Source organism: Nocardioides ginkgobilobae (assembly GCF_054781275.1).
Genome location: NZ_BAAGUS010000004.1, coordinates 170556 through 226861, shown reverse-complemented (window position 1 = coordinate 226861; position 56306 = coordinate 170556). Strand labels below are relative to the sequence as shown.

The window sequence follows — 56306 nt, the reverse complement described above, 5'->3', positions numbered from 1 at the left end:
GGGGCCGGCGCGCACGGTAGTCGTGCAGCTCGTCGACCTCGAAGGTCGCCACGACCCGTCCGGCCGCCGGGCCGGTGTCGTCGAGGTCCACCAGGTGCTGGGCGGCACGGGCGGCGGCGCTCCCGGCGTCGAGGAACCCGTCGAGGACCACGACCATGGTCAGCTCGCCCCCGGGTGCGCCGGGGCGGTCGGCCCGCGAGTCGAGCTCGGGCACCTCGTCGACGATGTGCACGAGACGGTGGTCGGCCACGGTGGCGCCACGCTCCTCTCCGGTGGGGGACGGTCGTTCCGAGGACTGCTCGGACGGTCGGGGAAGCCAGTGGCGGCCCACGATATTCCCGACCCGCGGTGCCTCACCGGGCGCCCTGTCGACGCTGAGTTACCGGTGGGTACTACTGATGGGTAACCGAGCGGGTAGCGTGTCGCCCGTCCCCGAGCACCCCACCCACAGGAGACCCCGTGCCCCGACAGCTGCGAGAGGTCGTCTTCGTCGACGGCGTGCGCACTCCCTTCGGCAAGGCCAAGGGCCAGTACGCCGAGACCCGCGCCGACGACCTGGTCATCAAGTGCATCCGCGAGCTCATGCGGCGCAACCCGTCGCTCCCGCCCGAGCGCGTCGACGAGGTCGCGATCGCCGCCACCACCCAGATCGGCGACCAGGGCCTGACCATCGGCCGCACCGCCGCCCTGCTCTCCGGGCTGCCGCAGTCGGTGCCCGGCTACGCCATCGACCGCATGTGCGCCGGCGCGATGACCGCCGTGACCACCACCGCGGGCGGCATCGCCTTCGGCTCCTACGACGTCGCCATCGCCGGCGGCGTGGAGCACATGGGCCGCCACCCCATGGGCGAGGGCGTCGACCCCAACCCGCGCATCCTCTCCGAGCGCGTGGTCAACCCGGACGCGCTCGTGATGGGCAAGACCGCGGAGAACCTCCACGACCGCTACCCCACGATCACCAAGGAGCGCGTCGACGCCTACGCCGTGCGCTCCCAGGCCAAGACGGCCGCGGCGTACGACGCCGGCAAGATCCAGCCCGACCTGGTGCCCGTCGCGACCCGCTCGGCCGAGCTGGGCTGGGGCCTGGCCACCACCGACGAGCCGATGCGCCCACAGACGACGATGGAGAGCCTCGCCGGGCTCAAGACCCCGTTCCGTGCCGCCGGCAACGTCACCGCCGGCAACGCGGCGGGCATCAACGACGGCGCCACCGCCGCCCTGCTGGCCGAGGAGGAGACCGCCCGCGAGCTCGGGCTGCCCGTGCGCATGCGCCTGGTGTCCTACTCCTTCGTCGGCGTCGAGCCCGAGGTCATGGGGGCCGGCCCGATCCCGGCCACCGAGAAGGCCCTCAAGCAGGCCGGCCTCACCATCGACGACATCGAGGCCTTCGAGGTCAACGAGGCCTTCGCTGTGCAGGTGCTGGCCTTCCTGGAGCACTTCGGCATCGCCGACGACGACGCCCGGGTCAACCCCTACGGCGGCGCGATCGCCATGGGCCACCCCCTGGCCTCCTCCGGCGTGCGCCTCATGACCCAGCTGGCGCGCCAGTTCGAGGAGCGCCCCGAGGTCCGCTACGGCCTGACCACCATGTGCATCGGCATCGGCATGGGCGGCACGGTCATCTGGGAGAACCCGCACTGGAACGGAGCCAACTGACGTGAGCACCACCATCGACACCCTGCTGGAGCGCGCCCAGGCGATCTCCTCCGACGCCGAGCGCGTCACCGAGGCCAAGCTGCGCAAGGTCGCCCTCCCCGGCGGCGCCGGCACGATCGGCCTCATCACCCTGGACAACGGCGAGGACCACACCAAGCCCAACACCTTCGGCCCCCGCGGCCTGATCAGCCTCAACACCGCGATCGACGCGGCGCTGGCCGACGACGAGGTCACCGCGCTGGCCGTGACCGGCAAGCCGTTCATCCTCGCCGCGGGCGCCGACCTCACCAGCATCGCCGGTGGCGGCCCGGACGCCGTGCGGGTCGTGGCCGAGCTCGGCCACGCGGTCTTCCGCAAGCTCGGCGACCCCGGCGGCAAGCCGTCCTTCGGCTTCGTCAACGGCCTGGCGCTGGGCGGCGGCCTCGAGGTCGCGCTGCACTGCACCTACCGCACCGTCATGGACTCCGCGCCCGCCCTCGGCCTGCCCGAGGTCATGCTCGGCCTCGTCCCCGGCTGGGGCGGCGCCTACCTGGTGCCCAACCTGGTCGGTCCGGCCACCGCGGTCCAGCTGATCCTCGAGAACCCCCTCAACAACGGCAAGACCGTCGGCGGCCAGCAGGCCTTCGAGCTCGGCCTGGCCGACGCGGTCTTCCAGGGCGCGGACTTCCTGGAGCAGTCGCTGCTCTGGGCCGCCTCGGTGCTGCGCGGCGACGTCGTCGTGGAGCGCCCCGAGGTCGACCGCGGCCAGGGCTGGGACGACGCCGTACGCCGGGCCCAGCAGGTCGCCCAGGCCCGCACGGGCGGGGCCTCGCCCGCCGCAGCCAAGGCCGTCGAGCTGATCGACGCCGCGCGCGACGGTGACCGCGACGCCGGGTTCGCCCGCGAGGACGACGCCCTGCACGCGCTGTCGCAGACCCCCGAGCTGCTCGCCAGCCTCTACGCCTTCGACCTGGTGCAGAAGCGGGCCAAGCGCCCCGCCGGCGCCCCGGACCGCTCGCTGGCCCGCCCGGTCACGAAGGTCGGCATCGTCGGCGCCGGCCTCATGGCCAGCCAGATGGCGCTGCTGTTCGTCCGTCGCCTCGAGGTGCCGGTCGTGCTGACCGACCTCGACCAGGAGCGCGTCGACAAGGGCGTGGGCTACGTCCACGCCGAGATCGACAAGCTGCTCGCCAAGGGCCGCATCAACCAGGACAAGGCCAACCGCCACAAGGCCCTGGTGTCCGGCTCGGTCGACAAGGCCACCGGCTTCGCGGGCGCCGACTTCGTCATCGAGGCGGTCTTCGAGGAGATGTCGGTCAAGAAGTCGGTCTTCGCCGACGTCGAGGCCGTGGTCTCCCCCGAGTGCGTGCTGGCCACCAACACCTCCTCGCTCTCCATCACCGAGATGGCAGCGGACCTGCAGCACCCCGAGCGGGTCGTGGGCTTCCACTTCTTCAACCCCGTCGCGGTCATGCCGCTGCTGGAGATCGTCCAGGGCGAGAAGACCGACGACGCGACGCTGGCCACCGCCTTCGGCACCGGCAAGGCGCTGAAGAAGACCACGATCCTGGTGCAGGACAGCCCGTCCTTCATCGTCAACCGGCTGCTCGGGCGCTTCATGTCCGACGTCAGCCGGGTGCTGGACGAGGGCACCCCGATCGACGTCGTCGACGGCGCCTTCGCCGGTGTCGCACCGATGTCGCCGTTCACGCTCATCGCCCTGGTCGGCCCGGCCATCGCGTTGCACAACACCGAGACGCTCGCGGCGGCGTTCCCCGACCGCTTCTACGTCTCCCCCGCCCTCGAGCGGGTCGTGGCGGCGCGCAAGGGGGCCTACTTCGGTCCCGACGGGTCCCTGGACCCCGAGGTCGAGGCGCTGCTGGAGAAGCCGGCCTCGCCGGTCGTGCTGTCGCGCGAGGAGGTCCGCACCCGGGTCCTCACCGGCCTGGCCGAGGAGGCGCGGCTGATGCTCGACGAGGGCGTCGTCACCGCTGCCGAGGACCTCGACCTGGCGATGATCACCGGTGCCGGCTTCGCGTTCTGGAACGGCGGGCTCACGATGCTCCTCGAGCGTGAGGGCCTCGGCTCCTTCCACTGAGCACCGCACGACCAGCGGACCACGACGGGCCCTGGCTCCCGCCTCGGAGGAGGAGGGGGTCAGGGCCCGTACGTCGCCAGCATCAGCCTCGCCGCCCGCCGGGCGAGGTCCTCGGTGGTGAGCCCCGTGCGCTGGGCCAGCACCTCCTCGCCGCGCTCGTCGACCCCCATGGCCGGGTCCTCCCCGCGGGCGGTGACCACCTCGGCCGCCGCGTCGAGGTCGTCGACCAGGGTCCACAGCACCTCGTCGCCGTACGCCGTCGTGAGGGCCTCGCACGCCCACCACGAGAGCCCGTAGTTGGCGCCCGAGGTCGCGCCGTTGAACCCGTCGGAGCGGGGCAGGTCGAGGGGCTCCCCCGACGGCTCCTCCCCGTCGAGCCCGTCGCGGGCGGCCACGAGCGAGGCCGTCGAGAGCGCCCGGTCCTCGGGCGCGAGCGGGGCGACCGAGACCCACTCGGCGATCCCCTCCGAGAGCCAGACCGGCACGGCGTCGTCGCGCGGTCCGAGGGCGACGTGGGTGAGCTCGTGGCGCACGAGCCGGTCGCGGGCCCCGTCCTCGCGGGTCAGCATCCGCGGGTGGAGGGCGACCCGGACCCCGGCGGTCCCGGCGCTCGGGTCGGCGTCGTCGAGCGGCACCGGGAACGCGACCGCGTCGACCAGCTCGGGGTCGCCGCCCGGCAGCTCGGCCAGCGAGCCGAGGAACCCGGAGTCGCCCAGGGCGTACACCACGACCCGGCGCTCCCAGGCGTAGGGCACCACGGCGCTGACGTCGGCGATGCCGCGCTGCACCGACTCCAGCAGCGCGTCGGCACTGCCGACCGAGGTGGCGTCGAAGACGCCGAGGACGCCCGCCACCTCGCGGACCTCGACCGGGCCCCGGTCCCAGGGCTGGGCCACCACGCCGTTGCGCTCCTCCCACGCCTCGTCGGTCACCGAGGCCAGCCGCAGCCGGCCCCGTGATCCGGGCGTGAAGAGGTAGCGGTCGCGGGCGACGACCGGGGCGGCGTCGTACCCCTCGAGCTGGAGGTGGACTCGCACGACGACCCAGTAGGACTCGCCGTCGCGCAGCACGTCGGCGGGGTCGAACGAGTAGCGGAACACCTGGAGCGGCAGGTCCTGCAGGGCGCGGAAGTAGTCGGCCTGCGCCGCGACCAGCTCACCGCCGCGACGGGCCAGCCCGGAGCGGAAGACCTGCTCGTCGCCCTCGCGGACGGCGACGGCCCGCCGGCGCAGGACACGCTTGAGCTCCTCGACGACCCCCGGTGGTGCCGGTGCCGCCGAGGTCCCGGGCGAGGACGTCTCGTCGTCGGAGAGCAGGCTGCAGCCGCTCAGCGCTCCCACCGCCAGCGCGGCGCCGACGAGCGCGGAGCCCCAGCGGACGCTCCTGCGGTGCGACCGGCCGTGGCCGAGGTGCGGGTCTCCCTCCCAGGACCTCTCAGCCGCGCCGGTCACGCGACCGGTCGCCGGGCGGACCGGCGACCTCGGGCTGCGCTGCGCCCGGGTCGACGACCGTGTCGCCGTCGTCGGTGAGGTCCCCGGTCAGGTCGTCGGCCATGGCCTCGACGATGCCGCGGGCCAGGTGCTGGGCGGTGAGGCCGATCCGTTCGAGGATGACGTCGCGCTTGGCGTGGCCCAGGAACTCCTGCGGGATCCCGTGCAGCTGCACCGGGGTGCGCACGCCGGCGGCGACGAGCGCCTGGAGCAGCGAGGCCCCGCAGCCGCCCTGCACGCCGTTGTCCTCGACGCTGACCACCAGCCGGTGCTCGCGGGCCAGGTCGACCAGCGCCGGGTCGACGGGCTTGACCCAGCGCGGGTCGACCACGGTCACGCCGATGCCCTGGTCCGTCAGGCGTTGGGCGACCTCGACCGCGGTGGTGGCCATCGAGCCGACCGCGACCACGAGCACGTCGCGGGCGCCCGAGCGCACGAGCACGTCGCAGCCCCCGGCACGGTCGACCGCGGGCACGTCGGTCGGCGGCGCTCCCTTCGGGAACCGCACGACCGTCGGGGCGTCGTCGACGTCGACCGCCTCGTCGAGCAGCTCCCGCAGGCGGGTGGCGTCGCGGGGCGCGGCCAGGCGCAGGCCGGGCACGACCTGGAGGACCGACATGTCCCACATGCCGTTGTGGCTGGCGCCGTCGTCGCCGGTGACGCCGGAGCGGTCGAGCACGAAGGTGACGCCGCACTTGTGCAGCGCGACGTCCATGAGCACCTGGTCGAAGGCGCGGTTGAGGAAGGTCGCGTAGACCGCGACCACCGGGTGCAGACCGCCCATCGCGAGGCCGGCCGCCGAGGTGGCGGCGTGCTGCTCGGCGATGCCGACGTCGAAGGTGCGCTCGGGGAAGTGCGCCTCGAAGGCGTCCAGGCCCACCGGGTGCATCATCGCGGCGGTGATCGCCACGACGTCCTTGCGGCGGTGCCCCAGGTCGACCATGGCGTCGGAGAAGAAGTCGGTCCAGATGCGGCCGCGCTTGCGCTCCTCGCCGGACTCGATGTCGAAGGGCTGGGGGCTGTGGAACTGGTCGGCCTCGTGGCGCTCGGCGGCGTCGTACCCGAAGCCCTTGCGGGTCAGGGCGTGCACGATGACGGGGCCGTTGAAGCGCTTGGCCTGGGCGAGCGCGGTCTCCATGGCAGCCCGGTCGTGGCCGTCGACGGGACCGACGTACTTCAGGCCGAGGTCCTCGAAGAGGCCCTGCGGGGCGAGCGCGTCCTTGAGCCCCTTCTTCATGGCGTGCAGCGCGTCGTACGCCGCGGGGCCGACGCCCGGCACGGCGTTGAGCCGCTTCTTGACCACGTCGAGGACGTGCTCGTAGCGCGGGTCGGTGCGCAGGCTCGACAGCGCGGTGGCCAGGCCGCCGACGGTCGGGGTGTAGGAGCGGCCGTTGTCGTTGACCACGATCACGAGGCGGCTGTCGGGGGCGACCGCGATGTTGTTGAGCGCCTCCCAGGCCATGCCGCCGGTCAGGGCGCCGTCGCCGATGACGGCGACGACGTGCCGGTCCTCCCCGCGGATGCGGTAGGCCTTGGCCAGCCCGTCGGCGTAGGACAGCGCAGTCGAGGCGTGGGAGTTCTCCACGATGTCGTGCGGCGACTCGGCCTGGCTGGGGTAGCCCGAGAGGCCGCCCTCCTGCCGCAGCCCGTCGAACTGGCCGGCCCGACCGGTGAGCATCTTGTGGACGTAGGACTGGTGCCCGGTGTCGAGGACGACCCGGTCGCGCGGGGAGTCGAAGACCCGGTGGATGGCGATCGTCAGCTCCACGACGCCGAGGTTGGGGCCCAGGTGGCCACCGACCCGCGAGGTGGAACGGACCAGCAGGTCGCGGATCTCGCTCGCCAGGAGGTCGAGCTCCGCGTCGGTGAGGCTCCGGAGGTCACGGGGTCCCGAGACCGACTCCAGCACTCCCATTCGGGGGGTCCTCCTCCTGCGTCGCTTCCCCCGGGACGGTGCGCGTCGCGCAGCCCGGGGCGGAGTACCCGAGTCTAGACGGGCGAGGTCACAGATCCACGACCCCGACGGAGGGCTCGTGCAGGCTGCCGATCCACACGCGCCCGTCGTGCTCGCGCACGCCGGTGGCCATGTGGAAGTCGGGCGTGTCCAGGTCCAGGTCGTGCACGAGCGTGCCGGCGGCGTCGTAGGCCTGGACCCGGCAGGTGCGCTTCGGAGCCGGCTGGAACCGCTCCGGGATCTTGGTCACACCCTTGCGCACGAACAGCGGCGCGCGGCCGAGCCGCTCCACGACCGGGTCGGTGGGGCTGGCGATGCTGACCCAGATGAGGCCGTCGCTGCCGCGGGCGATGTTGTCGGGGTAGCCGGGCAGGTCGGACACGAGGAGGTCGCGGGTGCCGGCACGGTCGCCGGCGAGCCAGTGCCGCACGAGGGTGCGCCCCCGGGTCTCGGCGACGACGACGAAGGACTCGTCGGGGGCCAGGGCCACGCCGTTGGCGAAGCGCAGTCCGTCGAGCACGGTCTCGACCGAGCCGTCGGGGCGCAGGGCGAGCAACCGGCCGCTCGCGGTGTCCTGGACGAAGTCGTCCTTCCACCGGTCGATGCCGAAGTGCCGCGAGGAGTCGGAGAACCAGACGGTGCCGTCGGTGGCGATCGCGGCGTTGTTGCAGAAGACCATGGGGACGCCGTCGACCGCGGCCAGCACCTGCTCGACCGCCCCGGTGTCGGGGTCCATCCGCAGCACGCCGCGGTGGGAGTCGCAGACCAGCAGCCGGCCGTCGGGGTCGACCTCGATGCCGAGCGGGCGCCCGCCGGTGCTGCCGACCTGCTCGACCCTGAGGCCGTCGTGGGACACCCGCAGCACCGCGCCGTCGACGGTGCCGGTGTAGACCGCCCCCTCGTGCCGGCCGGATGTGGCGACGACGACGTCCTCGGCGCCGTCGTGGCCGACGGGGTGGACCTGGAGCGTGCGGGAGCGGGTCATGCGGACAGCCTCCTGTAGATCGGTCCGGCGAGGAAGCCCGGCAGCACCTGGCGTGCCGAGCCGGTGAGGTCGAGTGCGAGCACCCGGCCGGGGTCGACGAAGACGATCTGGCGCCCCTCGGTGCAGGTGATGTCGGGGTCGTCGAGGTCGACGGCCGCGGCGTAGAAGGTCATCTGGTCCCAGGTGCCGTAGCCCGCGTGGAAGACCTGCAGCTGCTCGACCAGCTCGAGCTCCTCGGGAGCCAGCACGACACCGGTCTCCTCCTCCAGCTCGCGGACCGCGCCGGTCAGCGGGTCCTCGCCGGGCTCGAGGTGGCCGCCGCACAGCCCCCACTTCTCGGGGTCGATGACCGGGTGCTCGTCGCGCTCCTGCATGAGCAGGCGGCCACGACGGTCGACCAGGACGATGCAGGCGAAGTCGTGCACGCCTGGGAACCTACCCCCGCACCCGCCGCCGCGAGCTAGAGCCGCGCGCGGTAGCGCCGCCCGCGCAGCGCCTCCTCCACGAGGCCGACCTCGCGTCGTACGCCGACGAGCCGGGCCTCCTCGGCCAGGAAGGTCTGCACGGCCGCCTCCACCACGTCGCCGTCGGCGACCTGCGGCAGGTCGGCGCGGGCCTCGCTCAGCCCGCGCCGGATGGCGGCGTGGCAGCCCTCCACGTGCAGCACCGCGAACCGCGCGAGCACGACGGGGTGGCGCCGCAGAGCGGGGTAGGAGCGGAACTCCGGGGGGCAGAGGTCCAGCAGCCAGGCGCAGGCCGTGGCCTCCCAGTCGGGTGCGTCGGGCGGGCGCACGGCCCGGGGCCAGCCGGGCGGGGCGACGAGTCGGTCCATGACCCCGATGCTACGCCACGATCGAACACGTGTTCGATCCCGCATCGACTCAACCCTCCAGGAACGAGAACCGCACCTCGCGCTCGGGGTTGTCGACGTTGAGGTCGACCAGGCACAGGCTCTGCCAGGTGCCGAGGGCGAGCTCCCCGTCGAGCACCGGCAGCGTGGCGTAGGGCGGGACGAGCGCCGGCATCACGTGCGACCGGCCGTGACCGGGGGTGCCGTGCCGGTGGCGCCAGCGGTCGTCGGCGGGCAGCAGGTCGGCGAGCGCGGCGAGCAGGTCGTCGTCGGAGCCGGCTCCCGTCTCGAGCACCGCGAGGCCGGCGGTGGCGTGCGGCACGAAGACGTGCAGTAGCCCGTCGCCGCGGCCGGCGACCCAGGCGCGGGCGCGGTCGGTGAGGTCCAGGACGGTGTCGCGGCCGCCGGTGCGGACGCTGAACGTCTGGCTGTCCACGGCGCTCAGCCCTCCAGCCACGCGGTGAAGGCGCGCGAGTCGTAGGGGCGGCCGAGGAAGGACTCGACCAGGTCGGCGGCGTCCCGGCTGCCCCCGGCGGCGAGCACGGTGTCGCGGTAGCGGGTGGCCACGTCGCGCGCGAAGAGGTCGTCGGGGTCGAAGGCGGAGAAGAGGTCCTTCGCGATGACCAGGCTCCACATGTAGGTGTAGTAGCCCGAGCCGTAGCCCTCCAGGTGCCCGAAGCCGCAGTGGAAGTGGGTGCCGGGCAGCTGCGCCCAGACCGCGTAGCGGTCCGAGAGCTCCTGCGAGCGCCGGGTCAGGTCGACCGGGAGCTCGGCGTGGAAGCGGTAGGAGACGGCCGCGTAGTACATCTGCGTGCGCGCGTAGTAGCCCTTGCCGAGCTCGTCGGCGGCGCGCATCCGCTCCACCAGCGCCGCCGGGATCGGCTCCCCCGCCTCGTCGACGGCGAAGCTGCTGAGCACCCCGTGGTCCCAGGCCCACTCCTCCAGCATCTGGCTCGGGGCCTCCACGAAGTCCCACTCGGTGGCCACGCCCGAGAACCGGACCCACGGGTGGCGTCCGGCCAGCACGTGGTGCAGCAGGTGGCCGAACTCGTGGAACAGCGTGACGACCTCGGAGTGGTCCATCCGGGTACGGCCGAAGTTGCACACCAGCACGCCCTCGGGCAGCTGGCGACCACCCACCCCGCGGACCAGGTCGAACTGGGCGGCGTGGTTGTACTTGCCCGCGCGCGGGTGCAGGTCGAGGTGGATCCGACCGAGCAGGTCGCCGGAGTCGGCCAGCCTGACGTCGTACGTCGCCACCTCGCTGTGCCAGCTGGGCGCGTCGGGGACCGGGACGTACTCCAGGCCGAACAGCCGCCCGGTCACCTCCAGCAGGCCGGCCCGGACCCGCTCGGAGGCGAAGTACCGCCGCACCGCCTGGCCGTCGACGTCGAACCGCTCGCGGCGCACGACCTCGCCGTAGTAGCGGGCGTCCGCGACGTCCAGCCGGCCCAGGCCGGGGTGGTCCTGGCGGGCCCGCTCCAGCAGCAGGGCGGCATCGCGCTCCGCACTGGCGGTGGCGGCCTCGGCGATCTTGTCGATGAAGGCGGCCACCGCGTCGCCGGTGCCGATCATCTTGACCTCGGCGTCGTAGTCGGGCCAGGAGGCGTAGCCGAGCAGCCGGGCCTGCTCGTCGCGCACCCGCAGCAGGTCGTGCAGGACGGGGTCGTTGGCCGGCCAACCGATGTCGAGGAACGTGTGCATCACCGCGTGCCGCGCCTTGGGGTCCGCGGAGAACATCAGGAACGGGTTGGTGTCGGGGTAGCCCGTGGTGATGGTGACCTTGCCGTCCTCGTCGACGGGGTGCGCCTCCACGTAGTCGTCGGGCAGGCCGGCCAGGGCGCTGGCGGGCACGCGGGTCTCCCCCGCGCCCTCGCGGATGTTGCGGGAGAAGGCTTGGCCCAGGTCGGTGTCACGCGCGGACAGCTCCCGCAGCCGCTCGCGGGTGCGCTCGTCCCGGTCGACGCCCGAGCGGCGGAAGGAGCGCAGCGCGTCGGCCAGCACCCGGTCGGCGCCGTCGGGCAGTCCCTCGGTGGGGGCGGCCGACAGCACGGCGTACACGACCGGGTCGAGCATGAGGGTGGTGCGCAGCTCGTGCAGCTGCTGCTCGTAGCCCTCGGCCCGCTCGCGCAGCTCACCGTCGGGGTGGACCTGGGAGAGCAGGCCGGCCACGGCGAAGGCGTTGGCGAGGGCGACGTGGAGGTCGTTCCAGACCAGCAGCGTCCCCGGGTCGCCCTCCGGGGTCTCCCGCAGCACCGCGACCAGCCCGCGGGCCTCCTCGAGCCCGCCGAGGACCCTGGTGTCGAGGAAGCCGTTCCAGGCCTCGAGGTCGTCGGTCGCGGGCAGGGTGAGCGGCTCGAGGTGGGACACGCCCGCCACGCTACCCAGCCCGACGGCTCAGCCGGCCCAGGAGGTGCGGAAGGCCTCGAGCGCGGTCGGGCTGGAGTCGATGCGCCAGTCCAGCTCCTTGCGGTGGTGGAACCAGGTCACACCGGCCAGCCGCGGATCGGCGCGCAGGGTGGTGAACATGTCGCGGATCCACGCCGCCTTGTCGCCGGTGCCGTCGGGCGCGGCCTCCGGCGTGGCGGTCTCCGAGACGTGCACCGGCAGGCTGGTCAGCGTCCCGAGCTCGGACAGGCCCTGGGCCACGACGTCGTAGAAGCGCAGCCACGTTGTGCCGGACAGGTGGCCGGCCCAGTTGTACCCGTCGAGGCCGACCTGGTCGACGTACGAGGAGCCGGGCCAGACCTGGGCCATCGGCGTGCTGCCGGGGAAGGGCACGTTGGGCGACCAGCGGAAGACCGCGTTGGTCGCTCGCTCCTTGCGGAAGACCTCGCGCACGCGCCGCCAGGCCGCGACCGCGTCCGCGGCGGTGGTGCCGGCGACGCCCGGCGACCAGGGGTACCACGTGCCGTTGGACTCGTGGGCGAAGCGGATCACCACCGGGGTCGCGAAGCCACGCACCGCCCGGGCCCAGCCGCGCACGTAGGCGTCGTGCTGTCCGGCGGCGATGCTGCGCATCGAGTACGTCGTCTGGTCGGCGCCCTGCGCCGTGTCCCAGGGCTCCCACGTGATGACCGGCGTCGCGCCGAGCGAGCGGACGCGTGCGGCGTCCTCGGCGGGGAACCCGGTCTGCAGGCCCCAGGCCACGAACCACATCACCTCGTCGGGGACCCGGCCCAGCTGCGACACCAGCTGCTGCAGCTCGGCGCCACCGGGGGCCCCCTCGGTGCTGACGCCTACCCGCTTGGCGGTCGAGGGGGTCGGTGGGGTGCCCGGGCCCGGCTTGCCCTTCGCAGGGGCGGGTGCGGCGAGCACGACGGCGGCCAGGGTGGCGGTCAGGACTGCGGCGGTGAGCAGCGCGACCAGCCGTGCGACGGGACGGGACCGGGACACGGGGGACGTTGCGGACATGAGGGGACCTCGGGGGCGGCAGGAGCAGGGGCAGTCCTGGCGATCGGCCCTGGGCCGTCAGACCTGAGTGACGCCCGGGTCCGCGGGCGGCTCGATGCCGCCCGCGCACGAGGCCATCGGCTCGGGCGCGGTCTCGCCGTTGCCCAGCTGGGCGATGAAGAGCGGCAGGCGGGGGTCGTCGGCGCCGGTGAGGGCGAGCCGACGACCCCAGACGGTGACGACAACCGGGGCGTCCAGGCCGACCCAGGGCGTCATGATCCCGTTGTCCGGCAGCAGCTCGGCCAGCGCCTCGCGGTCGTCCTCGTCCAGGTCGGGGTCGTGGGCGATCACCACGGTCCCGTGCTCGAGGTCGTGCACCAGGTTCTCCGCCGGCACCTGCTCGTCGTAGACGCCGCAGTCCAGCCAGCGGTCGGCGTGCGGTCCACCGACCGGCGGCTCGGTGGGGTAGTCGACGTCCTCGTCGGTGTGGGTCGTGGGCAGGTCCTCGAAGGCCTCGACCGCGTCGAGGGTCAGGTCCACGGGCTCCGGGCGGGCCCGCTCCGCCACCTGTGGCAGGACCATCGCCGCGGTCATCACGAACAGCACCCCGAGGAGCGCGACCGCGACGACACCGAGGCGCGCACCGCGGCCGAGGCCCCGCCGCGCGGGCGGTCCGGCGGCGGGCTCGGTGCTCGGCTCGTGCTCCGGTCCGAGAGGGGGCCCCTCGCTGCCGTCGCCGGGTGACGTCTGCTCGGCCGGGTCGCTCACGACGCCGAGGGTAGTGGGGGAACCCCAGGTGGCCGGGCGGCAGTTCGGGTCAGGCGGGGCCAGGCGATGCAGGGGCCATCGGGAGCCGGTCCACCACGAGGCGCGACGCTGCGGCTGCCCGCTCCCCCTGCGCGTCGAACTCGGGAACCGGCCGCTCCTGCGCCTCCTGCTCCGAGGTCGCGGGCCCGTTCGCGTCGATGTCGTCGAGCAGCCACTCCATCTCCGCGATCTCGCGGACCTGGGCGTCCCGGATGCCCTGGGCGAGCTCCTGCACCCGGACGTCGTCGAGGTCGGCGCGCTCACTGGTCAGGATGGCGATCGAGTGGTGCGGGATCATGCCGAGCATGTACGCCTCGTCCTCGACCAGCACCTGGCTCTGCGAGAGCCCGAGGGCCGTCCCGCCCACCACCAGCGCCCCCGCGACGATGCCGACGTTGACGGCGGTGCGGGGATACATGGACCACATGAAGCCGAGCATGATGATGGCCATCGCCGAGCCCATCAGCACGGCCATGTAGATGCGCTCCTCACTGACGTGCGCATGCTCGATGTCGAAGAGGTTCGTGTAGGTCAGCACGTACATCGTGACCGTCGAGGTGGCGATCATCAGCCCGAAGCGCGCGTAGGTCCGTCCGGTGCCATGGTCGTTCATCGGGAGGGTCCTTCCTGTCGGTGGCAGTCAACGAGCGCGCCGAGATCGCCGGCGCTGGAGCGTGGGACGACGCTGAGGCTGCCGTTGAGCTTGGCCAGCGTCCGCTTGCCCGAGACGCGCAGCACGAGGACCAACCCGGCGTAGGTCGTCGTGCCGACGAGCAACACCCGCACGAACCTGCGACCACGTGTCGAACCACATGGAGGCCGCGTACCCGTCGGAGCAGGAGGTAGCCCTTCGCACGCCCGGACGGGCGAGCCGGACCAGGTCGGCCCGGTCAGTCCCTGAGCAGCCGCTCGACCCGCTCGACCTTCGCGGTGAGCTGCCCGTCCCAACCGGGGCGGATGTCGGCCTTGAGCACGAGGCCGACGCGGGGCGAGACCTCTGCGACGACGTCGACGGCCCGCTTGACCACGGCCATCACCTCGTCCCACTCGCCCTCGATGTTGGTGAACATCGCATTCGTCTCGTGGGGCAGGCCCGACTCCCGCACGACGCGTACGGCGGCGGCCACCGCCTCCGAGACGCTGCCGGTGTCGTCGCTGCTGGTCGGGGAGATGCTGAAGGCCACGATCATGGCGCCACCGTATCCACGGCCTCCGGCGCCGCCTCGGGGACCAGCACCCGCAGCCGGGCCAGGGCGTCGCGGCCGTGCGACTTCACCGTGCCCAGCCCGATCCCGAGGACCTCGGCGGTCTGCTGCTCGGTGAGGTCGTCGAAGTAGCGCAGCACCACGACGGCGCGCTGTCGCGGCGACAGCTCGAGGAGCGCGCGGCGCAGGACCTCGCGGTCGGTCGGGTCGCGGGTCTCTGCTGCCGTGTCGGGGAGAGTGCCGGTGCTGACCTCCCGCCACCGACGGCTGCGCCAACGGTTGGTGACCTCCCGCGCCAGGACCGTGCGCACGTAGGGCTCGGGCCGGTCCGCGATCCGCGACCACCGCGGCCAGGCCTTGACCATCGCCGTCTGCACGAGGTCCTCGGCGTGCCCGTGGTCGCCGGTGAGGAGGTACGCCGTGCGCAGCAACGCCTGGCGCCGGGCGGCCACGAACTCCTCGAAGGAGTCGCGCGAGCTGCTGTCAAGCCTCGACACGTCGCCTCCAGCCCAGGACCCACAGACCGGCCACGAGCGCCACGAATCCGACCAGGCCCGCGACGAGCCGCGGGTCCCAGGGCCGGTCCGGCTCGGGGAAGTCGCGGGGCGCCACGGCCAGGAGGTCGGTCGCCAAGTCGTCGAAGCCCGGTTGAAGGTCGGGGCCAGCGTCGATGAGCACGCTGCGCTCCCCCGTCGACAGCGAGAGGGTCTCGATGAAGGCAGGGGTCGGGTCCTGCTCCGTGTCGCGGGTCGTGAAGGCGATCGTGTCCTCGTCGATCCAGGCGACCGCGGCCCAGACGTCGTCGTCGAGCACCAGCTCGGGCTCCTCGGCTTCCGTCCGGGCGACGACAAGCCGGTTGGGGTTCTTGTTGCCGCGCGGGTAGGCCACCGCGGAGCCGTCCGGCGACAGTGCGCTGACGTTCCCGTACCTGGAGCCGACGACGTCCGGCCCGGACCGCTTCCCGGTCCTGACGTCCAGGACCGAGCGCCGGCGCCAGGAGAGCAGGACCTGCCCCTCCCCGTTTCCCGCGTCGACGTAGGCATCCATGCCGAGCGCGACCGGTCCGACCGGTCCGTCCGGCTCCCACACCCGCAGCCCGACCCGGTCGATCGCACCGCCCTGGTCCCGCGGGGGCGCGTCGTCGCCGACGCGCCACTGGGCCCAGCGCGTGACGAGGGCCGCGGAGTCGGCCCACACGATCTGGTCGTCGACGGCGAGCCCGTGCTCGGTCTCCACCTGGTGGCGCACCACCTCACCGGTGACCGCGTCCCAGACCGCGAGGCCGACGACGGGCACCTCCTGGCCGCCCGAGGTCTGGGGTGAAGCCGACGGGTCACCCGTCAGCCAGTACGCGACCCGCGAGCCGTCCGGCGACAGCGCCCACCCCCGGCCCGCGTCGTCGGGAAGTTCCAGGAACCGGTACTCACCCGTCGTCGCCGACACCCCGACGGCGGCGTTGCCGGAGGAGAACCACCCCTTCCGCTCGGCGGTCATGACCGCCGCCAGCGGACCCGTCGGCTCTCCGTCGGTGCCGGGGAGCCAGGGGCTCGGCGCGTAGAAGCGGGCCGGGAGTGCCGGTGCGCTGCCCGGGGCGGCGGGGTCGACCCCGGGCGAGCGCTGCCAGGTGTCGATCCCGACCAGCGACAGGACGGCCAGCACGGCGACGGCCGCGAGCGCCGCCGTACCTGCTCGGCGCCGGCGGTGGACGCGCGCGGCGCGGTCCCACAGCCCCGGGTCCGGCGTGGCGGCAGGGGCGTCCGCGGCGAGGTCGACCAGGCGGTCGTGCAACATGCTCATGTCCAGGTACACGTCCCGAGAGAGGTGGACGGAGGGGGGCTCCCCGCATCTTCACGCAGAAATGTCTCGTGCCCCCGGTCCCACATGGGGACCGGGGGCACGAGCGGGCTGGGTCAGCCCTTCAGCAGCGACCGCAGCACGAACGGCATGATGCCGCCGTTGCGGTAGTAGCTCGCCTCGCCCGGGGTGTCGATCCGCACGACCGCGTCGAACTCGACGCCGTCGGCCTTCACCTTGACCGTGCGCGGGGTGGTGCCGTCGTTGAGCTCGGTGATGCCGGTGATGGAGAAGGTCTCCTCACCGGTCAGGCCCAGGCTCTCGGCGCTCTCGCCCTCGGGGAACTGCAGCGGGATGACGCCCATGCCGATGAGGTTCGAGCGGTGGATGCGCTCGAAGGACTCGGCGATGACGGCCTTGACGCCCAGCAGCGCGGTGCCCTTGGCGGCCCAGTCGCGCGAGGAGCCGGAGCCGTACTCCTTGCCCGCGAGCACGACCAGCGGGATGCCCGCGGCGATGTAGTTCTCCGAGGCCTCGTAGACGGTCGTGACGTCGCCGCCAGCGGTGAAGTCGCGGGTCACGCCGCCCTCGGTGCCGGGGGCCAGCTGGTTGCGCAGCCGGATGTTGGCGAAGGTGCCGCGGATCATGACCTCGTGATTGCCGCGGCGAGAGCCGTAGGAGTTGAAGTCCCGCTGCTCGACACCGTGCTCGGCGAGGTAGCGACCGGCCGGGCTGTCCTTCTTGATCGCACCAGCGGGGCTGATGTGGTCGGTGGTGACCGAGTCGCCGAGCTTGAGGAGCACGCGGGCGCCCTCGATGTCGGTGACCGGCTCCGGCTCCTCCGGCATGCCGTCGAAGTAGGGCGCCTTGCGGACGTAGGTGGAGTCCTCGTCCCAGGTGAAGGTGTTGCCCTCCGGGGTGGGCAGCGAGCGCCAGCGCTCGTCGCCCTTGAAGACGTCGGCGTAGGAGTCGGCGAACATCTGGGAGTTGATCGCACCCGCGATCGTCTCCTCGACCTCCCGCGGCGAGGGCCAGATGTCCTTGAGGAACACCTCGTTGCCGTCGGTGTCCACGCCCAGCGGGTCGTTGAACAGGTCGACGTCCATCGAGCCGGCCAGCGCGTAGGCGACGACCAGCGGCGGGGAGGCGAGGTAGTTCATCTTGATGTCGGGGCTGATCCGGCCCTCGAAGTTGCGGTTGCCCGAGAGCACCGAGACGACGGCGAGGTCGTGCTCGTTGACGGCCGCGGAGACCTCGGGGATGAGCGGACCGGAGTTGCCGATGCAGGTCACGCAGCCGTAGCCGACGAGGTTGAAGCCCAGCTTGTCGAGGTACGGCGTCAGGCCGGCCTTCTCGTAGTAGTCGGAGACCACCTGCGAACCCGGTGCGAGCGTGGTCTTGACCCACGGCTTGCGCTGGAGGCCCTTCTCGACCGCCTTCTTGGCCAGCAGGGCGGCGCCGATCATCACCGAGGGGTTGGAGGTGTTGGTGCAGGAGGTGATCGAGGCGATCGTCACCGCGCCGTGGTCGAGGGTGAACCTCGTGCCGTCCTCGAGGGTGACCTCGACCGGCTTGCTCGGGCGGCCGCCGTCGGTCGGGGCGCAGGAGGCCCAGTCCTTCGGGGGCGCCTGGCCGGCGTCGGAGGAGGAGACCGGGTCCGAGGCCGGGAAGGTCTCGTCGACGGCCTCGTCGTAACCGGTGGGCTCGCCGCCGTCACCGTCGACGTAGTCGACCAGCGCGGCGCGGAAGCCGGCCTTGGCCTCGGTGACCTCGACCCGGTCCTGCGGACGCTTCGGGCCGGCGATCGAGGGGACGACCGTGGACAGGTCGAGCTCGAGCTTCTCGGAGTAGCGCGGCTCGGCGGAGGGGTCCAGCCACAGCCCCTGCTCCTTGGCGTAGGTCTCGACGAGCGCGATCTGCTCCTCGGACCGGCCGGTGAGGCGGAGGTAGGTGGTGGTCTCCTCGTCGATCGGGAAGACCGCGATGGTCGAGCCGAACTCGGGGCTCATGTTGCCGATCGTGGCGCGGTTGGCCAGCGGCAGCGCGGAGACACCGGGGCCGTAGAACTCCACGAACTTCCCGACGACGCCGTGCTTGCGGACCATCTCGGTGATGGTGAGCACGAGGTCGGTGGCCGTCGAGCCCTCGGGCAGCTCGCCGGAGAGCTTGAAGCCGACCACGCGGGGGATGAGCATGGAGACCGGCTGGCCGAGCATCGCGGCCTCGGCCTCGATGCCGCCGACGCCCCAGCCGACGACGCCGATGCCGTTGACCATGGTGGTGTGGCTGTCGGTGCCGACGCAGGTGTCGGGGTAGGCCAGGAGCTCGCCGTCGACCTCGCGCGTGAAGACGGTGCGGGCCAGGTGCTCGATGTTGACCTGGTGCACGATGCCGGTGCCCGGCGGGACGACCTTGAAGTCGTCGAAGGCGCCCTGGCCCCACCGCAGGAACTGGTAGCGCTCGCGGTTGCGCTCGTACTCGATCTCGACGTTGCGCTCGAAGGCCTCCGGGGTGCCAAAGACGTCGGCCATCACCGAGTGGTCGATGACCATCTCGGCCGGGGCGAGCGGGTTGATCCGGGTGGCGTCGCCGCCGAGCTCGGCCATCGCCTCGCGCATGGTGGCGAGGTCGACGACGCAGGGCACGCCGGTGAAGTCCTGCATGATCACGCGCGCCGGCGTGAACTGGATCTCCTTGTCGGGCTGGGCGGTCTCGTCCCAGCCGGCGAGGGCCTTGATGTCCTCGGCGGTGATGTTGGCGCCGTCCTCGGTGCGCAGGAGGTTCTCCAGGAGGACCTTGAGGCTGAAGGGCAGGCTGTCGACGTCGAGCCCGTCGCCCTTCACCGCATCGAGGCGGAAGATCTCGTACGACGTCCCGTCGACGTCCAGGGTGCTCTTGGCACCAAAGCTGTCCTTGCTCGCCACTGCGTTCTCCTCTGTCGCGTCTGCGCCGGGTGACCCCGGCCATCCTGCCACCCCGCGGCCTCAGCCGAGAGGGTCATATCTCTTGACGTCAAGATACATGACATCGAGTGACCGCGCAGCACCCGCACGGGTCGTGTCGGCTCGGACCACCGGCCCGGGCTGCGTAGAGTCCCCCGCCGTGCGCCCCTACGCCCTGCTGGTCCTCGCGGGCTTCCGGCAGCAGTCGGCGTACCGCCTGGCCGCCCTCGCCGGACTGGTCGCGAACACCACCTTCGGCTTCCTCAAGGTGGCCATCTTGCTGGCCACCGTCGAGGCGGCCGGCGGCGAGCTGAACGGGTACGACGCCGGCAGCATGGCCGCCTACATCTGGATCTCCCAGGGCCTGCTCGGGTCGGTCAACCTGTTCGGCCGCACCGAGGTCGCCGAGCGGATCCGCACCGGCGACGTCGTCGTCGACTTCTTGCGTCCCCTCGACGTCCAGGGCGCCGCCGTCGCGACCGAGGTCGGGCGCAACCTGTTCGCCCTGCTCCCCCGCGGCATCCCCTCGGTCCTCGTCGGCGCGCTCGTGGTCGGGATGACGATGCCGACCAGCCCGCTCCCCTACGCCCTCGGGCTGGTGAGCGTCCTGCTCGGCATCACCGTCTCGGTGACGACGGTCTACCTCGTGGCCGCGACCGGCTTCTGGTTGGTCGAGACCCGCGGGGTGCAGATCCTCTACATGGTCGTCTCCGGCTTCCTGGCCGGGCTCTTCGTGCCGATCAGCCTCTTCCCCGCCCCGCTGCTCGCGCTGGCCAGCGCCACCCCGTTCCCCTCGATGCTGCAGTACCCCGTCGACGTCCTGTCGGGGCGCGTCGAGGGCGTGGCCGCGCTCGGCCTGGTCGCCGCCCAGGTCGCCTGGTTGGTCGCCACCGCTGCCCTCGGGCACGTCCTGACCCGCCGCGGGCGGCACAAGCTGGAGGTGCAGGGCGGGTGACCACCTCCTCGAACCCCTCCGCGGGCCCGCGCACGCTCCACGGCAGCCGCTGGACGCCGTACCGCGCCGTCCTCGGCTCGCGCGTCCGCTCGCAGGCCAGCCACCGCGCCAGCTTCGGGCTCGACCTGGGCAGCTCGCTGCTGGTCGGCATCGTCGAGCTCGCCGAGGTGGCGGTCCTCTTCACCAGCGTCAGCGCGATCGGCGGCTTCGACCTGGCCGCGATCCTGCTCGTCTTCGGGCTGGCCGACCTCTGCTTCTCCGTGGCCGACATGGTCTTCGGGCACTGCGACAACCTCCCGGAGTACGTCCGCACCGGGCGCCTGGACGTCTTCTACCTCCGCCCCCAGCCGCTGCTCCTTCAGCTCGTCACCTCCGACGTGAGCCTGCGTCGGCTCGCCCGCGCGGCCGTCGGGCTGGTCGCGCTGGTCGTGGGGCTGGCGGTCAACGAGATCGCGTGGGGCCCGGGCGCCGTCGCCCTGCTCCTGCTCGCGGTCGTGAGCGGGACCGCGACCTTCTCGGCCATGTTCGTGATGGCCGGCGGCCTGCAGTTCTTCCTCGTGAACGGCGCCGAGATGACCAACGCCTTCGTGTACGGCGGTCGGTACGCCGCCACCCAGCCCGGCTCGGTCTGGGGCCGCCCGCTGGTCGTCGTCTTCGGCTTCTTCTTCCCCATGGCCTTCACCGCCTACCTGCCCGTCACCACGCTGCTCGGCCTGCCCGCCTTCGCCGGTCTCCCCGGCTGGGTCGGCTGGGCCGCGCCGGTGGCGGCGGTCTGGGCGTGGCTGGCGGCGCTGCTGGCGTGGCGCACCGGGGTCCGGCACTACCAGGGAGCAGGCGGATGAGCAGCGAGCCGACCACCGAGACGCCGATCGTCGAGACGCCGATCATCGAGACGACCGGGTTGACCCGGACCTTCCGGGTCCGCGACGGCCTGGCCCGACGCACAGTGGTGGCCGTCGAGGACCTCTCCCTGCGCGTGCAGCCAGGCGAGGCGGTGGGCTACATCGGCGCCAACGGCGCCGGGAAGTCGACGACCATCAAGATGCTCACGGGCATCCTCGTGCCCACCTCCGGCGAGGCCCGCACCTGCGGCCTGCGGCCGGTGGCCGACCGGCGCCGGCTCGCACGGCAGGTCGGCGTCGTCTTCGGCCAGCGCTCCCAGCTGTGGTGGGACCTGCCGGTCGGCGACTCCTTCGGCCTGCTGGCCGCGATCCACCGCCTCTCCCCCGCCGACGCCGCCTCCCGCCGCGACGAGCTGGTCGCGCAGCTGGAGCTCGAGGAGTTCTGGACCACGCCCGTGCGCCAGCTCTCGCTGGGCCAGCGGATGCGCGCGGAGGTCGCCGCCGCCCTGCTGCACCGGCCCCGCCTGGTCATCCTCGACGAGCCGACGATCGGCCTCGACGTGCTGAGCAAGCAGCGGCTGCGGGAGTTCCTCGTCGCCGAGCGGCGCGAGCACGGCACCACGCTGCTGCTGACCACCCACGACATGGGCGACGTCGAGCGGCTCTGCGACCGGGTCGTGCTGGTCGACCGTGGCCGCACCGTCTACGACGGCGACCTGGCCGGGCTCTCCCGCACCGTCGGCGCGCAGCGGGTCATGACCGTCGACCTCGCAGAGGCCGTGCCCGGCACGGCCCTCACGCTCCCGGCCGGTGCGACCCACCTGGGCGAGGAGGGTCACGGCCTGCGCCACCGCATCGGCTTCGACGCCGAGCAGGCCACCGCGGCGGCCGTCCTGGCCGCCGTCAGCACCGCTGCCGAGGTCCTCGACCTCTCCATCGAGGAGCCGGACGTCGAGGACGTCGTGCGGAAGGTCTACGCGAGCCGGAGGTAGGCCCCCGGGTCAGTCCCGCTCGAAGACCGCCACGCACTCGACGTGGTGGGTCATCGGGAAGAGGTCCAGCCCGCGCAGCGAGCGCAGGGAGTACCCCGCCTCGGCGAGGTACGCCGTGTCGCGCGCCAGCGCGGCCGGGTCGCACGCCACGTAGGCGATCCGACGGGGGGTGCGGCGCGCGACCTCCCGGACCACCTTGCGGCGGGCGCCGGTGCGCGGCGGGTCCAGGACCACCAGGTCGACGGCGCCGCCCATGATCGGGCCGCGCGGCTTGGCCAGGACCCGCTCGACGTCGCCGGAGACCGCCTCCCACCGACCGGGCAGCGTCGCGAGGTTGGTGCGGGCGTGCTCGACGGCCTCGCGGTCGCCCTCGACCATCCCGACCGTGCCGGTCACCCCCGCGGCGTGTCCGAGGAAGCGGGCGAAGAGCCCGACCCCGGCGTACAGGTCGAGCACGCGGTCGCCGGCGCGGGGCTCGAGCCCGGCCAGCACCGACTCCACGAGCACCTCGGCGGCACCGGGGTGCACCTGCCAGAAGCCGTCGGCTGCGACGGAGAACTCCACGCCGCGCACGGTGTGCAGCTGCTCGCCCGGGACGCGGCCGGCGGCGTCGATGCGGCAGTCGTCGACCTCGACGACCTCGTGGGAGCGGTGCTTGCGCATGCCCTTGCCACCGTCGGGCAGGGAGACGTAGCGCTGGCGGGTACGCCAGCGCAACCCGTCGAGGTCGCCGGGGACGGCCTCGACCTCGACGTCGACCTCCAGCTTCGCCAGGCGCTGCATCTGCTCGCGCACGACCGCCGCCTTGAGCGTCCGTTGCGCGGGCAGCGCGACGTGCTGCAGGTCGCAGCCGCCGCAGCGGCCGGGCCCCGAGAACGGACAGGGCGGCTCGACCCGGTCCGGGGAGGCCTCGAGGACCTCCACCGCGTCGCCGCGCCAGAAGCGGTCCCCCTCGACGCCCTCGGTCACCTCGACGACCACGCGCTCACCGGGCAGCGCGTGGCGCACGAACACCACGGGCCCCGACTCCGGGCGCAGCACGCAGTGCCCGCCGTGGGCGACCGGGCCGACGATGCCCTCGATGCGCGTGCCGATCGCGCTCGGCCCCGACGCTGCGGCGCTCACTGGTCCCGCGCCCGGCCGCGACGCAGGTCGCCGGCGTGCACGCGCTGGTCCTCGGAGAGGACCCGCTCGCGCGCGAGCTCGGAGGAACGCAGCTGGTAGGGCACCGAGATGACCATCACTCCTGGGGTGAAGAGCAGGCGGCCCTTGAGCCGCAGGGCGGTCTGGTTGTGCAGCAGCTGCTCCCACCAGCGGCCGACGACGTACTCCGGGATGTAGACCGCGACGACGCCGCGGGGGTTGGCCCGGCGGATCGCGGTGGCGTACTCCAGGATCGGGCGCACGAGCTCGCGGTAGGGCGAGTGCAGCACCTTGAGCGGCACGTCGAGCCGGCGCTCGTCCCACTCCGCCATGAGGGCGGAGGTCGCCTTCGGGTCGGTGGCGACGTAGACGCCCTCCAGCACGTTGGGCCGGGTCGCCTTGGCGAAGGCCAGGGCCCGCAGGGTCGGCTTGTGCAGCTTGGAGACCAGGACCATCGCGTGCACCCGGGTCGGGAGCACCTTGTCGTCCTCGTCCGCGGCCAGCTCCAGGGCGACCTGGTCGTAGTGCTTCCGCACCCCGCTCATGAGCAGGTAGAAGGTGCCCATCGCCAGGATCGCGATCCAGGCGCCGGCGAGGAACTTGGTGAGCACGATGACCACGAAGACCGCGGCGGTGAGGGCCAGGCCGACGGTGTTGATCAGGCGCGAGCGCTGCATCCGGGCCCGGTCGGCGGGGTCGGTGACCGTGGCCAGCTCGCGCGTCCAGTGCCGGATCATCCCCATTTGGCTGAGGTTGAAGGAGACGAAGACGCCGACGATGTAGAGCTGGATCAGCCGCGTGACCTGGGCGTCGAAGGCGACGATCAGCGCGATCGCCATGACGGCGAGGAAGACGATGCCGTTGCTGAAGGCGAGCCGGTCGCCGCGCTGGCCCAGCGCCCGCGGGGCGAAGCCGTCGCGGGCCAGGATCGAGCCGAGCACCGGGAAGCCGTTGAAGGCGGTGTTGGAGGCGAGCACCAGGATGACGCCGGTGGCCAGCACGACGAAGTAGTACGCCGGGGAGAACCCGTCGAAGACGCCCTCGGCGATCTGGGCGATGAGGGTGTCCTGGCTCCCGGAGACGACGCTCCCGTCGGCCGCGAGCAGCCGGTCGCCCTCGTGCGGGTCGACGTAGCGCACGTCCATCAGGTTGCCGAGCGCGACCACGCCCATCATCAGCACGATCGCGACCATCGCCAGCAGCGCGAGCGTGGTGGCGGCGTTGCGACTCTTGGGCCGGCGGAAGGCCGGCACCCCGTTGGAGATGGCCTCCACACCGGTCAGCGCCGCACAGCCCGAGGAGAAGGCGCGCGCGACGAGGAACACGAGCGCGATGGTGGTCAGCGTCCCCTCGTAGCCCTCGGCCTCCACGATGGTGTACGCCGCGCTCTCGGCCGCCGGCAGCGTGCCGGTGGCCTGGCGGAACAGCCCGAAGCCGATCATCCCGACCAGCCCGACCATGAAGGCGTACGCCGGGAAGGCGAACCACGCCCCGGACTCCCGCACGCCGCGCAGGTTGACCAGCGTCAGCGCCACGACCAGCACCGAGGCGATGAGGGCCTCGTGGCCGATGACGAAGTCCAGCGCCGACGCGGCGTACTGGGCCGCCGAGGAGAGCGAGACCGCCACCACCAGCACGTAGTCGACGATGAGCGCGCTGGCGACCGTGATGCCCGCCCGGGGACCGAGGTTGACCATCGCCACCTCGTAGTCGCCGCCGCCGCTCGGGTAGGCGTGGACGGTCTGGCGGTAGGACGCCACGACGGTGAGCATCACGACCGCGACGGCGGCGGCGATCCACCACGAGTACGCGTAGAGGCTCACCCCCGCCAGCGACAGGATGATGAAGATCTCGTCGGGCGCGTAGGCGACCGAGGAGAGCGCGTCGCTGGCGAAGACGGGGAAGGCGAGCTTCTTGGAGAGGAGCGTCTCCCCCATCTGCGAGCTGCGCAGCTTGCGGCCCAGCAGGATCCGCTTCGAGACGTCGCCGACACCCACGGTCGGGAAGGCTACGGCACGTGCGGCCCCTGAGCCCCCTTGCGGCTAGCGTGGGCCCGTGCACGTCGTGATCATGGGCTGCGGCCGGGTCGGCTCGACCCTCGCCCGCTCCCTGGAGGACCGCAACCACACCGTCTCGGTGATCGACTCCGAGCCGGACGCGTTCCGACGTCTCGGACCCGGGTTCAACGGGGACAAGGTCGCCGGCATCGGCTTCGACCAGGAGGTCCTGGAGAAGGCCGGCATCCGGCGCGCCGACGCCTTCGCCGCGGTCTCCTCCGGCGACAACTCCAACATCATCGCCGCGCGCGTGGCCCGCGAGACCTTCGGGATCCAGCAGGTCGTCGCCCGCATCTACGACCCCGGCCGCGCCGAGGTCTACCAGCGCCTGGGCATCACCACCGTCGCCACCGTGAAGTGGACCGCCGACCAGGTCCTGCGCCGGATCCTCCCGGCGGGAGCCGAGCCGGATTTCCGCGACCCCAGCGGCACCATCCGGGTCGACCACATCACCGTGCCGGAGGCCTGGATCGGGCACCGCACCATCGACCTGCAGGTGCAGTCGCGCTCCCGCATCGCCTGGATCGACCGGCTCGGCGAGGGCATGCTGCCCACCCGCGACACGATCCTGCAGGAGGGCGACATGCTCCACCTGGTCATCCGGGAGGAGACCGCCCCCCACACGTTCGCGGTCCTCGACAAGGGACCGGAGGAGAGCTGATGCGCGTCGCCATCGCCGGAGCAGGTGCCGTGGGCCGCTCCATCGCCCGCGAGCTGATCGGCAACGGCCACCAGGTCCTGCTGATCGACAAGAACGCCGACGCGATCAAGCCCGAGCGCGTCCCCCACGCCGAGTGGCTGCTCGCCGACTGCTGCGAGATGTCCTCGCTGGAGGAGGCGCGCCTCGACCGCTGCGACGTGCTCATCTCCGCCACCGGCGACGACAAGGCCAACCTGGTCGCCTCGCTGCTGGCCAAGACCGAGTTCGGCGTGCCGCGCACCGTGGGCCGGGTCAACCACCCCAACAACGAGTGGCTCTTCTCCGAGGCCTGGGGCGTCGACGTCAACGTCTCCACCCCGCGGATCATGTCCGCACTGGTCGAGGAGGCCGTCACCGTCGGCGACCTCGTGCGGCTGTTCACCTTCCGCCAGGGCAACGCCAACCTGGTGGAGATGACGCTCCCGGCCGACAGCCCGTACGTCGGCAAGCCGGCCGGCCTGGTGCCGCTGCCGGAGTCGTGCGTGCTCGTGACGATCCTTCGCGACGGGCAGGTCTACACCCCCGACCCCGAGCAGCCGGTGGAGTCCGGCGACGAGCTGCTGTTCGTCGTGCCGGCCGAGAAGGAGGACGAGCTCGAGCGGCTGCTCGCGCCGTCGGCGCACGGCGGCTAGCGCCGGCTCGGCCCGGGTCAGGCGGTCGGCGGCTGGGCCGTCGGCTCGACCGGCGTGCGGTCGCGCCCCAGCACCCACAGCATCGCGCCGAGCGCGGCCAGCTGCAGGGGCCAGCCCAGGGCGATCTTGAGCACCCCCAGCGCGGCGATCGCGAAGTCGACGTCGAGCGAGCCGCTCCACCCGCCGATCCACAGCGGGGCCTGGAGGGCGACCCGGACGACGCACGGGACCGCGAGCAGCCAGGTCAGCGTCGTGCACAGCTTCACGACCTGCTTGTCGTGGTGCCAGGCGGTGACGTCACCGGTGACCGAGCCGACCATGAAGCCGACCAGGGGCCAGCCGACGAGGCAGGTCAGCGCCATGACCACGGCGTACCCGCCGTTGTAGAGCAGCCCGGGCAGGAAGTAGGCCAGTGCCTGCTCGTCCTCGCTGCCACCGCGGCTGGCAGCGAGCCGCACGAAGAACCAGCCGATCCCGATGCCGACGAGCGCGTTGACGACGAACTGGACCGTCGAGCGCTGCACCAGCCGCACGGCGAGCAGCACCAGCGCGGCGCCGACGCTGACGGCGAGCGCCAGCTGGATCTCGCGGGTGCTCAGCCACAGGACCGTGAAGACGATCGTGGGGGCGGCGGCCTCGAGCATGCCGCGCCGGCCGCCGAGCGCCTTGCTCAGCTGGGCGCGGACGACCTGCTCGACCGTGACGCCGGGGCTGCTTCCCGGCGCGACCTCGTGGGTGCTCACGGCAGCAGCTGGTAGCGGGGGTTGAAGATGACCCGCTGCCCGTCGTGGACGCCGACGCGGCCCTCGACCGCGATCGAGACGCCCGGGTCGATGCCGACGATCCGCCGCCGGCCGAGCCAGATGATCGTGATGGCCCCGGAGCCGTCGTACAGCTCGGCCTCGAGCGCGGGGACCCCACCACGAGGGCGCAGGGTCACCGTGCGCAGGGTGCCGCGCACGTGGACGCGGCAGCGGTCCTCGCACGCGGCGACCGAGTCCTCACCGGCCTCGGTGGACGTGCGGCGCAGCTCTCGGGCGTGCTGGTCGGAGCTGCTGGCCCAGCGGCTGATGGAGCGGCGCAGGCGGGACTTCTCGGCCACGCGAGGAGCCTACGTGCCCGGAGTGGTGTCGCCCGGCTGGGCAGCGCCGGGAGCGTTGCCGGAGGGCTTGCTGACCGCCGGTGTCGTGGCGGCCGGGCCGAGGCGGCGGGCGCCCTCGGGCAGCGAGAGCGGGAGCGGCTCGCCGACCGGCATGGCGCCCTCGCCGCGGCGCACGACGACGGTACGGATCACGGCGTCCCAGCGGGCGCGGTTCTCCCCGTCGCGGGCAGCGCCCCCGATGAGGGTGGCGCGCAGCATCCAGCGGGTGCCGTTGATGCCGATGATGCGCGAGCGCTGCTGGCCGGTGCGGCCGTCGGTCAGGGTGCGGGTGAGCTCGCACGCCAGCTCCGGACCCCACGTGCCGTCCACCTCGGTGGCGGTGCCGCCGCGCTGGGCCATGTCGGAGGCGATCTGCGGGCGCACCTCGCTCCAGAGGTCGCCGTGGCGGGGCGCGGCGAAGGCGCGCAGCTCCAGCGCCCCGTCGGGCGCGGTGAGCAGCACGGCCTGCACGTCGCCGCTGGCCTCGTCGACCTGCAGGCGCAGCTCGGTGCCGGACGTGGGGGTGATGAGCAGGGATCCCAGGTCGACGCGCTGGACGCCCTCGGGCAGCTCGGGCATCTCGCTGACGTCGTGCGGACCGGCCGGCGCGGTGGCCGCGGCGGTGTCCTCGCCCGCGCCGGGGCCGGGGGTCTCCGGCTGGGCGTCGTCAGCGGACTTGCGGCGGAATCTCACGGGTGCTCCTCGAGGCGTGGTCTGGTCGGGGCTCGGGGACTGCTCGCAGGCTCCGCACTCAGGCTGTGCCGGACGAGGCGAGCCCGAACCCACCGGTAGAACCGTAGCCCCCGGCACCCCTGGAGGAGTCGGGCAGGGCGTCGACCTCCACGAAGCCGGCCCGCTCGACGCGCTGCAGCACCAGCTGCGCGACCCGGTCCCCGCGGCGCAGCTCCACCGGCTCGCGCGGGTCGAGGTTGACCAGCAGCACCTTCACCTCGCCGCGGTAGCCCGCGTCCACGGTCCCGGGCGTGTTGACGATCGACAGGCCGTGCCGGGCGGCCAGGCCCGAGCGGGGGTGCACCAGGCCGACGTACCCCTCGGGGATCGCCAGCGCGACCCCGGTCGGCACCAGCGCCCGCTCCCCCGGCGCCAGGACGAGGTCGACGGTCGTGAAGAGGTCCGCGCCGGCGTCGCCGGGGTGCGCGTAGGACGGCAGCGGCAGCTCTCGGTCCAGCCGGACGACGGGTACGGGCAGGTCGGCGGGCAGCTCGGCGGCGCGGTCGGGGGGAGCCAGGTCGGTCACCCTTTCCACGGTAGTGCGAGGATCGGGGGCGTGGACACGGCCTCCCCGACGCACTACCGCGAGCGGCTCTCCGTGCCCATCCGCTGGTGGGCGCAGGGCACGATGCTCGTCGCCAGCCTCTGGCTCGCGGTCATCGTCGCCGTCCCGGGCGCCGTCGCGTGGGCCGTGACCGGCGCCGCGGTCGCGCTCATGGCCACCCTCTTCCTCACGTACGGCGCCGCGCTGGTCAGCGTGGAGGACGGCTGGTTCCGCGCCGGCCGCGCGCGGGTCGAGCTGCGCTTCGTCGGCGAGGTCGTGCCGCTGGACGCGGAGGCGACCCGCCTGGTCGCCGGTCGCGACGCGGACGCCCGCGCCTACCTGCTGCTGCGGCCCTACCGGAAGAAGGCGGTCAAGGTGTCGCTCAGCGACCCGGCCGACCCCACGCCGTACTGGCTGGTGAGCACGCGGCGCCCCGACGCGCTGGCCGCGGCCCTCACCCGGGCGGTGGAGTCGGCGACCTGACCACCCGTCCGGACCAGGTGCCGGGCTAGGGTCCGTGCCATGTCGAAGACGTGGTCGGTCATGGAGAAGGGCTCGGGCATCGGCGCCGCGATCGTGGCGCGCAAGGCCCTGACGACCGGGTGGTCGAAGGCCGCGCGGCGCAAGCCGCCGGAGAACCCCGCGGACCCCGACGTCGCGCTGGTCGAGGCGATGGCCTGGGCGGTCGCGACGGGCGCTCTCATCGCGGTGGCGCGCACCCTGGCGATGCGGGGCGCTGCGCGGTACTACGTGAAGTCCACGGGCCACCTGCCCCCGGGACTGGAGAAGGACGGGCAGTAGCCCGTCCTTCTCCACGCGTCGTCGCTGCGGTGGTGCCCGGCCGGTCCAGCCGGGCGCTGCTCAGGCGCAGGTGCGCTCAGGAGCAGTCGAAGCAGATCATCTTCTTGGCGTCCGCCAGCTGCGAGCGGTGGTGCACCAGGAAGCAGCTCATGCAGGTGAACTCGTCCTCCTGCTTGGGCTTCACCTCGACCGCGAGCTCCTCGTGGGAGAGGTCGGCGCCGGGGAGCTCGAAGTTCTCGGCCGCCTCGGTCTCGTCCTCGTCGACCTTGCCCGAGCTCTTGTCGTGCCGGCGTGCCTTGAGCTCCTCGATGCTCTCCTCGGAGGAGTCCTCCTCGTTCTTGCGCGGCGCGTCGTAGTCGGTTGCCATCCTCGTCACACTCCCCTCGTCCTGCTCGTCGTCCTCGGTCCCACTCGGCGGCACAGTGTGCACCATCGCTCCGGCGGGGTGCACACCGGCTCGGTGTGGCCGCCGGTGAACAGTGGGTGACGGTGGGCTATTCCCCCCACCCGCATCCTCACCCCGCCGTCGGCCCCTCGGCGGTGTAGCCCGCCGCCGTGACGGCCTCGAGGAACTCCTCGAAGGCCCCTGCCGGGGCACAGACCAGCAGGTCGCGCCCGGACGCCCCGGTGAGCAGCTGCCACCGGGCTCCCGCCGCGCGGGCGACCAGGGTCGCGGCGGCGTGGTCCCACAGGTTCACGCCCTCCTCGACGTAGGCGTCGAGGTGCCCGGACGCCAGCAGGCACAGGTCCAGGGCGCAGCTGCCCAGGCGGCGCACGTCGCGCACGCGGGGAAGCAGGTGCTGCAGCGAGGCGGCCTGGCGGGTCCGGACGTCGCGGTCGTAGGAGAAGCCCGTCGCCACCAGCATCAGGTGCAGCGGCTGGGACTCGCGGACGCGCACCGGCGACCCGTCGCGGGTGCCGACGGGGTGCCCGTCCTCGAGGTGGGCGCTCCAGGTGGTCCCGCTCGGGACCTCGAGGACGGTCCCGGCGACCGTGCGCCAGCCGTCGGCGCCCTCGACCTGCGCGGCCACCGAGACCGCGTGGCGGGGCAGGCCGTAGAGGAAGTTGACGGTCCCGTCGATGGGGTCGAGCACCCAGCGCACGCCGGTGGTGCCGGCCTCGTCCTCCCCCTCCTCGCCCAGGATCGCGTCGCCCGGACGCGCCGCGCGCAGCCGCGCCCGCAGCAGCTCCTCCGCCGCCCGGTCGGCCGCCGTCACGACGTCGACCTCGCTGGACTTCGTCGCCGCGACCTCGACCCGCCCCTCGGCGTACGTCCGGACGAGCGCGGCGGCCTCGCCGGCCACGACCGTCGCCAGGGCGGCCAGGTCGCGGGGCTCGTGGACGCCGACGCCGGAGCGGCCGCTCACACGCTCGCCGGGGTGTCCCGGCCGCACAGGGCCGGGCGCTCGGCGCGCGGGTTGGCGCAGCAGCCGACCGGGCAGACGTTCCACATCGGCCCGATCTCGCCCGTCGCGGCGGGGGCGACTTCCTCGCCGCGCTCGAGGGCGGCGCGCTCGACGAGCAGGTCGCGGACCATAGCCACGAACCGCGGGTCGGTGCCGGCGGTCGCCGCGCGGGCCGCGGGCAGGCCGAGCTCCTCCGCCGTCGCGAGCGCCTCGGTGTCGAGGTCGTAGACGACCTCCATGTGGTCGGAGACGAAGCCGACGGGGATCACGACCGCGGCCCGCGCGCCGGCGCCGTGGAGCTCGGTGAGGTGGTCGTTGACGTCCGGCTCGAGCCAGGGCACGTGCGGGGAGCCCGAGCGCGAGCAGTAGGTCAGCGCCATCTCGTGCTGGGTGCCGGTCTCCTCGGCCACCCGCGCGGTGATGGTGCGGGCGACGTCGAGGTGCTGGGCGACGTAGGCGCTGCCCTCCTCCCAGTGGCGCTCGGGGTCGCCGCTCGTGGCGCTCATCGCCGTGGGGATCGAGTGGGTCACGAAGACCAGGTGGACGTCGGCCCGCACGTCCTCGGGGAGCTCGGACAGGGCGGCGAGCACCGCGTCGACGTTGGGCTCCACGAAGCCGGGGTGGTTGAAGTAGTGGCGCAGCTTCTGCAGCTGCACGGGCGAGCCGGCCGGGCCGCCGAGCGGCTCGATGGCGTCCCAGAGGTTCTCGCGGTACTGCCGGCAGCTCGACCACGAGCTGTAGGCGCTGGTGACGAAGCACGCGGCCCGCGTGATGCCGTCCTCGGCCATCTGCTGCAGCGTGTCCGCGAGGTAGGGGTCCCAGTTGCGGTTGCCCCAGTAGACCGGCAGGTCGATCCCCGCGCCGGCCAGGTCCTCGCGGATCGCGGCCAGCAGCGCCCGACACTGGTCGTTGATCGGGGAGCGACCGCCGAAGAGGAAGTAGTGCTCGCCGACCTCCTCCAGCCGCTCCTTCGGGATCCCGCGCCCGCGGGTGACGTTCTCGAGGAACGGCACGACGTCCTCGGGCTTCTCGGGACCACCGAAGGACACGAGGAGCAGCGCGTCGAAGGGGCGGACGTCGGGGGTCGCGTCGGGTGCGGCGCCGGCGGCCGGCTCGGGAGCGGTCATGACGCCATCGTAGGAACCCGCCCCACCACCCTGCCGGTGCGAGGACGCCGCGTGCCCGGATTGGTGGGGAGTGGTCCCGCCGCCTAGGTTCCACCTCGTGGTGGGAGGAGCGATGCGGACCTACCGGGACGTGCTGGCACACCCCGGGGCCCTGACGTTCTCGCTGACCGGCCTGGTCGCCCGGCTGCCGATCTCGATGGCGGGCCTGGGGATCGTCCTGCTGGTCGAGGGCGCCACCGGTTCCTACGGCACCGCGGGCTCGGTCTCGGCGGCCTACATGGTCACCAACGCCGTGCTCGCGATCCTCCAGGGACGACTGCTGGACCGCTTCGGGCAGCCCCGGGTCCTCGCGGTCGCCGGCACCGTCTTCGGCGCCGCCACGTCGGTCCTGGTCTGGTCGGTCGAGGCCGGGTGGCCGTTGACGACGGCGTACGTCGCCGCGGCCGTCGCGGGCGGCTCGCTGCCGCAGATCGGCTCCGCGGTGCGCGCGCGCTGGGCGCACGTGCTGGGCCTGGGGCAACCCGCCCAGGTGCAGACCGCCTACGCCCTCGAGGCCGTCTTCGACGAGGTCGTCTTCATCCTCGGCCCGATCCTCGTCACCGTCCTGGCCACCCTCGTCGACCCCGTCCTCGGCCTGGCCGTCGCGGCGGTGGCCGGCTCGCTCGGCGCCTGGGGCTTCGCCGCGCAGCGGGCGACCGCTCCCCCGGCACACCGCCAGCGCCCCGCCGAGGAGACGACGGCCGCGCTGCCCTGGCGCACCCTCGTGCCGCTGACCGTCGTGTCCGCCTGCCTCGGTGTGCTCTTCGGGGCGGCCGAGGTCACGACCGTCGCGTTCGCGGACGAGCAGGGCGCCCCCGCGTGGGCCGGCGGGCTGCTGGCCCTGTGGGCACTGGGCTCGCTGCTCTCCGGTGTCGTCACCGGCACGGTGAGCTGGCGCCGCGGCCCGGCGTACCGGCTCAAGGTCGGCGCCACCGCCATGGCCTGCGCCATGGCGCCGCTCTACCTCGTCGGCTCCCTGCCCCTCATGGGGCTGGTGCTGCTCGTCGGCGGCGCCGCCATCGCCCCCACCCTGATCGCGTCGATGTCGCTGGTCGAGTCCGCCACCCCGCGGGCGCGCCTCACCGAGGGCATGGCCATGGTGCAGACCGGCCTGGTCGCCGGCGTCGCCCCCGGCGCCGCTGCCTCGGGGTTCGTCGTCGACAGCGCCGGTGCCAGCGCGGCGTACCTCGTCTCCCTCGGTGCCGGGGTGCTCGCCGCCGTCGCCGCCGTCTCCCTGCCGCGTGACCGCGTCCTCGAGGACGCCCCGGCCTGACGTATCGCCCGGCACCACGAGCAGGACGTTCTGCGCGCTCCCGCCGGCGTGTCGCGTGCGGACCGTCCTGGTCTGCACGCGGGGCCGCTCAGACGCTCGCCGAGCCCCGGGGCGTCGGCGCCTCCCAGCCGCGCCAGAGCGCGAGCAGGCGCCAGACCAGGCACACCGCTGCGCCCAGGGCGGCGGCCAGCGCGAAGGGCAGGTCGGCCCGGTCCAGCAGCACCGCGACGAAGGCGCCGGCGAGGGCCGGGGTGGCGTAGAGCTCCCCGCGGAAGATGACCGGCACCCGGCCGGCGAGGACGTCGCGCAGGATGCCGCCGCCGATGCCGGTGGTCATGCCCAGCAGCGCGGCCGGGACCGGCCCCAGTCCGTAGTCGACGGCCTTGAGCGCGCCGGCGACGCAGAAGAGCGCGAGCCCGAAGGCGTCGAAGACGTTGACCATCCGCTCCATCCGGCCCAGCGTCGGGTGGTAGCCGAAGGTGAGCAACCCGGCGGCGACCGGCACCAGGAGGTACTTCCAGTCGGTCAGCGCGGCGGGCGGGGTCGCGTCGATCAGCACGTCGCGCAGGAAGCCCCCGCCCAGCCCGGTCACACCGGCCAGGAGCAGCACCCCGAAGACGTCGAGCTCCTTGCGCACGGCCACCAGGGCGCCCGAGATGGCGAACACGAAGATCCCGACGAGGTCGAGGACCACGAGGGTGCTCACGGCGTACCTCCCGTCGGTCCCGGCGACCTGCTGCTCATGCCCCCATCCTCACCCGGCGGGCCGGTGAGGTGCGACGCCACGGTCGCCGTGGACACCAAGGTCCGCGAGGAGGGGGTCGCGCTGGCGTAGGCTCGCGCCACCCCGGGAGTCCGGGGTGACGACGAGGAGCAGTGTCCGATCAGCGGGGAGGTGGGCCGACGTGGTGCACCTGACCCTCGCGGGCACGAGCGAGGACGGGAAGCGCCTGCTCCTGGTCAGCGACACCGGCGAGGAGTTCACCCTCGACGTCGACTCCCGGCTCCGCAGCGCGCTGCGCGGCGACACCTCACGACTCGGCCAGTTGGAGATCCCCATGGACAGCGTCCTGCGCCCCCGCGACATCCAGGCCCGCATCCGCGCCGGCGAGACCCCCGAGGCCGTCGCCGAAGCCGCCCGCACCACGGTCGAGAAGATCATGCCGTTCGCCGGACCGGTCCTCGCCGAGCGCGCCCACGTCGCCGAGCGCGCCCAGCGCAGCTCCATCCGCCGCCGCAGCGGCGACGGCGCGCGCATCCTCGGCGAGGCCGTCGAGACCCACCTCCGCAGCGTCAACGTCGGGGCCGACAGCGTCACCTGGGACGCCTGGCGCCGCGAGGACGGCCGCTGGGTGCTCACCGCGGCGTACGCCGCCCAGGCCCGCACCGGCACGGCGACCTTCACCTTCGACATGCGCGGCAACTACGCCGTGGCCGAGGACGACGACGCCCGCTGGCTGGTCGGCGACCAGATCGCCGCTCCCCCGGCGCCGCCGGCCCAGGACGACCTCGAGCAGGTGCGCCGCCGCCGGGCGGCCGCCGTCGACGAGGGTGCCGAGGAGCTGCCGCTGGGCGACGACGCCATCCACCTGGTCTCCCCCGCCCCCGTCGAGGCCTACCTCGAGCCCCCGGCCGCCGAGCCGACCGACCAGGCCCCGGCCGCCGAGTCCACGACCGCGGAGATCCCGGCCACTGCACCCAGCGAGGCGCCCACGCCCGTGGCCGAGCCCGGCCAGCCCGAGCCCCCTGCAGCAGCAGCGGACGAGGAGCGCCACGACGAGCCGCCCGCCCGCCGGCCGGCGCGCAAGGGCCGCGGCCGCGCCTCGGTCCCGAGCTGGGACGAGATCATGTTCGGCTCCAAGGACTGACCGGAGCGAGAGACCGTCCCCGGGGCCGGTGCCCAAGAGGCACGGACCGGACTAGTCTCCGGCCATGTCGTACTTCGTGACCGGCGCCACCGGGTTCATCGGCCGTCACCTCGTGGCCGAGCTGCTCGACCACCGCGAGGGCGAGGTCTTCGTGCTCGTCCGCTCGGGCAGCCTCGCGCGGATGGAGGCGCTCGTCCGGCGGTGGGGCACCGACCGCGTCACCCCGGTCGTGGGCGACCTCTCCGCCGACGCCCTCGGCGTCGACCCCGCGTGGGTCGAGGAGCACCGCGGCCGGATCGACCACTTCTTCCACCTCGCGGCGATCTACGACATGACCGCCGACGACGCCACCAACCAGGTGATGAACGTCGACGGCACGCGGCACGCGGTCGCGCTGGCCGAGGACCTGCAGGTCGGCTGCTTCCACCAGGTCTCCTCGGTGGCCGCCGCCGGCGAGTACCGCGGCCGCTTCGACGAGACGATGTTCGACGAGGGCCAGCACCTGCCCTCGCCGTACCACCGCACGAAGTTCGAGTCCGAGCGGATCGTGCGCGAGGAGGCGAGCGTCCCGTGGCGGGTCTACCGCCCCGCGATCGTGGTCGGCGACAGCCAGACCGGCGCGATGGACAAGGTCGACGGGCCCTACTACTTCTTCCCGCTCATGAAGATGATGCGCGACCGGCTCCCCGCCTGGCTGCCGCTGGTCGGCGTCGACCTCGGCGACACCAACGTGGTGCCGGTCGACTACGTCGCCAAGGCGATGGACCACATCGCCCACCAGCCCGACCTCGACGGGCAGGCCTTCCACCTGGTCAACCCCGACCCGCAGCCGGTCGTGGACCTGGTCAACGCGTTCTGCGCGGCCGCCGGGGCCCCGCGCTTCGCGACCCCCATCGACCGCGGCGTCACCCAGGCCGGCCCGCTGGGGCTGGTCCCCCGGGCCCTGCGCCCCTCCACCTTCTTCTCCGCCCTGGCCAAGAACGGCCTGGTGCAGTCGGTCCTCGACCCGGTCACCAGCTCGATCGGCATCCCGGCCGAGATCCTCGGCCACATGGGCTTCACCGCCACGTTCGACTCCCGGCGCACCGAGAAGGCGCTGGCCGGCTCGGGCATCGGCGTCCCCGAGCTGGAGTCCTACGCCCGCACGCTGTGGGGCTACTGGGAGGAGCACCTCGACGAGTCCAGCGGTCGCGACGAGGACAACCGCGAGGCGCTCGAGGGCAAGCACGTCGTCATCACCGGCGCCTCGTCGGGCATCGGCCAGGTCACCGCGCTCAAGGTCGCCCAGTGCGGCGGCATCCCGGTCCTCGTCGCCCGCGGCGAGGACAAGCTCGAGGAGACCAAGGCGGTCATCGAGTCCCGCGGCGGCACGGCGCACGTCTACCCGTGCGACCTCTCCGACCTCGACGCGATCGACGCGCTGTGCGCCCAGATCACCGCCGAGCTGCCCTCGGTCGACTTCGTGGTCAACAACGCCGGCCGCTCGATCCGCCGCTCGCTCAAGCTCTCGCACGACCGGTTCCACGACTTCGAGCGCACGATGCAGCTCAACTACTTCGGCGCGATCCGCCTCGTGATGGGACTGATCCCGACGATGCGGGAGCAGAAGCGCGGGCACATCGTGAACATCAGCTCGATCGGCGTGCAGACGAACCCGCCTCGCTTCTCGGCGTACGTCGCCTCCAAGGCCGCCCTCGACAGCTGGTCGAACGTCGTGTCCTCCGAGCTGGTCGGCGACGGCATCACCTTCACCGGCATCCACATGCCGCTGGTGCGGACGCCGATGATCGCCCCGACCAAGATCTACGACAAGTTCCCCACCATCAGCCCCGCGCAGGCGGCCGACCTGGTCATCAAGGCGATGGTCGAGCGCCCGCACGAGATCAACACCGCACTCGGCAACGCCGGCGCGATCGCGCACACGGTCGCGCCGAAGCTGGCGTTCCGGATCCTCAACATGGCCTACCACGTGTTCCCGGACTCCGCGGCCGCCCGCGGGGACGCGGCTCAGGGCTCGCGCGAGTCGGAGCAGATCATGCTGGCGAGGGTCTTCAAGGGCATTCACTGGTGACGAGGACGCGCCAGCGGACTCGTCGATGGTGGTCGAGCGAGCGGCACGCCTGAGCCTGCGAAGGCGTGGCCCGCGTGTCGAGACCGGGTGAGCTACCCGCCGACCTCAGCCACCCACCTCGACCGCGCGGTCAGGGTCCGTGATCCACCCCGACCAGCTCCCCGGGTAGAGCGCCGCCGACACCCCGAGCAGCTCCAGCGCGAGCACGTCCAGGCAGGCGGTGACCCCGGATCCGCAGTACGCCGCCACGTGGGCCCCCGGGACCGCACCGACCCCTGCGTACACCTCTGCCAGCTCCTCGCGGCTGCGGAACCGCCCGTCCTCGGTGAGGTTGCGCGCCGTCGGCACGTTCACCGCGCCGGGGACGTGACCTGCCACGGGGTCCACCGGCTCCACCTCCCCGCGGTAGCGCTCGGGGGCGCGGGCGTCGACGAGCACCCCGACGTCGAGCACGCCGTCGGCCTCGACGACCGGCATGTGTCCCGGCTCCCCGTCGAGGTCGCCGGGCTCGGGGACCACCGGGCCGGTCTCGACCTCGCCGTCCTCGGCCACCCAGGCCGACCAGCCGCCGTCGAGCACGCGGACGTCACCGTGCCCGTGGTGCCGCAGCAGCCACCAGGCGCGTGCCGCCGCGTGGCCGGACCAGTCGTCGTAGACCACGACCGGTCGGTCCGTGCGGACCCCGGCGGCCCGCATGGCCGCGAGGAAGGTGGCGCTGTCGGGGAGCGGGTGCCGACCGCCCGCACCGGGCGGCGCCGCCAGGTCGCGGTCGAGGTCGACGTACGCCGCTCCCGGCACGTGGCCGGCCTCGTGCAGGGGCCCGCCGGGCGGTCCGCCCAGCCGGTAGCGCACGTCCAGCAGCACCGGCCGCGGCTCGCGGGCCAGCAGCGCGCGGAGCTCGGTCGTGGACACCAGCGGCGACACCGGGAGGTCGGGCATGGCGATCATCCTGCCCGACACGCTTAGGATCTCGCCCCGTGGCTGAGCTCCAGTTCTTCACCGGCACCATGGACTCCGGCAAGAGCACGCTGGCGCTCCAGACCAACCACAACCACGCCGCGCGAGGCCGCCAGGGCCGGATCTTCGTCACCCGCGACCGGGCCGGCACGAGCCGACTCTCCAGCCGTCTCGGGCTCACGCACGAGGCGATCGAGGTCGACGAGGGGTTCGACTTCTGGCGCTACGTCGTCGACAGCCTGACCCAGGGCGCGCGGATCGACTACCTCGTCTGCGACGAGGCGCAGTTCTACTCCGCCGACCAGGTCGACCAGCTGGCCAAGGTCGTCGACGAGCTGCAGATCGACGTCTTCGCCTTCGGCATCCTCACCGATTTCCGCACCAGCCTCTTCGCCGGGTCGGCCCGGCTGGTCGAGCTCGCCGACCGGATGCACGTGCTCCAGGTCGAGGCGCTGTGCTGGTGCGGCAAGCGCGCCACCCACAACGCGCGCACCGAGAACGGCGTCATGGTCGTCGAGGGCGAGGTGATCGTCGTCGGGGACGTCGAGCAGCCGCAGCCCGGTCCCGGCGCCGGTGACGCCGACGTGAACGTGGCCTACGAGGTGCTCTGCCGCCAGCACCACCGACGCCGGCTCACCGCGGCCCGGGCCAAGGCGGTCTCGCTCGCACCGGAGCCGCTGCCCTTCGGCTGACCCGCGCCACGCCCTCCACCGCCGTCACCGCGTCGTTCACCACCGGTGTCCGTCCCGTGCACGGGTCGTGGATGCCGCTGTCGGCTTCGGCGGGTAGCGTGAGGACAGGCGGGGGCGCTCGGACCTCCGTCTGATCGAGCCGGGGGGCCCACATGCGCGAGGAGCGCTCGACGCTGTCGTCTATCCATGCCGCGGAGACGAGCGGGGCCAGGGCGCCCGTCGGTCGCGACGACCAGCTGCGCACCGCCGAGCAGGTGCTGCGCACCGACTCGGTGCAGGTGGTCGGCATGCCCGGCACCGGCGTGACCGCGCTGGTCGAGACCGTCGTACGCCGTCGCGCGGACGCCGGGCACCCGGTGCTGCGCGTGCCACCGTCTCCGTGGTCGCCGCGGCCCACCACCCCGCTCGAGCAGGTGGGGTCGCTGCTGTCCAGCATCGACTCCCCCACCGTCGTGGTGGACGACGCGCACCTCGTGCCCGTGCCGCACCTCGAGGCGCTCCTGGGCGCGGTCGAGGACCGCGGTGGCCGGGTCGTGCTCGGGGTCCACCCCGGTGACCTCGTCGACCGCGACGTCGTCCACCTCCCCGGGCTGCCCCGCGACGCCGTCCGCCGACTCCTCGAGCCTGCCCTGGGCCACCGTCCCGGGCTCGCCGAGGAGCTCCTCGTCGCCGGGCTCGCGCGTGCCACCCGCGGCCACGTCTCCCACCTGCGCGCGCTGCTGGAGCCGGAGGTGCTGCGCCCCCTCGCCGGCCTGGCGGCCCGCGAGCAGGACCTCGACGCGCTGCGCACCCCCTTCGCCGACGCCCTTGCCACCGGGACGCACGCGACGCTCGCGGGCCTGCACGAGGACGTCCGGCTCGCCGCGGCCGTCGTGGCCGTGGCCGGTCCGCACGCGCCCGGCGCCCTGCTCGACGCCGCCGCCGGCGTGGACCAGCTCGCCGGCGCCCGCGAGGCGCGCCTGCTCGAGCGGCACGCCGAGACCCACCGCTACCGCCACGCCGCCGTCCGCGACCTCGTGCGCCGCAGCCTCCCCGCCGACGTGCTCACTGAGGCCCGCTGGCGCCTCGGCGTCGGCGCCCAGGCCACCGGCCTGCACCACGCTCCGGCCGGGGTCTTCTGACCCAGCGGCGGTCGGAGGAATCGAGCGGCGGACCATCCACGTCGACCAGCCGCGGTCGAGGTGGAGGTCCTGTCCGGCGCCAGGTGCCGGACAGGACCTCCAGTGCCAGCCCCGAGTCGCCCCGCATCTCGACCACCTCGTCCAGGGCGACCCGGGGCGCCGACGGCAGGACGCCGAGACCGGCCCGCACGGGCACCTGCCACGTCATCAGCAGCTCGGCGGCCTCCTCGAAGTCCCGCCCGACGACCGTGCGCGAGCCCTCCACGAGGTGGTAGCCCGCAGGGAGGTCGGCACGGGAGGTGCCTCCCACCTCCGCGTAGGTCAGCGGCGCTGCGCGCAGCGCGGCCGCCCGCTCGGCGCCGAGCGGCCTACTCGACATCCAGCAGCACCTTGCCGACCGCCCCACCCTCGACGGCGGCGTGGGCGTCCGCGGCCTGCTCCAGCGGGTAGTGGTGCAGCGGCAGCCCGGCGTCCTCACCGACCCGCAGCGCGCCCGCCTCCACGGCGGCCGTGACGTCCTCGGCGGCTGCGGCGAGCAGGGCGGGGTCGAGGGTGTAGAGCAGGACGCCCTGGAGGCGCAGGTTGGCGGCGAAGGTCGGCCGCACCGGGACCACCGCCTCGGCACCCCCGTTGTCGGCGTAGTAGGCGATCGTCCCGTGGGTGCGCACCACGGCCACGTCGATCGCGATGTTGGCGGCCAGCGACACCTCGACGACCAGGTCGACGCCGTCCGGGGCGACCTCGCGGACCGCCGCGACGGTGGCGTCGGTGCCGGCCGTGTAGTCGACGACGTCGTGCGCGCCCGCTGCACGGGCCAGTGCGGCCTTCTCCTCGCTGCTGACCGTGGCCACGACCCGGGCACCGGCCCAGCGGGCCAGCTGGATCGCGGCATTGCCCACCGCTCCGGCGCCGCCCGCGACCAGGACCACCTGCCCCTCGAGGGCGCCCGGCGCCAGCCGCTGCACCGAGCCCGAGGTCAGCGCCCGGTGCGCCGTGACGGCCGGGACGCCCAGCGAGGCCCCCAGGTCGTACGACGCCGCGTCGGGCAGCCGGACCAGCCGGCTCGCCGGCTGCACCGTCTGCTCGGCGGCCGTGCCGCCGGGCCGCTGCCACTGGGCCAGGATGGTCCACACGCGGTCACCGATGGCCAGGCCCTCGACCCCCTCGCCGACCTCCTCGACCACGCCGGCGCCGTCCTGCCCGGGCACCACCTCGTCCCAGGCGCCGTTCATGCCGTTCGCGCGGAACTTCCAGTCCGTCGGGTTCACGCCGGCGCGGACCAGCCGCACCCGCGCCTCCCCCGGCCCGACCGGCGGCACCGGCCGGTCGACCACCTCCAGCACGTCGGCGGCGGACCCGGTCTCTCGGTAGACGACTGCTCGCATGCCTGGCCCAGCCCCCGCAGCGGCCGGATCATTCCCTCAGAGCGCCTCGGCCATCCCCGCGCAGGCGCGCAGCCAGGAGCGCCGGGTCGCCTTGGACAGCTCGGCGTAGGGCACGACGGAGCCCGCGACCAGCGCCGGGTCGTAGGGCACCCGGTAGACGGCGCGGGTGCGCTGCTCGTAGACGTCGACCAGGTCCGCGGCGAGCTTGTCGTCGACCTTCGGCGAGGGGTCGGAGAGCACGGTGATCGTCTTGTGCTTGACGTCGGCGTAGCCCGCGTCCTGCAGCGCGTCGAGCATCCACAACCCGGAGTAGCCGGTGTCCTCGCGCACGGTGGAGGTGACGACCAGCAGGTCGGCGGACTCGGCGGCCGCGAGCCAGTTCTCCGCGCGCATGTTGTTGCCGGTGTCGATGAGCAGGATCCGGTAGAAGCGCTCGAGCAGCTTGTGGACCGCCACGTAGTCGTCGGCGCGGATCGTGCCGGTCACGTCGGGCCGCTCGTCGGAGGCCAGCACGTCGAAGTGCGCGTCGCCCTGGGAGCGGACGAACGCCCCGAGGTCGCCGATCCGCGACTGGTAGACGTCGCTGAACCGCTCGAGGTCCTCGAGCAGCTCACGCGTGGTGTTGCGGTGGCTGCTGCGCGTCCCGCGGATGCCGAGCGTGCCGCGGGTCTCGTTGTTGTCCCACGCGACCACGCCGCCGCCGCGCACGGTGCCGAAGGTGTAGCCGGCGGCGAGGACACCGGTCGTCTTGGCCGCACCGCCCTTGGGGTTGATGAACGCGATCGTCCGCGGGCCGTCGAAGTCGCGCTGCAGCGTGCGGCGCAGCGACTCGTGCTCGGCCTCCGAGGGGCCCATCCCCAGCTTGAGCAGCCCGCCGGTGGCCCGGTTGAGCCAGCCGCGCCAGCCCCAGGTCGCGGGGCCGAACCCGACCTCGTCGGCCCGCCGGTCCAGGAAGTCCGTGGCGGTCATGAAGCGACGCGGCGCCTCCGGGGCCGCGGGGCCGACCGCCGCGGCGGCCCCGGGAGCGGCCGGGACGGCTGCCACCTGTGTCGTGCCGGTGCCCGCGGGCTCGACCCAGGGGTCCGCGAGCGGGTCGCGGCGGCGTCCGTACGCCGCCAGCTCCTCGGTCGTGTAGAGCCGGTCGCTGGTGTCACCGGACGTGCCCTGGGTCATCGCTTCCTCCGAGATGTGGGGACGGACCACCGTGTCCTTCCCAGGACGGCGGCCGACCACACCCGCCCAGTCACAGCCCCGTGTCGCGCAGGGCGTCCCGGACGACCCGGTGGAAGGTGGGGTACGCGAAGTGCATGCGGCTCAGCACCGGCACGGTGAGCCGCGCGTGGACCGCGGTGCTCAGCAGGCCCAGCACCTCCCCGCCGTACGGCGCCACCGTGGTCGCCCCGACGACGACCCCGCTCGAGGCGTCCGCCACGACCTTCACGACACCCGGCGCCTCGTGGATCCAGCCGCGCGGGCTGGATCCGACCTCCGCCGTGCCCACGGCGACCTCGATCCCCTCCTCGCGCGCCTGGGCCTCGGTCATGCCGACCGAGCCGACCTCGGGATCGGTGTACGTGACCCGCGCGACCGCGTGGTACTCCCCCCACGGTCCGTCCTCGCCGAGCAGGTCCCGCACGACGATCTCTCCCTGGTAGAGAGACACGTGCGTGAACGGACCGCGCCCGGTGATGTCGCCGACCGCCCACAGCCGCTCCCCCGCGCGGCAGCGCTCGTCGACCTCGACCGCGTCGGCCTCCGGGTCCAGCCCGACGGTCTCCAGCCCGACGTCGCCGAGGTTGGGCGAGCGACCGGCGGCCACGAGCAGCCGCTCGACCTCGAGCCGGCCACCGTCCACGTCCAGCAGGAAGCGCCCCGCCCCGTGGGTGACCCGGTCCACCGACACGTTGGTGCGGACGTCGACGCCCTCGTCACGGAACACCTGCGTCACCACCGCCGAGGCCTCGGGCTCCTCGCCGGCCAGGATCCGCTCACCCTGCTCCAGCAGGGTCACCTGCGTGCCCATCCGCGCCAGGACCTGCGTGAGCTCGGCGCCGATGTTGCCCCCACCCAGCACGGCGACGGAGCGCGGCACCTCCTCGAGGTGCACCGCTTCGCGGTTGGTCCAGTACGGCGTCCCGGCCAGCCCCTCCACGGGCGGGACGCCGGGCGAGGTCCCGGTGTTGAGGACGACCCCGCGACGGCCCACGAGGAGCACCGGGCCCTCCTCGGTCTCCACGCGCACCCGGCCCGGACCGTCGAGGCGGCCGCGGCCACGCACGAGCAGGACACCCTTGTCGACCAGCGGGCCAGCATGGGCGTCGTCGTGCCAGTCGTGGCCGGACTCCCGGATGCGACCGGCGGCGGGCGCCAGCGAGGGCTCGACCACCTCCACGCGGCCGGAGAGCCGTGCCGCCACGCGGGCCTCGGCCAGGGCGTGGGCGGAGCGGATGAGCAGCTTCGAGGGCGTGCAGCCCCAGAACGGGCACTCGCCGCCCACGAGGCGGGACTCGACCGCCGCGACCTCGAGCCCGGCCCGCGCCAACCTGCTGGCGGCCAGCTCCCCGCCGGAGCCGACCCCGAGCAGGACGACGTCGACCTCGTGGGTCGTCACAGGTGCGCTCACGTGCTGAGGTGCCTGGCGCGGGCCAGGCAGAAGACGCCGTAGGCCAGGATGCCGAGCGCGATCGCCCCCAGCAGCACCGGACCGGCCGGTGCCTCCAGGACCGTCTGCAGCGCGACGTCGAGCCCGCCGGACTTCTTCGCCGAGTGCTCGAGCGCCGCCCACACGAAGAGACCGCCGATGATGCCCACGGCGATCCCCTTGGCGACGTAGCCCACCTTCCCGAGCAGCACGTACGCCGACCCGACGTCCCCGCTGGTCGCCCCGGCCTCGAGGTCCTCGCGGAAGCCCTCGGTCCAGCCCTTGTGGACCTGGTGGAGGCCGTAGCCGATGATGCCGAGCCCGACCGCCCCGACCAGGAGCTGCCCGCCGGGCATGCCCATCAGCTCGGCGGTCCACGAGTCGGTGCCGCCCTGCGAGCCGTCGCCGAGCGCGACCTGCACGGCCGAGACCCCGATGGCGGCGTACAGCACGGCCTTCACGCCGGCACCCCACTCGTGGTCGACGACGACCTCGAGCACGCGCCACACCACCAGCAGCAGCATCCCGACCGCCACGCCCCACACCAGGGCGGCGCCGAGCGGCTGGTCCGCCAGCTCGTGCAGCGCACCGCTGCTGCTGGCGCTCCCGGACTGGTCGCCCAGGGCCAGCTGCAGGGCCAACCACCCGATGAGCAGGTTGACCACGCCGTAGGCGACCATCCCGAGCCGCGCCGCGGTGCGCACCCACGGGTGGTCGTCGCCGCGTCGTGCCAGGTCCTGCGCTGCTCCGCCGACTGCTCCCATGGGGTCCGGTCTACCCACCCCCGCGGGGGACGCACACCACCCGGTCAGGACAGGTCGGCCAGCGCGCTCTCGATCGCCCGGTGGAAGGTCGGGTAGGCGTAGATCATCGAGCGCAGGGTGGGCAGCGGCACCTCGGCGTGCACCGCCAGCGCGAGGTGGCCGAGCACCTCGCCGGCGGCCGGTCCGACGACGGTGGCGCCCACGAGCACCTCGCGGTCGGCGTCGGCCACCAGCTTCACCAGGCCGTCGCCACCGGGCCCGTGCAGCCAGCCACGCGAGCCGAGACCGCCCGACCCGACCTGCACGCGCAGCCCCCGCTCGCGTGCCTGGTGCTCGGTCAGGCCCACGCCCGCCACCTCGGGGTCGGTGAAGGTCACGTGCGGCAGCGCGTGGTAGCTCGCCGGCGGCCCGTCCTGGCCCAGCACGTCGCGCAGCGCGATGGCCGACTGGTACATCGAGACGTGGGTGAAGGCCCCCTTGCCGGTCACGTCGCCGATCGCCCACAGGCCCCCGGCCCCGCCCCCGTCGGTGCTGACCCGCAGCCGCTCGTCGACCTCCAGCGAGCGCGCGGTCGGGTCCAGGCCCACCGTCTCCAGCCCGAGGTCGTCGAGGTTCGGGGTGCGGCCCGCGGCCACGAGCAGCTTCTCGGCGGTCACGGTCTCCCCGTCGACCTCGAGCGTGAACTGCCCGTCCGCGTGGGCCACCGAGCCGATCGAGACACCGGCCATGACCCGCACGCCCTCGTGCACGAGCACCGCGGCCAGCGCCTCGGACGCCTCCGGCTCGAGCGGCCCCAGGATGCGGGGCCCGGCCTCGAGCACGGTCACGCGCACACCGAAGCGGGCGAACACCTGGGCCATCTCGCACCCGATGGGACCACCGCCGACCACCACCAGCGAGGACGGCAGCGAGGCCACCTTCACCGCGTCGCGGTTGGTCCAGTACGGCGTGCCCTCGAGGCCGTCGATCGGCAGCCGCGCCGGCCGGGTGCCGGGGTTCAGGACCACCCCCCGCTCCGCGACGTACGACGTCAGCGACCCGTCGGGGGCCTCGACCTCGACCCGGCCGGGACCGGCGAGGCGCGCGGTGCCGTGGAGCACGCTCGCCCCGGCCTCCCGCAGCCGGTCGACCGCGACGGCGTCGTCCCAGTGGTCGGTGGCCTGCTCGGCGATCCGGGTGGCGACCGGCGCCCAGGAGGGCTCGACGGTGACGGACCCGGCGACCCCCGCCACCCGACCTGCCTCGGCCAGCAGGTCGGCCGCGCGGACCATCATCTTCGACGGGACGCACCCGTAGTAGGGGCACTCCCCGCCCACGAGGTGCCTGTCCACCGCCACGACCCTCAGGCCGGCCTCGGCCGCGCCGCTGGCGAGGGCCTCGCCGCCCGGGCCGAGCCCGATGACCACGAGGTCGCAGGTCTGCTCCGTGTCGCTCATGCCGCCCACCCTGCCAGGAGCGGCCGGCGGGCATCAGACCTCGAGGGTGGCCTTGTCCCGCAGGATCGCGCTCAGCAGGCCGCTGACGAAGGTCGGCGAGTCGTCGGTGGACAGCTCTCGCACCAGCTCGGTGGCCTCGGAGACCGCGACCTGGTCGGGCACGTCCTCGGCCCAGACCAGCTCGTAGACGCCGAGCCGCAGGACGTTGCGGTCCACGGTCGGCATCCGCTCCAGCGTCCAGTCCTTGGAGTACTGCGAGAGCAGCTCGTCGATCCGCGCCTGGTGGTCGGCGACGCCGCGCACCAGGACTCCGGTGTAGTCGTTCGTGGGGGCCGGGCCGTCGGTGGTCACGCGCTGGAGCGCCTCCACCGGCGACTCACCCCGCAGCTCGGCGGAGAACAGCACGTCCAGCGCCCGCTTGCGGGCCTTGGAACGGGCGGACACAGGCGGTGCCTCAGCCCTTCACGCGGCCGAGGTAGGACGAGTCGCGGGTGTCGACCTTGACCCGCTCCCCCTGGTTGATGAAGAGCGGCACCTGGATCTCGTGGCCGGTCTCGAGCGTGGCCGGCTTGGTGCGGCCGGTGGCGGAGTCGCCGGCGACGCCGGGCTCGGTGAAGGTGATCTCCATCTCGACCGACGGCGGCAGCTCGACGAAGAGCACGCGGCCCTCGTTGGTGGCCACGATGGCCTCGTTGTTCTCGAGCAGGAAGTTCGCGGCGTCACCGACGATCTCGGGCGCGACCTCGAGCTGCTCGTAGGAGCTGGTGTCCATGAAGACGTAGGACGTGCCGTCGTTGTAGAGGTACTGGTAGTTGCGCTTGTCGACGGTGGCGGTCTCGACCTTGGTGCCGGCGTTGAAGGTCTTGTCGACGGTCTTGTTGGACTCGACGTTCTTCAGCTTGGTGCGCACGAACGCAGGACCCTTGCCCGGCTTCACGTGCTGGAACTCCACCACGGCCCAGAGCTGACCGTCGAGGTTGAGGACCATGCCGTTCTTGAGGTCGTTCGTCGTTGCCATGTGCGCGCGTCAGCCTTTGCCAGTCAGAGGGGTGGAGCGAGAGTCGAGGGCGGCCCGGGGGCCAGCGCCGGAGTCTACGGGGCGAGGTGGCGCACGAGCACGTCGAGGGCCATCCGGTAACCCTCGATCCCGTGCCCTGCCACGACCTCGACCGCGTGCTCGGTCACCACCGAGTGGTGCCGGAACTCCTCCGGCCGGTCCTTGGGCTGCGAGATGTGCACCTCGACCAGCGGTGCGACCAGCTGGGCGCACGCGTCGAAGATCGCGTAGGAGTAGTGCGTCCACGCCGCAGCGTTGAGCACTACCGGGGTGGCCGAGTCGGCGGCCTCGTTCAGCCAGTCGAGCATCCGGCCCTCGTGGTTGGTCTGGCGCACCTGCACGTCCAGCCCACGCTCGCGGCCCCACCGCTCGCACAGCTCGACCAGCTCGTCGTGGGTCGTCGAGCCGTAGATCTCCGGCTGCCGGCGGCCCAGCCGCCCCAGGTTGGGCCCGTTGAGGACCAGCACCGGCGTGCTCATGCTCGCGCCACCATCGCGTCGTACGCCGCCCGCAGGTGCTCCTCGGCCGGCCCGGCCAGGACCCGCGGGTCGGCCAGGTCGTGCAGCACCACGAAGCGCAGCTGGTCGCCGCGCGACTTCTTGTCCACCGCCATCGCGGCCCGCAGCTCGTCGTACCCGGCTCCGGCGTAGCCCGTGGGCAGCCCCACGCGCCCGAAGGCCGAGGCGTGCCGCGCCGCGGTCGCCTCGTCCAGGACCCCGGCCAGGCGGGCCAGCTCGGCGACGAAGACCGCCCCGACCGAGACCGCCTCCCCGTGGCGCATGCGGTAGTCCTCGGCGCGCTCGATCGCGTGGCCCATGGTGTGGCCGTAGTTGAGGGCCTCCCTCCCAGGGTGACCCTCTCCGGCGGTGCCGGCGGTCTCCTTGAGGTCCCCGACCACCACGTCGATCTTGACCTGCACCGAGCGCTCCACCAGCTCGCGCAGCACGGGGCTGTCCGCGTCGAGCGTCGCCGGGTCGGTGGTCTCGACGAGCGTCAGGATCCGGGGGTCGGCGATGAAGCCGCACTTCACGACCTCGCCCATCCCCGCGACCAGGTCGGCACGGGGCAGCGTGCGCAGCAGCGACAGGTCGCACAGGACGCCGGCGGGCTCGTGGAAGGCGCCGACGAGGTTCTTGCCGGCAGCGGTGTTGACGCCGGTCTTGCCGCCCACCGCCGCGTCGACCATCGCCAGCAGCGTGGTGGGCACGTGCACGACCGGCACGCCCCGCAGCCAGCCGGCCGCCACCCAGCCGCCCAGGTCGGTGGTCGCGCCGCCGCCGAAGGTGACCACGGCGTCGGAGCGGGTGAACCCGGCCTCCCCCAGCCGGTCCCAGCAGGCCGCGGCAGTGGCGACGGTCTTGGCCGCCTCGCCGTCGGGGACGACCACCTCGGTCAGCCGGTACGCCGCGGAGAGCGCCTCGCGCACGGGCCCGGCCAGCTCGCGCAGCGTCTCGGGCACCACGAGGGCGACCCGGCTCGGGCCAGCGCCACCCTCGCCCAGCAACCCCGTGAGGCGCTCGGCGACGCCGTGGCCGACGACGACGTCGTACGGGCTGGCGCCGCCGACGTGCAGGACGGTGCTGTCGGGCTCAGGCACGGGCGGCCACCTCGTCGGCGACCTGGTCGGCCACCTCGTCGGGCGTCCGGCCGTCGGTGTCGACGGTGAACGTCGCGACGGAGGTGTAGACCGGCGTGCGCTCGTCCAGCAGTGCCTTGATGCGTCCCCGGACGTTGCCCATGAGCAGCGGCCGCGACGTGCCGAGCCCGACCCGCTTCACCGCGTCGGTGAGCCCGACGTTCAAGAAGACCACGGTGTGCCCGGCGAGCAGGTCGCGGGTGCCCGGGTCCAGCACCGCTCCCCCGCCCAGCGACAGCACCCCGTCGTGTTCGGCCAGGGCACGGGCCACCGCCTCGCGCTCGAGGGCGCGGAAGGCGGCCTCGCCGTCGTCGACGAAGATCTCGGAGATCTCCTTGCCCTGCGCGGCGACGATGTCGGCGTCGGTGTCACGGACCTGCACGCCCCAGCGGGCGGCGAGCAGCTCGCCGACGGTCGTCTTGCCGGCCCCCATCGGGCCGACCAGGACCACCCGCGGACCGGGGCCGCTCACCCGCGGTTCCAGGTGAGCTGCTCGGGAAGGGCGGCGAGGTAGGACTCGACGTTGCGGCGGGTCTCGCCGACCGAGTCGCCGCCGAACTTCTCCAGCACGGCGTCGGCCAGCACGAGCGCGACCATCGCCTCGGCGACGATGCCGGCGGCCGGGACGGCGCAGACGTCGGAGCGCTGGTGGTGGGCCACCGTCGCCTCGCCCGTCGCGACGTCGACGGTGCGCAGGGCGCGCGGGACGGTCGCGATCGGCTTCATCGCGGCCCGGACGCGCAGCACCTCGCCGGTGGTCATGCCACCCTCGGTGCCGCCCGAGCGGGCGGAGACGCGCCGGATGCCGCCCTCGGCAGGCACCATCTCGTCGTGCGCCAGCGAGCCCGGGGTCGCAGCCAGCTCGAAGCCGTCGCCGACCTCGACGCCCTTGATCGCCTGGATGCCCATGAGCGCGCCCGCCAGGCGGCTGTCGAGGCGACGGTCCCAGTGCACGTGCGAGCCCAGGCCCGGCGGGAGCCCGTGGACGACGACCTCCACGACACCGCCGAGGGTGTCGCCGTCCTTGTGGGCCTGGTCGATCCGCTCGACCATCGCCTGGGCGGTGTCGGGGTCGAGGCAGCGGACCGGGTCCTCGTCGAGCCGCGCGACGACCTCGGCGGAGGCCGACTCCGGCCAGGAGCCGCTGGGCGCGCGGACGCCACCGAGCTCGATGACGTGGGAGACGATGCCGATGTCGGCGACCTGCTGCAGGAAGTTGCTGGCGACCCGGCCCAGCGCCACCCGGGCCGCGGTCTCGCGGGCCGAGGCGCGCTCGAGGATCGGGCGGGCCTCGTCGAAGTCGTACTTCTGCATGCCGGCCAGGTCGGCGTGCCCGGGTCGCGGCCGGGTCAGCGGGGCGTTGCGGCCGGTGTCCTTGAGCAGCGAGGGGTCGACCGGGTCCGCGGACATCACGGTCTCCCACTTGGGCCACTCGGTGTTGCCGACGGTGATGGCGACCGGTCCGCCCTGGGTGCGGCCGTGCCGCACGCCGCCGGTGATGGTGACCTGGTCCTGCTCGAACTTCATCCGCGCGCCGCGGCCGTAGCCCAGGCGGCGCCGGGCCAGGGAGTCGGCGATGTCGTCGGAGGTGACCTCCACGTGGGCGGGGAGCCCCTCGAGGATCGCGACCAGGGACGGGCCGTGGGACTCGCCCGCGGTGAGCCAACGCAGCATGGGGCCAGTCTTCCACGCAGGCGGCAGCGCTCCCCTGCCGGTCAGGCGCCCGTGAGACTTCCCAGCAGCACCGGGCCCAGGCACAGCCCGACGAGCGCGCCCAGGACCATGAACGGACCGAACGGGTAGGCCACCCGCAGCAGGCCGCGGTCGCGGCGCACCAGCGCGAGCACGACCCCCGGCACCGCGAAGAGCAGGAACGGCGCGTAGACGCCGACCGCGAGCTCGGCCCAGCCCGCGTGGGCGAGCACCAGGCCGAGCAGCGCCGCCAGCCGGACGTCGCCGAAGCCCATGCCGGCCGAGTGCACGAACCACAGCACCCAGAAGAGCGAACGGGCCACCAGCAGCCCCAGCACCGCCCGCAGCGGGTCGTCTCGGTCGCCGGTGACGGCCCACTCCACGGCCACCACGAGCAGCAGCAGCCCGGTCGCGGGCAGCACCAGCCGCGACGGCAGCAGCCGGGTGTGCCAGTCGACGAACGCCAGGGCGACGCACACCGGGACGGCGAGCACCACGAGGGCCAGGGTCCACCCGGGGCCCACGACGCCGCCCGCCAGCGCGCCCGCGGCGAGCCCGGAGAGCACCGCGCCGGGCAGCAGGCCCGGGCGCGATCCGAGGGCGGCGTACGTCGGCTTGGGGGGCGCGCCCGGCTCGCCCTCCCCGCGATCGGGGTCCGGCGCCGGCTCCGGCAGCATCCGCACCACCCACGGGACGGCCAGCGACAGCAGGCCGCAGAGCAGGCCGCCCAGCAGGGCGCCCTCCCACACGGCGGGCAGGCTGCTCACCCGTGGCCCCGCGCCGCCAGTGCCGCCTCGCCGGCCGAGCGCAGGACCTCGACGGGCACGGTCCGGCCGGTGAACTGCTCGACCTGGAGAGCGGCCTGGTGGACGAGCAGGTCCAGGCCCGAGACGAGGGCGGTGCCACGGTCGAGCGCGGCCGCGGCCAGCGGCGTGGGCCACGGGTCGTAGACGGCCTCGAAGAGCAGCGCGGCGCCGCAGGCGGCCAGCAGTCCCGGGTCCTGGGCGCCGGCGGGGACCGTCGAGACGAGGACGTCGGCGGCCGGGACCCCGCCGTCCTGCCGGGTGGCCGCCGGCTCGAGCGCCCGCACGTCCGGCGCCGAGGCGTGCGCCGCGACCGTGCGCAGCGTCTCCGCGGCCCGGTCGGCCGAGCGCACCAGCAGCGTCACCTCACGGGCGCCGAGGTCGCACAGCGCGAGCCCGATCGAGGCCGCGGTGGCGCCGCCGCCCAGGACCAGGACCCGCCCCACCGGACCGTCGTGCCGCTCCCGCACCGCGGCCACGGCTCCCGGGAGGTCGGTGTTGTCGCCGCGCCACCCCCCGCCCTCGCGCACCAGCGTGTTCGCGCCGCCCGCGGACCAGGCGCGGCCCGAGACCTCCCAGCCCCGCTCGCCGGCCAGCGCGAGCAGCTCACGCTTGAGCGGCATCGTGAGCGAGAGACCGCGCCACTCCGGCCCGAGGCCGTCGAGGAAGTCCGGGAGCGTGCCGCCGGGCACCCGCACGGGGTCGTAGTGCCACCCCTCGAGCCCCAGCCAGGCGTACGCCGCCCGGTGCAGGGCCGGTGACAGCGAGTGCTCGACGGGGTCGCCGAGCACCGCGCACCGGGTGGTCGACGCGGTCACGGCCGGCTCAGCAGCGGTCGGACTGCGTGGCGCAGTACTCGTCCAGCTCGCCGCGGAAGGAGAGGAACTCGTCGTAGGACTCGGTGAACTTGGTCTCGCCGGTCTCGAGGTTCACCGTGACGTAGAACAGCCACGGGCCGTCCGCCGGGTTGGCGGCCGCGTCGATCGCCGCGTCGCCGGGCGCCTCGATCGGGCCGGGCGGGAGCCCCGGCTGGGTGTAGGTGTTGTACGGCGAGTCCGAGACCGACTCGATCTGGTCGGTGGTCAGCCGGGCGATGGGCTCCTTGCCGAGCGCGTAGTTGACCGCGGCGTCGATCTGGAGCAGGCCGTTGGTGACCCCGTTGTCGGGGTTCTCGACCCGGTTGTAGATCACCCGCGCGACCTTCGGCATGTCGTCGCCGCGGCCCTCGGCCTCGACCAGGCTGGCGATCGTCATCAGCTCGTGGGGGGTGTAGCCGAGCCGCTCGGCCGCCTCCTCCAGCCCGGCCTCGTCGGCGGCCTGGCGCCAGCGGTCGACCATCGCCGCGAGCATGTCGGCCGGCTTGGCCTTCGGGCCGAAGGCGTAGGTGGCCGGGAAGAGGTAGCCCTCGGCGTCGCCGCCGGCGTAGTCGGGCAGGCCGATCTTCGCGGGGTCGTCGAGGTGCTTCTGGAACTGCGCGGCGGAGAAGTCGGTGCCCTCGGCCAGCAGCGCGACGATCTGGTCGGTGTTGAGACCCTCGGGGATCGTGACGCTGCTGGTCACCAGGTTGGCCGGGTCCACGAGCACGTCGAAGGCGTCCTCGGAGGCCATCTCCTTCTTCAGCTCGTAGAAGCCGACCTGGATGCCGCCGGAGCCGGGGTTGGCATTGGCCGCGGCGATGCAGGCGTCCACGGACGCCACGACGTCCTGGTCCTTGAGGTTGCGGCAGATGATGGTGGAGCTGTCGCCGCTGGCAACCTCGAAGACGACCGAGCCGCGTCCGGGACCGGGGTAGTCCTCCGGGTCCTCGACCAGGTCGCGCAGCGCGGCGAGGCCGGCGTTGCCGGCCCACCACAGGCCCCCGGCGATGACGGCCAGGGCCACCAGCACCGCCAGGCACCCGGGCACCCGGCTGCGCTTGCGCCGGCGTCGTCCCTCCGGGACGAGCTCGTCGACGTGCTGGTCCTCGCTCATGACTGCGTCCCCTCGTCCGTCCTCGCCACGACCTCGCCGGGCGCAGCCCCCGAGGCGCGCTCGGTGTCGAGCGCGTGCTGCAGGATCACGACGGCCGCCGCCTGGTCGACGACCGCACGGCGCTTGGCGCCCTTGCGACCCTGGTCGCGGAGCATAGCCTCCGCCGAAACCGTGGAGAGCCGCTCGTCGACGAGCCGCACGGGCACGTCGAGCCGCTCGGCGAGGGACGCGGCGAACTCCCGGACCTTCGCCGCCGCAGGCCCCTCACCGCCGTGCAGCGAGCGCGGCAGCCCGACCACGACCTCGAGGACGGTGGTCTCCTCCGCCAGGTCGGCCACGATCCGGCGCAGCCGCGCCAGGTCGCCCTTGCCGCGGCGCACCGTCTCCACCGGCGTGGCCAGCATCCCCGAGGGGTCGCTGCGCGCCACGCCGATCCGGGCGTCGCCCGGGTCGACGCCCAGCCGGGTGCCGTGCCTCATGGGACTCAGGCCCCGACGACCTTGCCGACCTCGCCGGCCACGAGCGCCAGCGCCTCGTCGAGCCGCGAGGCGTCCGCGCCGCCGCCCTGCGCCACGTCGGCCTTGCCGCCGCCCTTGCCGCCCAGCAGCGGGGTGAGGGCGCGCACCAGGTCGCCGGCCGACAGGCCGCGCTCCTGGGCGAGCTCGTTGGTGGCCGCGACCAGCGCGACCTTGCCGTCCGAGACGCCCGCCACGACCACGACGCCGGGCTCGCCCTGGGGCAGCCGGCTGCGCACGTCGAGGGCCAGGGTGCGGACGTCGCCGCCGCCGGCGCCCTCGACCCGGTGCGCGACGACGAGGACCGGGCCCACCCGGGTGGCTCCGGCCGCGACCTCGGCGCCGGCACGCAGCAGCTGCTGCACGCGCACCTGCTCGATCTCCTTCTCCGCGGCCCGCAGCCGGGATACGAGGTCCGAGACCCGCTCGGGCAGCTCCTCCGGACGCGCCTTGAGGGTCTCGGAGAGCTGGTTGACCAGGGTGTGCTCCCGGGCCAGGAACCGGTAGGCGTCGCTGCCGACCAGCGCCTCGACCCGACGTACGCCGGAGCCGATGGACGACTCGCCCAGCAGCTTGATGACGCCCAGCTTGCCGGAGCTGGCGGTGTGGGTGCCGCCGCACAGCTCGCGGGCCCAGTCACCCACCGAGACGACGCGCACGGTGTCGCCGTACTTCTCGCCGAACAAGGCCATCGCGCCGGACCTCACGGCCTCGGCCTGGGACATGTACTCCGCGTGCACGGCGAGGTCGTCGAGGACGACGTCGTTGACCCGCGCCTCCACGTCGGCCATCACCGAGGCCGGGACCGCGCCGGTGGCGGAGAAGTCGAAGCGGAACCGGCCGGGGGCGTTCTCCGACCCGGCCTGGGTGGCGGTCTCCCCCAGCGCCTCGCGGAAGGCCTTGTGCACCATGTGCGTGGCGGTGTGGGCGCGGCTGATGGCGGTGCGGCGGGCCAGGTCGACGTGCGACTGCGCGGCCACCCCGCTGCTGACCTCGCCCTCGAGCACCCGGGCGCGGTGGACGACCAGCCCGGTGATCGGCGACTGGACGTCGAGCACCTCGACCCGGGCGCCGTTGGCCAGCTCGATGACGCCGGTGTCGGCCAGCTGGCCGCCGCCCTCGGCGTAGAACGGGGTGCGGTCCAGGACCAGCTCGACCTCCTGGCCGGCGCCGGCGACCGGCACGACGGCGCCGTCGGCGACCAGTCCGCGCACGACGCCCTCGGTGGTGGTCTCGGTGTAGCCGGTGAAGTCGACGGCCGCGCCGAGGGAGTCGGCGACCTCGCGGTAGGCACCGGTGTTGGTGTGCGCGCCCTTCTTGGCCTTGGCGTCGGCCTTGGCCCGCTCGCGCTGCTCGCCCATGAGCCGGCGGAAGCCGTCCTCGTCGACGGCCAGCCCCTGCTCGGAGGCCATCTCGAGGGTCAGGTCGATCGGGAAGCCGTAGGTGTCGTGCAGCGCGAAGGCGCGCTCGCCGGAGAGCACCGAGCCGCCGGACTTCTTCACCTCGCCCGCGGCGACGTCGAAGATCTGGGTGCCGGCCTTCAGCGTCGAGCGGAACGCGTCCTCCTCGGCGTAGGCGACCGTGGAGATCCGGTCCCAGTCGCGGTGCAGGTCGGCGTAGGTCTCGCCCATCTTGTCGCGGCTGACGGGGTAGAGCTCGGGCAGCGCCGGGTCCTCGTAGCCGAGCAGGCGCACCGAGCGGATGGCGCGGCGCATGAGCCGGCGCAGGACGTAGCCGCGGCCCTCGTTGCCCGGGGTCACGCCGTCACCGATGAGCATCATCGAAGAGCGCACGTGGTCGGCGACCACGCGGAAGCGGACGTCGTCCTCGGGGTTCGTGCCGTAGCGCTTGCCCGTGAGCTGCTCGGCCTTCTCGATCACGGGGTACATCACGTCGATCTCGTACATGTTGTCCTTGCCCTGCAGCAGGAAGGCGACCCGCTCCAGGCCCATGCCCGTGTCGATGTTCTTCTTCGGCAGCGAGCCGGCGATGTCGAAGTCCTCCTTGGACCGCACCGCGGACAGCTCGTCCTGCATGAAGACGAGGTTCCAGAACTCCAGGTAGCGGTCCTCGGCCGAGAAGTCGCCGTCGGGCCCGTACGCCGGGCCGCGGTCGATCAGCAGCTCCGAGCACGGCCCGCCGGGCCCGGGGACGCCCATG

General features: G+C 73.6%; 58 protein-coding genes (2 of these 58 cut by a window edge). 14 read left to right on the top strand and 44 right to left on the bottom strand.

Translation table 11 applies throughout. The features are described from left to right. Positions 1–250, bottom strand: the 5' portion of a protein-coding gene (locus ACYVID_RS06230; RefSeq protein ID WP_460735462.1) for a proteasome assembly chaperone family protein. 740 nt of this gene lie to the left of the window's left edge; the window shows 250 of its 990 coding nt (coding positions 1–250); its start codon is at positions 248–250; its stop codon lies off the left edge, out of view. A gap of 209 nt (positions 251–459) precedes the next feature. On the opposite strand from ACYVID_RS06230, the gene ACYVID_RS06225 reads away from it, so the two are divergent. Further along, positions 460–1656, top strand: coding sequence for a thiolase family protein (locus tag ACYVID_RS06225; RefSeq protein ID WP_300643377.1), 1197 nt, complete (start codon positions 460–462; stop codon positions 1654–1656). 1 nt (position 1657) lies between these two features. Then, positions 1658–3733: a 3-hydroxyacyl-CoA dehydrogenase NAD-binding domain-containing protein gene (locus ACYVID_RS06220; RefSeq protein WP_460735460.1), complete on the top strand. Its 2076-nt coding sequence runs from the start codon at positions 1658–1660 to the stop codon at positions 3731–3733. 59 nt (positions 3734–3792) lie between these two features. Here the strand turns inward: ACYVID_RS06220 and ACYVID_RS06215 are convergent, their stop codons facing one another. The 15 genes from ACYVID_RS06215 to ACYVID_RS06145 form a co-directional block, all read right to left on the bottom strand. After that, positions 3793–5184, bottom strand: a complete 1392-nt coding sequence (locus tag ACYVID_RS06215) for a hypothetical protein (RefSeq protein ID WP_460735458.1) — start codon at positions 5182–5184, stop codon at positions 3793–3795. Next, a complete protein-coding gene (gene dxs, locus ACYVID_RS06210; protein ID WP_460735456.1) occupies positions 5168–7138 on the bottom strand; it encodes a 1-deoxy-D-xylulose-5-phosphate synthase in 1971 nt (656 codons plus the stop codon). Before dxs ends, ACYVID_RS06215 begins: the two co-directional genes overlap by 17 nt. Positions 7139–7226: 88 nt before the next feature. Beyond that, positions 7227–8162, bottom strand: coding sequence for an SMP-30/gluconolactonase/LRE family protein (locus ACYVID_RS06205; RefSeq protein ID WP_460735454.1), 936 nt, complete (start codon positions 8160–8162; stop codon positions 7227–7229). Next, complete coding sequence (locus ACYVID_RS06200) at positions 8159–8587, bottom strand: NUDIX domain-containing protein (RefSeq protein ID WP_460735452.1); 429 nt, start codon at positions 8585–8587, stop codon at positions 8159–8161. The genes ACYVID_RS06205 and ACYVID_RS06200 overlap by 4 nt, the downstream gene beginning before the upstream one ends. A 35-nt stretch (positions 8588–8622) precedes the next feature. Continuing rightward, positions 8623–8994 carry a hypothetical protein gene (locus ACYVID_RS06195; protein WP_460735450.1) on the bottom strand — a complete coding sequence of 124 codons (372 nt, stop codon included), beginning with the start codon at positions 8992–8994 and terminating at the stop codon, positions 8623–8625. A gap of 49 nt (positions 8995–9043) precedes the next feature. Then, positions 9044–9448: a YjbQ family protein gene (locus ACYVID_RS06190; protein ID WP_460735448.1), complete on the bottom strand. Its 405-nt coding sequence runs from the start codon at positions 9446–9448 to the stop codon at positions 9044–9046. Positions 9449–9453: 5 nt separating this feature from the next. Next, on the bottom strand, positions 9454–11382 hold the full coding sequence (locus ACYVID_RS06185) for a M3 family metallopeptidase (protein WP_460735446.1): 1929 nt from the start codon (positions 11380–11382) through the stop codon (positions 9454–9456). 27 nt (positions 11383–11409) lie between these two features. Further along, positions 11410–12408, bottom strand: coding sequence for a glycoside hydrolase family 26 protein (locus tag ACYVID_RS06180; protein WP_460735444.1), 999 nt, complete (start codon positions 12406–12408; stop codon positions 11410–11412). A 75-nt stretch (positions 12409–12483) separates the two neighbouring features. Beyond that, positions 12484–13173 (bottom strand): DUF3105 domain-containing protein, encoded by a 690-nt coding sequence (locus ACYVID_RS06175; protein WP_460735442.1) that lies wholly within the window; start codon positions 13171–13173, stop codon positions 12484–12486. A gap of 49 nt (positions 13174–13222) precedes the next feature. Next, the gene (locus ACYVID_RS06170; protein ID WP_460735440.1) at positions 13223–13825 is read right to left on the bottom strand and encodes a DUF305 domain-containing protein; all 603 of its coding nucleotides are present in this window, start codon (positions 13823–13825) and stop codon (positions 13223–13225) included. Beyond that, positions 13822–13992, bottom strand: coding sequence for a hypothetical protein (locus ACYVID_RS06165; RefSeq protein ID WP_460735438.1), 171 nt, complete (start codon positions 13990–13992; stop codon positions 13822–13824). The genes ACYVID_RS06170 and ACYVID_RS06165 overlap by 4 nt, the downstream gene beginning before the upstream one ends. 110 nt (positions 13993–14102) lie before the next feature. Beyond that, positions 14103–14402 carry an MTH1187 family thiamine-binding protein gene (locus ACYVID_RS06160; protein ID WP_460735436.1) on the bottom strand — a complete coding sequence of 100 codons (300 nt, stop codon included), beginning with the start codon at positions 14400–14402 and terminating at the stop codon, positions 14103–14105. Continuing rightward, positions 14399–14914: a SigE family RNA polymerase sigma factor gene (locus ACYVID_RS06155; RefSeq protein WP_460735434.1), complete on the bottom strand. Its 516-nt coding sequence runs from the start codon at positions 14912–14914 to the stop codon at positions 14399–14401. Before ACYVID_RS06155 ends, ACYVID_RS06160 begins: the two co-directional genes overlap by 4 nt. Next, on the bottom strand, positions 14901–16214 hold the full coding sequence (locus ACYVID_RS06150) for a hypothetical protein (protein WP_460735432.1): 1314 nt from the start codon (positions 16212–16214) through the stop codon (positions 14901–14903). Before ACYVID_RS06150 ends, ACYVID_RS06155 begins: the two co-directional genes overlap by 14 nt. 113 nt (positions 16215–16327) lie before the next feature. Beyond that, the gene (locus ACYVID_RS06145) at positions 16328–19135 is read right to left on the bottom strand and encodes an aconitate hydratase (protein WP_460735430.1); all 2808 of its coding nucleotides are present in this window, start codon (positions 19133–19135) and stop codon (positions 16328–16330) included. 178 nt (positions 19136–19313) lie between these two features. Here ACYVID_RS06145 and ACYVID_RS06140 point away from each other — a divergent pair, with 178 nt between their 5' ends. The 3 genes from ACYVID_RS06140 to ACYVID_RS06130 are packed head-to-tail and all read left to right on the top strand — an operon-like array spanning position 19314 to position 21942. Continuing rightward, entirely contained in the window at positions 19314–20108 is a 795-nt protein-coding gene (locus ACYVID_RS06140) for an ABC transporter permease (protein ID WP_460735428.1), read from the top strand. Further along, on the top strand, positions 20105–20950 hold the full coding sequence (locus ACYVID_RS06135) for an ABC transporter permease (RefSeq protein WP_460735426.1): 846 nt from the start codon (positions 20105–20107) through the stop codon (positions 20948–20950). The genes ACYVID_RS06140 and ACYVID_RS06135 overlap by 4 nt, the downstream gene beginning before the upstream one ends. Further along, on the top strand, positions 20947–21942 hold the full coding sequence (locus tag ACYVID_RS06130; RefSeq protein WP_460735424.1) for an ABC transporter ATP-binding protein: 996 nt from the start codon (positions 20947–20949) through the stop codon (positions 21940–21942). Before ACYVID_RS06135 ends, ACYVID_RS06130 begins: the two co-directional genes overlap by 4 nt. Before the next feature lie 9 nt (positions 21943–21951). On the opposite strand, the gene ACYVID_RS06125 is transcribed toward ACYVID_RS06130, so the two are convergent. After that, a complete protein-coding gene (locus tag ACYVID_RS06125) occupies positions 21952–23067 on the bottom strand; it encodes a class I SAM-dependent RNA methyltransferase (RefSeq protein ID WP_460735421.1) in 1116 nt (371 codons plus the stop codon). Then, positions 23064–25082 carry an APC family permease gene (locus tag ACYVID_RS06120; protein WP_460735419.1) on the bottom strand — a complete coding sequence of 673 codons (2019 nt, stop codon included), beginning with the start codon at positions 25080–25082 and terminating at the stop codon, positions 23064–23066. The genes ACYVID_RS06125 and ACYVID_RS06120 overlap by 4 nt, the downstream gene beginning before the upstream one ends. Before the next feature lie 73 nt (positions 25083–25155). Between ACYVID_RS06120 and ACYVID_RS06115 the strand changes: the two genes are divergently transcribed. Both ACYVID_RS06115 and ACYVID_RS06110 read left to right on the top strand, forming a co-directional pair. Next, entirely contained in the window at positions 25156–25803 is a 648-nt protein-coding gene (locus ACYVID_RS06115; protein ID WP_460735505.1) for a potassium channel family protein, read from the top strand. Continuing rightward, positions 25803–26474 carry a potassium channel family protein gene (locus ACYVID_RS06110; RefSeq protein ID WP_300643341.1) on the top strand — a complete coding sequence of 224 codons (672 nt, stop codon included), beginning with the start codon at positions 25803–25805 and terminating at the stop codon, positions 26472–26474. The genes ACYVID_RS06115 and ACYVID_RS06110 overlap by 1 nt, the downstream gene beginning before the upstream one ends. 17 nt (positions 26475–26491) lie before the next feature. Here the strand turns inward: ACYVID_RS06110 and ACYVID_RS06105 are convergent, their stop codons facing one another. The 4 genes from ACYVID_RS06105 to dut are packed head-to-tail and all read right to left on the bottom strand — an operon-like array spanning position 26492 to position 28864. Next, complete coding sequence (locus ACYVID_RS06105) at positions 26492–27217, bottom strand: DUF3159 domain-containing protein (protein ID WP_460735416.1); 726 nt, start codon at positions 27215–27217, stop codon at positions 26492–26494. Further along, complete coding sequence (locus ACYVID_RS06100) at positions 27214–27576, bottom strand: OB-fold nucleic acid binding domain-containing protein (protein WP_300643338.1); 363 nt, start codon at positions 27574–27576, stop codon at positions 27214–27216. Before ACYVID_RS06100 ends, ACYVID_RS06105 begins: the two co-directional genes overlap by 4 nt. A gap of 9 nt (positions 27577–27585) precedes the next feature. Then, positions 27586–28308: a DUF3710 domain-containing protein gene (locus tag ACYVID_RS06095; protein WP_460735414.1), complete on the bottom strand. Its 723-nt coding sequence runs from the start codon at positions 28306–28308 to the stop codon at positions 27586–27588. Positions 28309–28366: 58 nt separating this feature from the next. Further along, the gene (dut, locus tag ACYVID_RS06090; protein ID WP_460735502.1) at positions 28367–28864 is read right to left on the bottom strand and encodes a dUTP diphosphatase; all 498 of its coding nucleotides are present in this window, start codon (positions 28862–28864) and stop codon (positions 28367–28369) included. Positions 28865–28903: 39 nt separating this feature from the next. On the opposite strand from dut, the gene ACYVID_RS06085 reads away from it, so the two are divergent. Then, positions 28904–29374, top strand: a complete 471-nt coding sequence (locus tag ACYVID_RS06085; RefSeq protein ID WP_460735412.1) for a DUF3093 domain-containing protein — start codon at positions 28904–28906, stop codon at positions 29372–29374. Positions 29375–29413: 39 nt separating this feature from the next. Then, positions 29414–29692, top strand: coding sequence for a DUF4235 domain-containing protein (locus ACYVID_RS06080; RefSeq protein ID WP_460735410.1), 279 nt, complete (start codon positions 29414–29416; stop codon positions 29690–29692). A gap of 76 nt (positions 29693–29768) precedes the next feature. Here ACYVID_RS06080 and ACYVID_RS06075 read toward each other — a convergent pair whose 3' ends face one another. From ACYVID_RS06075 to ACYVID_RS06065, 3 genes are all read right to left on the bottom strand, one after another. Beyond that, on the bottom strand, positions 29769–30059 hold the full coding sequence (locus ACYVID_RS06075; protein WP_300643330.1) for a DUF4193 domain-containing protein: 291 nt from the start codon (positions 30057–30059) through the stop codon (positions 29769–29771). Between the two features lie 148 nt (positions 30060–30207). Further along, positions 30208–31059, bottom strand: a complete 852-nt coding sequence (locus ACYVID_RS06070; protein ID WP_460735408.1) for an inositol monophosphatase family protein — start codon at positions 31057–31059, stop codon at positions 30208–30210. Beyond that, positions 31056–32225, bottom strand: coding sequence for a ferrochelatase (locus tag ACYVID_RS06065; RefSeq protein WP_460735406.1), 1170 nt, complete (start codon positions 32223–32225; stop codon positions 31056–31058). Before ACYVID_RS06065 ends, ACYVID_RS06070 begins: the two co-directional genes overlap by 4 nt. 112 nt (positions 32226–32337) lie before the next feature. On the opposite strand from ACYVID_RS06065, the gene ACYVID_RS06060 reads away from it, so the two are divergent. Then, entirely contained in the window at positions 32338–33537 is a 1200-nt protein-coding gene (locus tag ACYVID_RS06060) for an MFS transporter (RefSeq protein WP_460735404.1), read from the top strand. An 88-nt stretch (positions 33538–33625) separates the two neighbouring features. Here the strand turns inward: ACYVID_RS06060 and ACYVID_RS06055 are convergent, their stop codons facing one another. Further along, positions 33626–34243: a trimeric intracellular cation channel family protein gene (locus ACYVID_RS06055; protein WP_460735402.1), complete on the bottom strand. Its 618-nt coding sequence runs from the start codon at positions 34241–34243 to the stop codon at positions 33626–33628. A gap of 199 nt (positions 34244–34442) precedes the next feature. Between ACYVID_RS06055 and sepH the strand changes: the two genes are divergently transcribed. Both sepH and ACYVID_RS06045 read left to right on the top strand, forming a co-directional pair. Next, positions 34443–35405 carry a septation protein SepH gene (sepH, locus tag ACYVID_RS06050; RefSeq protein WP_460735400.1) on the top strand — a complete coding sequence of 321 codons (963 nt, stop codon included), beginning with the start codon at positions 34443–34445 and terminating at the stop codon, positions 35403–35405. Between the two features lie 64 nt (positions 35406–35469). Next, a complete protein-coding gene (locus ACYVID_RS06045) occupies positions 35470–37476 on the top strand; it encodes an SDR family oxidoreductase (RefSeq protein ID WP_460735398.1) in 2007 nt (668 codons plus the stop codon). 105 nt (positions 37477–37581) lie between these two features. Here the strand turns inward: ACYVID_RS06045 and ACYVID_RS06040 are convergent, their stop codons facing one another. Next, the gene (locus tag ACYVID_RS06040; RefSeq protein ID WP_460735396.1) at positions 37582–38415 is read right to left on the bottom strand and encodes a sulfurtransferase; all 834 of its coding nucleotides are present in this window, start codon (positions 38413–38415) and stop codon (positions 37582–37584) included. 38 nt (positions 38416–38453) lie between these two features. Here ACYVID_RS06040 and ACYVID_RS06035 point away from each other — a divergent pair, with 38 nt between their 5' ends. Together ACYVID_RS06035 and ACYVID_RS06030 are read left to right on the top strand one after the other, a co-directional pair. Then, positions 38454–39125 carry a thymidine kinase gene (locus tag ACYVID_RS06035; RefSeq protein ID WP_460735394.1) on the top strand — a complete coding sequence of 224 codons (672 nt, stop codon included), beginning with the start codon at positions 38454–38456 and terminating at the stop codon, positions 39123–39125. Positions 39126–39277: 152 nt separating this feature from the next. Then, positions 39278–40246, top strand: coding sequence for a hypothetical protein (locus ACYVID_RS06030; RefSeq protein ID WP_460735392.1), 969 nt, complete (start codon positions 39278–39280; stop codon positions 40244–40246). On the opposite strand, the gene ACYVID_RS06025 is transcribed toward ACYVID_RS06030, so the two are convergent. The 17 genes from ACYVID_RS06025 to alaS all read right to left on the bottom strand — a co-directional run. Continuing rightward, the gene (locus ACYVID_RS06025; protein ID WP_460735390.1) at positions 40170–40625 is read right to left on the bottom strand and encodes a DUF1990 family protein; all 456 of its coding nucleotides are present in this window, start codon (positions 40623–40625) and stop codon (positions 40170–40172) included. The genes ACYVID_RS06030 and ACYVID_RS06025 overlap by 77 nt on opposite strands. Beyond that, positions 40615–41631 carry an NADPH:quinone reductase gene (locus ACYVID_RS06020; protein WP_460735388.1) on the bottom strand — a complete coding sequence of 339 codons (1017 nt, stop codon included), beginning with the start codon at positions 41629–41631 and terminating at the stop codon, positions 40615–40617. The genes ACYVID_RS06025 and ACYVID_RS06020 overlap by 11 nt, the downstream gene beginning before the upstream one ends. A 36-nt stretch (positions 41632–41667) precedes the next feature. Beyond that, positions 41668–42804 (bottom strand): MinD/ParA family ATP-binding protein, encoded by a 1137-nt coding sequence (locus ACYVID_RS06015; protein WP_460735386.1) that lies wholly within the window; start codon positions 42802–42804, stop codon positions 41668–41670. Positions 42805–42874: 70 nt separating this feature from the next. After that, positions 42875–44254: a dihydrolipoyl dehydrogenase family protein gene (locus tag ACYVID_RS06010; protein WP_460735384.1), complete on the bottom strand. Its 1380-nt coding sequence runs from the start codon at positions 44252–44254 to the stop codon at positions 42875–42877. Then, on the bottom strand, positions 44251–45036 hold the full coding sequence (locus ACYVID_RS06005) for a DUF1206 domain-containing protein (RefSeq protein ID WP_460735382.1): 786 nt from the start codon (positions 45034–45036) through the stop codon (positions 44251–44253). Before ACYVID_RS06005 ends, ACYVID_RS06010 begins: the two co-directional genes overlap by 4 nt. Positions 45037–45080: 44 nt before the next feature. After that, complete coding sequence (locus tag ACYVID_RS06000) at positions 45081–46472, bottom strand: dihydrolipoyl dehydrogenase family protein (protein ID WP_460735380.1); 1392 nt, start codon at positions 46470–46472, stop codon at positions 45081–45083. A 33-nt stretch (positions 46473–46505) separates the two neighbouring features. Next, entirely contained in the window at positions 46506–46916 is a 411-nt protein-coding gene (gene nusB / locus ACYVID_RS05995; protein ID WP_300643298.1) for a transcription antitermination factor NusB, read from the bottom strand. A gap of 10 nt (positions 46917–46926) precedes the next feature. Next, positions 46927–47490 carry an elongation factor P gene (gene efp / locus ACYVID_RS05990; protein ID WP_460735378.1) on the bottom strand — a complete coding sequence of 188 codons (564 nt, stop codon included), beginning with the start codon at positions 47488–47490 and terminating at the stop codon, positions 46927–46929. 74 nt (positions 47491–47564) lie between these two features. Further along, complete coding sequence (locus tag ACYVID_RS05985) at positions 47565–48008, bottom strand: type II 3-dehydroquinate dehydratase (RefSeq protein WP_460735376.1); 444 nt, start codon at positions 48006–48008, stop codon at positions 47565–47567. Continuing rightward, positions 48005–49126, bottom strand: a complete 1122-nt coding sequence (gene aroB / locus ACYVID_RS05980) for a 3-dehydroquinate synthase (RefSeq protein ID WP_460735374.1) — start codon at positions 49124–49126, stop codon at positions 48005–48007. The genes ACYVID_RS05985 and aroB overlap by 4 nt, the downstream gene beginning before the upstream one ends. Then, on the bottom strand, positions 49119–49598 hold the full coding sequence (locus ACYVID_RS05975; protein WP_460735500.1) for a shikimate kinase: 480 nt from the start codon (positions 49596–49598) through the stop codon (positions 49119–49121). The genes aroB and ACYVID_RS05975 overlap by 8 nt, the downstream gene beginning before the upstream one ends. 35 nt (positions 49599–49633) lie before the next feature. Then, positions 49634–50839 (bottom strand): chorismate synthase, encoded by a 1206-nt coding sequence (aroC, locus tag ACYVID_RS05970; protein ID WP_460735372.1) that lies wholly within the window; start codon positions 50837–50839, stop codon positions 49634–49636. A gap of 41 nt (positions 50840–50880) precedes the next feature. Further along, positions 50881–51624 (bottom strand): prepilin peptidase, encoded by a 744-nt coding sequence (locus ACYVID_RS05965; protein ID WP_460735370.1) that lies wholly within the window; start codon positions 51622–51624, stop codon positions 50881–50883. Next, positions 51621–52478 (bottom strand): shikimate dehydrogenase, encoded by an 858-nt coding sequence (locus tag ACYVID_RS05960; RefSeq protein WP_460735368.1) that lies wholly within the window; start codon positions 52476–52478, stop codon positions 51621–51623. The genes ACYVID_RS05965 and ACYVID_RS05960 overlap by 4 nt, the downstream gene beginning before the upstream one ends. A 7-nt stretch (positions 52479–52485) precedes the next feature. Further along, entirely contained in the window at positions 52486–53631 is a 1146-nt protein-coding gene (gene mltG, locus ACYVID_RS05955; RefSeq protein WP_460735366.1) for an endolytic transglycosylase MltG, read from the bottom strand. After that, positions 53628–54110, bottom strand: coding sequence for a Holliday junction resolvase RuvX (gene ruvX / locus ACYVID_RS05950; protein ID WP_460735364.1), 483 nt, complete (start codon positions 54108–54110; stop codon positions 53628–53630). The genes mltG and ruvX overlap by 4 nt, the downstream gene beginning before the upstream one ends. Before the next feature lie 5 nt (positions 54111–54115). After that, positions 54116–56306 carry the 3' portion of an alanine--tRNA ligase gene (gene alaS / locus ACYVID_RS05945; RefSeq protein ID WP_460735362.1) on the bottom strand. 482 nt of this gene lie beyond the right edge of the window, so the window shows 2191 of its 2673 coding nt (coding positions 483–2673); its start codon lies off the right edge, out of view; its stop codon occupies positions 54116–54118.

Coding starts and splice junctions, on each gene's coding strand:
- dxs (WP_460735456.1), bottom strand. CDS start 7,138: ATGGGAGTGCTGGAGTCGGTCTCGGGACCCCGTGACCTCCGGAGCCTC.
- ACYVID_RS06205 (WP_460735454.1), bottom strand. CDS start 8,162: ATGACCCGCTCCCGCACGCTCCAGGTCCACCCCGTCGGCCACGACGGC.
- ACYVID_RS06195 (WP_460735450.1), bottom strand. CDS start 8,994: ATGGACCGACTCGTCGCCCCGCCCGGCTGGCCCCGGGCCGTGCGCCCG.
- ACYVID_RS06170 (WP_460735440.1), bottom strand. CDS start 13,825: ATGAACGACCATGGCACCGGACGGACCTACGCGCGCTTCGGGCTGATG.
- ACYVID_RS06160 (WP_460735436.1), bottom strand. CDS start 14,402: ATGATCGTGGCCTTCAGCATCTCCCCGACCAGCAGCGACGACACCGGC.
- ACYVID_RS06150 (WP_460735432.1), bottom strand. CDS start 16,214: ATGAGCATGTTGCACGACCGCCTGGTCGACCTCGCCGCGGACGCCCCT.
- ACYVID_RS06130 (WP_460735424.1), top strand. CDS start 20,947: ATGAGCAGCGAGCCGACCACCGAGACGCCGATCGTCGAGACGCCGATC.
- ACYVID_RS06115 (WP_460735505.1), top strand. CDS start 25,156: ATGGGCTGCGGCCGGGTCGGCTCGACCCTCGCCCGCTCCCTGGAGGAC.
- ACYVID_RS06110 (WP_300643341.1), top strand. CDS start 25,803: ATGCGCGTCGCCATCGCCGGAGCAGGTGCCGTGGGCCGCTCCATCGCC.
- ACYVID_RS06080 (WP_460735410.1), top strand. CDS start 29,414: ATGTCGAAGACGTGGTCGGTCATGGAGAAGGGCTCGGGCATCGGCGCC.
- ACYVID_RS06075 (WP_300643330.1), bottom strand. CDS start 30,059: ATGGCAACCGACTACGACGCGCCGCGCAAGAACGAGGAGGACTCCTCC.
- ACYVID_RS06065 (WP_460735406.1), bottom strand. CDS start 32,225: ATGACCGCTCCCGAGCCGGCCGCCGGCGCCGCACCCGACGCGACCCCC.
- ACYVID_RS06060 (WP_460735404.1), top strand. CDS start 32,338: ATGCGGACCTACCGGGACGTGCTGGCACACCCCGGGGCCCTGACGTTC.
- ACYVID_RS06045 (WP_460735398.1), top strand. CDS start 35,470: ATGTCGTACTTCGTGACCGGCGCCACCGGGTTCATCGGCCGTCACCTC.
- ACYVID_RS06040 (WP_460735396.1), bottom strand. CDS start 38,415: ATGCCCGACCTCCCGGTGTCGCCGCTGGTGTCCACGACCGAGCTCCGC.
- ACYVID_RS06030 (WP_460735392.1), top strand. CDS start 39,278: ATGCGCGAGGAGCGCTCGACGCTGTCGTCTATCCATGCCGCGGAGACG.
- ACYVID_RS06025 (WP_460735390.1), bottom strand. CDS start 40,625: ATGTCGAGTAGGCCGCTCGGCGCCGAGCGGGCGGCCGCGCTGCGCGCA.
- ACYVID_RS06020 (WP_460735388.1), bottom strand. CDS start 41,631: ATGCGAGCAGTCGTCTACCGAGAGACCGGGTCCGCCGCCGACGTGCTG.
- ACYVID_RS06015 (WP_460735386.1), bottom strand. CDS start 42,804: ATGACCCAGGGCACGTCCGGTGACACCAGCGACCGGCTCTACACGACC.
- ACYVID_RS06005 (WP_460735382.1), bottom strand. CDS start 45,036: ATGGGAGCAGTCGGCGGAGCAGCGCAGGACCTGGCACGACGCGGCGAC.
- ACYVID_RS06000 (WP_460735380.1), bottom strand. CDS start 46,472: ATGAGCGACACGGAGCAGACCTGCGACCTCGTGGTCATCGGGCTCGGC.
- efp (WP_460735378.1), bottom strand. CDS start 47,490: ATGGCAACGACGAACGACCTCAAGAACGGCATGGTCCTCAACCTCGAC.
- ACYVID_RS05985 (WP_460735376.1), bottom strand. CDS start 48,008: ATGAGCACGCCGGTGCTGGTCCTCAACGGGCCCAACCTGGGGCGGCTG.
- ACYVID_RS05975 (WP_460735500.1), bottom strand. CDS start 49,598: ATGGGGGCCGGCAAGACGACCGTCGGCGAGCTGCTCGCCGCCCGCTGG.
- aroC (WP_460735372.1), bottom strand. CDS start 50,839: ATGCTGCGTTGGCTCACCGCGGGCGAGTCCCACGGCCCGTCCCTGGTC.
- mltG (WP_460735366.1), bottom strand. CDS start 53,631: ATGAGCGAGGACCAGCACGTCGACGAGCTCGTCCCGGAGGGACGACGC.
- ruvX (WP_460735364.1), bottom strand. CDS start 54,110: ATGAGGCACGGCACCCGGCTGGGCGTCGACCCGGGCGACGCCCGGATC.